The sequence below is a fragment of the Bartonella sp. SL317 genome (assembly GCF_059687655.1).
Window position 1 is genome coordinate 57,672 of sequence record NZ_CM185144.1, and the last position, 57,671, is coordinate 115,342.

A 57,671-nucleotide genomic window follows, 5' to 3' on the forward strand; every position below is an offset into this window, starting at 1 on the left:
AACTGTTTTTCTTCCAGATGGCTCATGTTTTTGATACTTTTTCAATCAAGGCGTAGCTCAATTGCTTTGATTTTGCTACTTCCTTGGCTAAAGCGATAGCGCGTTCAAGATGAAGCGGTTGGATGTTTTCATCAAAGCCTAAATGATCTCCTAAGGCAAAGCTTTGCTGATAAGACTGCAAAGTCTCAACATCGCCTAACAAAGCAAGAGCACCGATATGAAGTAAAGCATAATCCGTATTGTTTGCCTTATCCGTTGCATCCTTTTCCCAAGAAGCGATACCATAATCACAGCGAAGTCTTTTAGAAAGGTCAATTGCGCTTACTGCCCATTCTAGCGCATCATCAAGCGCTTGTGTTAAACGATCTGATGTGATTTCTGGTTCAAAGATTTCCAATCCTTTAGCTTCAAAATTAAGCTGTATATCTGGAATATTTTCCGTGTGAGTAGGATCAATAAATTTGCAAGCTGCGGAAAGAATGCTGGTGCTAATCAAAAAGGCGCTATCAAATTGCGGGCTATCTTTAGCAATTTCATCGTTGTAAAGAATGTCTACTTCACGATCAGCCAATTGATAGCTTGCCATATGGTCATTCTCATCGATTTTCTCGGTTGACGAGCCTAGGCTTTTTAAAAGGGCTGTGGCACTTTCCATGGTCAATGGAGCATCTCTATCATCCGTTTCATCTATCTCCTCTGTCGCCTCAACAGCAGACTTTTTGGACGCAACAGACGATGTTTGTGGATCCAAGCTCAAACAATTGGAGCGTTTTTGGGAAAACCTGCTCGATAACGCAGAGCAAGAGTAAGAACATTGTCAATATCATATTTTGTGAAACAATCTGCAAAGCCTAGATGATTTTTTCTTTGAAAACTCTCCTTATAAAATTTGAGTTTTTTGACATTTCCTATCAAAATAAGTGCAATAAGGTGACATACTGCAATGCACACTTCACTGTTCGGTGACAAAACCGCATAATCATAAATGATTTGATTGACATTTTGCTGCTCAGCCCATTCAAGAATATCCGTACAAATCTCCTTAACTTTGCCTCCATCCAATTCAGTACTAGAAACTGTATAAACTTCTTCTGCTTCTTTGAGAGCTGTATATTGAGGCATATTATAGAAAATCTCTCTATGAGCAGTGGAAAAACCAAGTGTTGAAAGGGAAGCCTTAAATGCAACTATCGGTTCTTCTCCATCACGTTGAAGGCTGTACATTATATTAATGATACGGTCTTTACTGATAAAATAAGCATTGCGATTGTAGTTTTTATCACGATAAACTGTCCAACCTATTTCTTTTAATTGCTCTGCAACTTTATTGAAAGTAATCAAAGCTTGTGGAGCAAGATGTGCTTCTGCTGCTTCTCGCTCATGAAGGATTTTTAAATGTTTTTCAGCAAATTCAACGGCATGGTTAACATATTTTTCTACTTCATCATCATCCAAATATTCAGAAACCGTACCTGCTTCTAGAAAGCTTTGATAAGATTTCAGGACATCAATTCGACCTGTCAACGCTAAACAAGCCAAATGCCAAACTATACGTATATTGTAGTTATATTTTTGAACAAGTGTTTTGCTTTCGATCGATGCTTGTAAATCTTGGGCGCGTGCCCATTGTATTATCCGCTCAGAGATTTTTGTCAACTCTTGCTCATTCAACGTCTCTACACAAATATCAATTCCTTTATCAACCCCACGAAAATTCTCCCCTCCAATCGTGTTAAAAGGCTGATAAATATTTGTAGCTGATATGTGCTTAGATTTTCCACTATGGTGAATATAATGGCAAGCTACAGAAATCTCTTCGTTGGAGGTCACAGCTTCAAGATGGACATTGTACTGATCATGGAGGCGTATAAAGCCAAAATCAAACTGGATAAAGCGGTCTGGCAAAGAGAGCCACATTTTTCCAAGATCTGTGGCAAACCACCCTTGGTTTTTAAGGATATTACTTGCCGTAGTAATACTCATCAGCTTTGCTTTAGGCTTTTTACGAATAAGAATATCATCTAACTCACCGTTTTTATAAGCCTGAGCAAAAAAGATAACGCGCTCAACCTGTGTCATCTTTTCATAATCAGAAAACTCTGGTGCATATAGTTGAAGTGTAGGTTTGTAATTCCTTAAAGCTTCAATATCACCAAGTAAAGCTTTTGCAACAAGAGAATGATCAGCAGATTCTGCACATAATTTTTGTTCAATATCTTGTGCTTGCGCCCAAACTAACACGTTGTTTAAAGCTACCTTAACGTGGTTCTCAAAAAATTCTAGCGCTGTAACACCAAAATTCTCTTCTGAAGAAATCAGCATATTTTCATATTGATATTGAGATTTTTTACCGTTAGCGTATTCCCATCCAAGACAATAGGCAGCAGTGGTAAGACTGACAGAAACCCACAATCTTCCACTATCTCGTCCATAATCTATGACACCATAGTAAATACGCACGATACGATCAGGGAGATGATAATAAGCAAACATATCACCCATTTCATCGCAGTGAATCTCCCAACCCAGCCTTTTTAAAATCTCTGTTGCATCTTTGGTTTGCATCATTGTTCACTTATTAACTAATTGTGCAACATCAGCTAAGGTATAGGTTTTCATAGATGATCCCCCTAAAAAAATAATGGTAGTTTAACATTGGAATTCGGAAGTAAAACCACTATATAAAGTAATTTACTTCAAGTTATCTGTAATCCTTTTACAGAGAAATTCATAAAAATTACTTGCATAATAATGTGACTCTCCAGATGGAATTCTGACATAAAGTGGGCATTCACCATCCTGAAACTGAGAATAATCAAAGTAAAAGGTTTCACCAAAATCTGTTCTACTCACAACAAGCTGTTCTAATGTCGCAAAGCCATGTTTCCTATGATATAAGTTTTTATCCACAATATCGCCAGCAGGATGATCCTCAAAACTTGCGTTATAAATGCTAAAAATTTCCTCATAACCAATTTCTCCTCCTCCATAATTTTTTAAAAAACTTTTATAGGACGATGTGAATTGTAAACCGAGAGTTCTCTCAGCTTTTTCAATCAATATATCATCAGGAGCATCCTCTGCAGTGCCAAAATTGATAATATCATCACCATATTTATTTACTTTATCAATTAATTGTGCAACATCAGCTAAAGTATAAGTTTTCATGAATCTTCCCCTGCGTGACCCCTTATTCTTTTGCATAAAAAATCACAAAAATTACCTATGTAATAATGAGACTCTCTAGAAAGATTAGAGATTTCTCCATCCGCCATGTCATCTCCTCCATAAATTTTTCCAAAAACGCTTGTAAAAAGGGATTGGTTGTGGAGTAGGAGTTGTCTCAGTTTTTTTCAATTGGTTGATCACCATAAGGTATCTCAGCTCCCACGTGTACTATAATCCTTTTGCAAAGGAATTCATAAAAATTACTCGCGTAATATTCGCAATCTTCAGATGTAAACTTGAGGTAAAGTGGACATTCTCCATCCTGAAACTGTGTATAATCAAAATAAAAGGTTTCACTAAAATCAGCATCACAAACGACAAGTTGTTCTGGTGTCGTAAAACCACGTTTTCTATCATTTAAATTTTGGAAAACAATATCGTTAACAGAAACACCTATAGGATGTTCATAAAGACTATAGATTTCTTCACCAGCAATGTCCCCGCCTTTATAATGTTTAAAAAAACTCTTGTAAGACGATGTAAATTTCAAACCAAGAGCTTTCTCTGCTTTTTCAATCACGAGATCATCAACAACATCATCTTCAGTACGAAAATTGATAATATCATCATCATATTTATTTACTTTATCAATTAATTGTGCAACATCAGCTAAAGTATAAGTTTTCATGAATCTTCCCCTGCGTGATCCCTTATTCTTTTGCATAAAAAATCACAAAAATTACCTATGTAATAATGAGACTCTCTAGAAAGATTAGAGATTTCTCCATCCGCCATGTCATCTCCTCCATAAATTTTTCCAAAAGCGCTTGTAAAAAGGGATAGGTTGTAGAGTGGGAGGGTTCTCAGTCTTTTCAATCGGTTGATCACCATCAAGTATCTCATCTCCTACGTGTACTATAATCCTTTTGCAAAGGAATTCATAAAAATTACTCGCGTAATATTCACAATCACCCAATGCAAGCCTGACATAAAGTGGGCATTCTCCATCCCGAAACTGTGTATAATCAAAATAAAAGGTTTCATCAAAATCAGCCTCACAAACGATAAGCTGTTCTGGTGTCGCAAAACCATGTTTTCTATTGAGTAAGTTTCGATAAACAATATCACCAGCAGGAATACCTTCTCCACCATCTCCATAAATGCTAAAAATTTCTTCACCACCAATTTCTCCTCCTCCATATTTCTTTAAAAAAACTTTGTAAGACGATGTAAATTTTAAACCCAGAGCTTTCTCCGCCCTTTCAATCTGTAGATCATCCGTTTCATTCTCTTCATCATCTTCACTACCAAAAGTGATAATATCATCATATTTATCAACTAATACTATAACATCATTTAAGGTATAGGTTTTCATAGATGATCCCCCCTAAAAAAATAATGGTGGTTTAACATTTGAATTCAGAAGTAAAACCACCATACAAAGAAATTTACTTCAAGTTATCTGTAATCCTTTTACAAAGAAATTCATAAAAGTTACCTGCGTAATACTGGGGATCGCTAGGTGGAAATCTAAGATAGAGCGGACACTCACCATCCTGAAACTGAGAGTAATCAAAATAAAATGTCTCACCAAAATCTGTTCTACTCACAACAAGCTGCTGTGGTTTTGCTAAACCATTTTCTATATCCGTTATATGATAGTAAACAATATCATCACTACGAGCAATTTCAAAATTTGTATTATAAACACTTAATATTTCCTCACCACAGATCTCTGCTCTTCCATAGTTTTTTAAAAAACTTTTATAAGAAGATGTAAACTGCAAACCGAGAGTTTTTTCTGCTTTTTCAATCAATACATCATCAACTGCTTCATCTGTAGTGCCAAAATCAACACTATCAATATATTTATCAATTAGTCCTGCAACATCATCCAAGGTATAGATTTTCATAAATCTTCACCTACATGATCCTTAATTCTTTTGCAAAGGAATTCATAAAAATTACTCGCGTAATATTCGCAATCTTCAGATGGAAGCCTGACATAAAGTGGGCATTCTCCGTCCCGAAACTGCGTATAATCAAAATAAAAAGTTTCACCAAAATCAGCATCACAAACGACAAGCTTTTCTGTTGTCGTAAGACCACGTTTTCTATCATTTAAGTTTTGGAAAACAATATCACCACCAGGAATATCTTCTCCACATTCCTTATAAAGACTATAGATTTCTTCACCACCAATTTCTCCTCCTACATATTTTTTTAAAAAAACTTTATAAGATGATGTGAATTTCAAACCAAGAGCTTTCTCCGCCTTTTCAATCTGTAGATTATCAGCTGCATTTTCTTCAGTACGAAAATTGATAATATCATCATATTTATCAACTAATACTGCAACATCATCTAATGTATAGGTTTTCATCAATTATTCTCCATCAATTATTTTATAAATTTCTTTTTTCTCTGCTCAATTAACCGTAGAGCATTACTGTTGATGCTCCTGTCCCCATCTGTCAAAATCTAGACCTATAATACCCCATCTCATATCGATTATTCCTCCTAAATGACTGTTTTTTTGTTCTCTATAGCCTTTAGCACGTTCCTTCCAATATTCCTCTCTCCATTTTTTAAACTTGTCCCTCTCTATAAGTGATTGATGTTTTTTAGGATTATTATGAATCACGGAAGTATATTGGTTATGAAATTCATGGCTCATTTCTGCTAAGGGACCATCAGGGGTTTGATTTAGGTGATGCAACTCAATAGACTTACCATCATGTCCTATAGGGGCTCTTCCTGCTTCCATTCTTTCAACATTGGTACCCCACACTTCTTTTTTGTTTTCAGTCCATTTAACCCTTTTGTTAGGATCAAACAAATCGTCTCTCCGATAGACTTTATTTGTCTGACCAAATTTGCTATCAGTAAATTTAGTGGGTCTTCCTTTTAACCAATACTGTTTTTCTTTAACAGCGAGTTTGGTTTGTTCTTTCTTCGCTGCAAGTTTTTCAAGATCTCCTTGAACTGCAAGTTCTGCAAGATTTTTCTTAGAAGCGAATTAAGAGATCGTAAATAATACCACTACTAGGAATATCTGCTGTATATCCCTTATAAACGTTACATATTTTCTCCCCCCCATGTCACCTCCCCCATAATTTTTTCCAAAAGCGCTTGTAAAAAGGGATTGGTTGTGGAGCGGGAGGGTTCTCAGTCTTTTCAATCGGTTGATCACCATCAGGTATCTCAGCTCCTACGCTTTCTTTAATTCTTTTACAAAGGAATTCATAAAAATTACTCGCGTAATATTCGCAATCTTCAGATGGAAGCATGACATAGATTGGACATTCACCATCCCGAAACTGTGTATAATCAAAATAAAAGGTTTCACCAAAATCCGTTCTGCTTACAAAAAGCTGTTCTGGTGTCACAAAGCCTTTTTTTCTATTGAGTAAGTTTCGGTAAACAATATCACCAGCAGGAATACCTTCCCCACCATCTCCATAAATGCTAAAAATTTCATCACCACCAATTTCTCCTCCTCCATATTTCTTTAAAAAAACTTTGTAAGACGATGTGAACTTTAAACCAAGAGCTTTCTCCGCCCTTTCAATCTGTAGATCATCTGTTTCATTCTCTTCATCATCTTCACTACTCAAATTGATAATATCATCATCATATTTATTCACTTTATCAATTAATTGTTCAACATCAGCTAAGGTATAGGTTTTCATGAATCTTCCCCTGCGTGCCCCCCCCCTTATTCTTTTGCATAAAAAATCACAAAAATTACTTATGTAATACTGAAGCTCTCGAAAAAGACGAGTGATTTCTCCATCCCCTCGTGTCATCTCTTCCATATTTTTTTCCAAAAGCGCTTGTAAAAAGGGATAGGTTGCGGAATGGGAGTGGTCTCAGTCTTTTCAATCGGTTGATCACCATCAAGTATCTCATCTCCCGCGTGTACTATAATCCTTTTGCAAAGGAATTCATAAAAATTATTCGCGTAATATTCACAATCACCCAATGCAAGCCTGACATAAAGTGGGCATTCTCCATCTCGAAACTGTGTATAATCAAAATAAAAGGTTTCATCAAAATCAGCCTCACAAACGATAAGCTGTTCTGATGTTACAAAACCATCTTTTCTATCGAGTAAGTTCCGGTACACAATATCACCAGCAGGAATACCTTCTCCACCATCTCCATAAATGCTAAAAATTTCTTCACCACCAATTTCTCCTCCTTTATAATTTTTCAAAAAACTCTTGTAAGAGGATGTGAATTGTAAACCAAGAGTTTTCTCCGCCTTTTCAATTATGAAATCATCAACTGCATTTTTTGCAGTACCAAAATTGATAATATCATCATCGTATTTATTCACTTTATCAATTAATATTGCAACATCATCCAAGGTATAGGTTTTCATCAATTATTCTCCATCAATTACTTTATAAGTCTCTGTTTTTTCTCTTTTCATCAACCGTAGAAGATTACTGCTGATGCTCCTGTCCCCATCTGTCAAAATCTAGACCTATGATACCCCATCTCATATCGATTATTCCTCCTAAATGACTGTTTTTTTGTTCTCTATAGCCTTTAGCACGTTCCTTCCAATATTCTTCTCTCCACTTATCAAACTTTTTTCTCTCTATAAGCGATTGATGTGTTTTTGGATTATTATGAATCACGGAAGTATATTTATTATGAAATTCATGACTTATTTCTGCTAAGGGACCCTCAGGGGTTTGATTTAGGTGATGCAACTCAACAGGCCTGCCATCACGTCCTATAGGTGCTCTTCCTGTTTCCATTCTCTCAATATTAGTGCCCCATATATCTTCCCCTTTTACTATCCATTTAACCCTTTTGTTAGGATCAAACAAATCGTCTCTCTGATAAACTTTGTTTGTCTGACCAAATTTTCTATCGGTAAATTTAGTGGGTCTCCCTTTTAACCAATTCTTTTTTTCTTTAGAAGCGAGTTTGGTTTGTTCTTTTTTCGCTGCAAGTTTGGCAAGATCTCCTTGAACTGCAAATTCTGCAAGATTTTTCTTGGAAGCAAATTGAGCAAAATCTTTCCTCGCCATGAATTTGATCCAAGCTTTTTCGCCAAGCTGTATGCCTCCCTTGACTGCCCCAGCTCCTCCAGCAAAGTTTTCTAGAACTCCGGCTGATAATCTGCCGCTTTCAAAACCAGCATTAAAAGCTCCGTCAACCTCCGCTTTGTCAAAATTCTCTTTTATGTAACCTATATGCCCTATAAAAGAATCCTCAACACCTCCCCAGAATTGATCGGCAGCTTCCTTGACATCATCAACCATATGTCCACTCACAACCCAAGACGCTCCTGTTCCAATACTATTAAGAGTTGCTTTACTGCTCTCCCATGGATTTCTATTAACTATTACTGCTAACAGTATGTTTTGCATAGCGCGATGAGCTAAGTCATCAGCTAAGTCCAATAGCTTGATTGGTATATCGGCAATGAGACCAAACATCATGCCTGTTCCAAAAGTTCTATCTTGTTGTTCGTCAATCTCGAACCATTTTTCATTAACTTCTTTTCGGCATTGATCATCAGGACACTCTTCTAACTCTTTCTTCATCTGAGCCCGTTGGGCGCTACCCAAAAAGTTATTCTCCGCAGCATTACCTGCGGCATCAGCACCGGTATTGACATCACCACCAGCAAGGGCAGCAGCAAAGCCTCCCGCAATGCGTGCGATATCAATGGTGTGCTCTCTAAAGTTAGCAAATTGTGCATCAATCTTTGCCGTGATGCGCGCTTGTTCTTCCGGCGTTGGGGTGCGACCATTCAGGTCCCCCATTTCCTCTTTCACAATGTTTTGCATCCACAGTTTAAACTGGAGCATGGCGGCGGCTTCACCTACAGCCCCTCCCACAGCACCAGCTGTACAATCCCCACTCGCTGTCGCACCAACAATACAGCCAAGCCCCGCATGAGCGACGATCTGTGTAACCGTGTCTATTTTACCCTCTGCCTTGGCGGTACCAATTTCTTCCGCTAATGTTTTTCCAAGGGTTCCTGATAAGGCAGTGCGCAGATTGTTAAAAAAGTTCTTATCTAAAGAACCGCCTTCAAGAGCCGTTTGCACACCCGTGCCAATAGCGGCTTTGATCAGATTCTTTTCTGCCTCACGCGTAATGCGATCGACCAAAGGTGCGGTTTTTGGTAAGGACTGACCAACACCAGCCATCTGTGTGAGTTGACTGGTCAAGCCTGCCGTTAACATTGAAGAGACAATACTCAAGACATTTTTCGAAGAGCCTAGCTCATGCAATGCCTCGGCAATGTTGCCGCGATTATTGACAAGAGCCACAGCACTTTTGTTGATCAATGCTTGGACACCTGCTTGTATCGCTGCATTCATGGCTGTGCTGGAGCCAACACCCAATGTGCCAGCAATGGCACCGGCTGCACTGGAAGCCGTTCCGGCGGTAACAGCTGTCACGATCAAGGTGACTAAAGCCGCCCCTACTTCTGTGAGACCTTGCTTTTTATAATCCCACTCTTGAAACTCAGCCTTCACAGCCTGCCAATCGACCTGCTTGGCTAATTCTGGATCATCCCGCAGTTGCTTGATCCAGGACAGTTCTGGAGAACGTGCTAATTCCTCAAGAGATTGGTCAAAATCACCGGTTTGTTCATATTCAACAACAAAGCCATCGCCCGCATCAAGCTTCATGCCCCCACCAGCTTCCATGGTCACATGCTCGATGGTATCCTGCAGATAGCCTTTGTCGCTCTCACTCCACCACACAAGGTTTTCATTGCGCTGATAGGTGTCTTTAAAATCCTGATCCTTGTTGGTCAGAAACTTGATCTTCCCCTTATCTGATGCAAGATGTATCTTATCACCACTTTTTGCCCCTATGGCTTTAAGTGTGAGATCCCCATCCTTGGCATGCATGGAGAGATTGCCATCCGTTTCTATCGTGGTTTTATTGGTGGTAACTTCGGTTGATTGTTGACGAAACTTATTCTTTTGCTTCGATTTATCGCCGCCCTTCCCCCTAAGGTCTAAGTCAAAACTGCTAAAATCTTGCTCTGAAACCACGTTGAGAGCGCCACCACTGGTGAAATCCCCATCACCCTTGGCTTTAATCTTTCCCGCAAGATTAAGCTCACCGCCTGTAACAATGGTTAGATTGTCACCACTGTTGACTTCAGCCAACTGGTGCAAACTGCTTTGAGCATTATAATGTCCTTTTTCCAAGCTTTGCTTATGATCACTCTCTAGTACCAATGAACCAATGGTCGCAGAACCATCGACAATCACCGTCATCGAGCCACCACTGCTCCATTGTCCACCATTCATGCTTAAATCGCCAAGAGAATGAATATTCAAATCCTGAACAGAAATAATTTGAGCCTGCTGTCCGCTCCGATCAACAAAACCATATGGATTCGTGTCACGGATTTTGGCCGTCCCATCGGCTATAGTTTCTGCATCGATAGTGATGATATCCCCCAGAATAACCCCTGACGAATTGACAAAAAGCCCTTGACTGCTCAAATCAACAGCACCGCTGCCCAGCAAAAACCCACCATCATTCAACAAAGTTTGTGTTGTTGAAACGTTGAGTGCATCCTCACTCAAAATGGTGCCGCTATTAGCAAAGCGATCCGTCTCTATAGTGACGCCATTGCCTTTTATTCGAGCACTGGCAAGGCTTGCTTGCTGTGTTTTTGCCCCATAAATATCCTGCGTGAGCAAAGAGTTTGGTGACAAATAAACGCGAGGCACCAAGACTTCTTGCCCGTTGACAACATGCATCTCAAGCCAGATCATATCCTCTTTAATCTCAGCAATTTGCTGAGACGATAAAGGTTTTCCTAGCTCTAACCCTAATGGGCCTTGCTGAGCGATGGCATTGTCATAAAGCCTTTGCATTTGTGCATTGGGATCATCAACATCTATAAGACTGCGATTACCGGTGAGTTCAAAGATTTGCTCCCCCACCAGACGATATTCATAATAGGCATCCCCTAATCTTTTAAACACGTGCTCAGGCTTATAATTGCCAACCCTTTTGAGGAAATAATCAGAACCCAAAAATTTGCTGGGGTTAACAAAATCTGGACGCGTCTCGACTAAAAACGGCACATCTGGTGTTTGGGGTTTTGCCAATTCTGTCTGGACAGAGCTCAGACCATCTTGCTTTGGTACTTGTATGGATTCTGGTTCTGGTGTTTCGATACTCGGTGTAAAAAGGGCTTTGTGCCCCGTTAAACCATTGATAATCCCGTCTAATCGATCATCACTGATCAGTGGTTTAGAACCGTCAAAATCGGTATTTTTAACACCAGCCAAGCCTTTATCACCAGAGCTTAAGCCAACTTGCTCCACCCCCTCACGCACCGCATGATTGTCAATATAGCCTGTCACCTTGGCATCAAGCGTTCCCCCCGCTTCAATCGTGCCATAAACTGCATCATAAGTGCGTGTGGGTGTTTTGGTATTGGTCGTACTGCCATAATCTGTTATACCTCCAGTTGTGCACCCAGCATTGAAAATAGTACACTGTTTCTTCCTGCGATGTGTTTTAGTTACAATCTTGGTTGTTTCGATTAAATCACGCCCCTCATTAAGCAGCGTATCGCCCCGCATCTCAATGTTGCCATTGGCAGAAATCAAGCTATAGCTATTGCGGATATCGCCAGCATGAACCGTGAGATGACGCCCTGCTAAAATCTGTGCAGCATTATGCTTAAAATGTGCCTGCTGACGGATGATCGTGGTGTCGATATCTTTCTTTATCTGGTGGTGCTTAACATTGGTACCTCTCCATCTTCCCGCAACGAACCTATGAGAGACCACTTTATCGCTTACCTCAACCCCACCTTCACGCATGTTGGTAAGCGCTAAGACATCAAAACGCATATCACCTGAGACAGCTTCTAAAAGCCCCGAACTGTTGATGACATGACCAGCTCGCTCTCCACTTAAACCGTGGATGATGAGATTCTCTTCAGCGATGACATCGCCAAACTGATTGATAAAATCTCCATCTAAGGAGAGCGTTGTGGATTTCTTGGCATAAATCAGCCCGCTATTGCTTAAATCTCCGCTCACATTGAGCGCAACCCCATCTCCACTGGAACCAAGCACACCGGCATTGTTCAATGCATCTGTCGTCAAAACAAAAGCGCCACCACTTTTGAGAACCCCATCTTCAGCATTTAAAACCAAAGCCGCTTGCCCCAACAGTGGATCATGATTTTCTGCAACAAGCCTAAAAGCGCCATTGGCTAAAAATTGACCCGAATTTGCTAAAGAACCAAGCTTTGCATCAACAACACCCCCCACCATGATGCCCTGATTGCTTACAATACCAGAGCTGTTTAAGCTAAGTGTCCCGCCCTGCGCTTCCACACGCCCTGCATTGGTGAGCATGCCTGCCTTCAACGCAACATCATAGGCACCAATCTCACTTGTCTCACCCATCGTTAAGATGCCATCGCTAGAAAGCTCTATCCGCTTTTTGGAAACAATGCGCCCTGTTTGGTTGAGATTTGTTTGCGCATGCAAGCCAACTGCGTCATTGCTTTCTATTGTACCGCTATTGCTTAAATCACCACGGCTCGTGAATTGAAGAGCACCACGCTCCACCTCCACGCGCCCTGCTTGGATTACACTGTCTGCAACAACGTTAACTGCCCCTTGCGTCGAAATGAGACCATCAATATTCTCAAAACGCCCCACATCAATGTGCAAACCATCCCGCACTAAAACATGTGCACCTTCATCATGTGTGGCACTTTGTTGATCTGAATTTGTCGTTTTAGCGCCTTTACTGACAAAAGACGTTGCAATAATCTTCATCTCACCGGCAAGAGCACTGAGAAGACCAGCCTCATTGTTTACATGACCAGCACGTGTCTCTTTCAGCCCGCCAATGGTGAGAGATTCTTCAGCAATAACTCTGCCACCCTTATTGAGAAGATCGCCATCACTGGATAGATCCATGGACTTTTTTGCGTAAATCAGCCCACTATTGCTCAGATCTCCACTCACATTGAGAGCAACCATATCACCACTAGAACCAAGCGTACCAGCATTGTACAATTGCCCTGCAGACAAAACAAAACTACCCCCACTTTGGATAAGTGCCCCTGAAGCATTCTCAACTAAAGCCTGTTGTGTATCGCTCCCCTCTTGTGTGCTGATCGTCAGATGTAAATCATTGTTGGCAATCAACATCCCTTTATTGGTCAAAGCACCGGCATTAGCATTGACGCTGTCACCGCGCATCATGCCATGATTGATGATCTGATCACGCACTTGGAAAGCGAGTTCTCCACCTTGTGCTTCCACAGATCCCGCTTGGCTTAAACTCTCAGCGTTTGAGAGCACATCATGCCCCAATATCGTACTGTTCGCGCTGGTTGTGAGCATACTCCCAGCTGTCAATGCAGTCTTCTGCATACTGAGGATCTTACCTTTGTTGGTAAGTGCATTATGCGCTTGAAGCGTTACATCGCCATTAGACGAGACACTGCCTTCTTGGATAAGATCACCACTCTGCGCAAAAAGATCAACCTTTTGTTCTGCCGCTAAACGAGCCTGTGATGTGAGCGCTGCTGCTTTCGCCAAAAGAAAGCCGCCTGCACTATAATGACCAGCTCCTACGCTCAAGGCATCATCGGCTGTTAGAACAATATTTCCCCCAGCACCAATATGGTTGTTTAAAGCCGTAATTTGATTGGTTTTAATGGTCAAATCGCCAAGGGAAGAGACCCCTGTCTGATTGTTATCTTGCAAGCGATCCAGATCAATGACATCGGCATTGATCTGTAAAAGTGCACCAGCCGCAATGCGCCCACTGCCTGCCTCAACTTTTGTGGCTTGTAAATGTAAAGAACCTGTCGCTGACTGTTTTCCATCATTGCCAATGCCATTTGCCAATAAAGCGTTGCCCCCAAGCTTGATCATATTGGCATTCACATCAACATTACCGCTCGCTGCGACGCGAGCACTCTGTGTCAATTCAACAGTATGATGCGCCTTAAGCTCAATCGCCTTTTCTGAAAAAAGAAAGTCTTTTACATGAACATCGTCATGGTGAGAGTGTGCATGTACTGCACCTTTAGCACGGGCTTTAGCCAGCACCAGCTTGCCATCACTCGTCAATCTCATGGCGCCTGCATTGGCAACCATATCCCCCCGCATTTTAACGCCAGCCCCTTTATCGTTGGCAAGCACGCGGATCTGACCCGCATACATCCCACCAAACTCACTGGAATCTATTGCCAATTCCGGCTCTTTGCCATCAGAACTAAGAGACGTTGTTTCGCGTTTATCATAGTCAAAATGATTATGCCCCGCGATAACTGCTAAATCCCCTTTGACCTGTATGGGACCTGCGACACTGATCTTACGCGAAACCAGATCAAAAATATCCACTGTGCGCCCATCAACCCCTTTAGCACCAATGGTGATATCACCCCCTTCAACGCGGAAACCGCTCAAAGCCCCATTAGTACCAATAATCGGCTGTCCCGTCGATAAAGTCACCCGGGTGTATTGATAAAGCCACAGCCCTGACAGGTAATACCATTGGGATTAGCGATAATAACATCGGCCGCGGCCCCATGAACTTCGCTCACGCCTTCAAGACGCGAACGATTGGCACTTATCACTTCATTGAGAATAACCTTTGCCGCACCAGTGCCCCGTAAATTGCCATTGCCAAGCACCAAACCGCCAAGCTGTGAACGCGAAACCTCCTTGGTCGAATTGTTTAAAATAACGCCATGGGCATCAACATTAAAACTGTCATATTTATTATGAGAAAGACCCTGCCCATTGGGGCGTGCTATATCAACAAGTGGTACGCCATTGCTAGCTTCCCCTATCGTAGGGCGGAAAGAAGAGCCAACCCCATCAGCCGCTTTAATCCCTTGTGTCTCTTGAACTGCTGATCTTTGTCCACCAATTGCTTGGGCTTGCACTAACAATGGTTGGAAAGCTAAACTAAAACTTAAAATCAGGGAAAGCCCCTTATGGGCTCCTTGCTTTAAAAATTCAAGAATTCTCCACCCTATCTCACGTACAAATCCCACTTTATGCTTTTGCCCCTTCAATCCCCGCATCTTAACCTCCTCAAAAAGCTTCTATCTCTTAAAAAAACACCCTAATGGATATAATCTAGGCAATCTTTTTCTGCCCCTTTGCTTTTAAAATCTCAATAATGCTCGCACTTGAAATAACCCTGTCGCATTCCCCTTTTCTATCGGTGTCGATTGGGTTAAAATATTCGAATAAGAGGCATCAATATCCAAAAACTCCCCCGTTCCATGCACCCCCAATGTTGCCCCAACGAGGCTACCACCCAAACTGTTTCTAAGGGGAGCATTGGCGACCATCCCTAAATCAAGTGCCATATACGGTGCGAATTGGCTCATAAATTTACGCCCCATTTTCGAAGAAAAACCTGATAACAATAGCGACAATTCATTACGCCAAAACACCCCATTATTGCCGTAATAAACCGCCTCACGCACACCGCGCACAGAAGAATTTCCGCCAAGCGACAGTTGTTCTGAACTAAATAACGTATCAGGGGACAATTGCCCTGAAAGCAACGTGTTATAGCGAAAATTAGACTGGTTTAGCGAAAAGGCACGCCCATACCCTAAAGAAAAAGATAACTTTGAAAATTGCCCTTTGGGAACGTTTTTTGTCGAAGTTTCTTGTTCTTTATCATCATAAGCGCCCAAAATCGCCAAACCCTTATGAAATCCTATATGAGCGCTTAATTCTCCTCCCATCCATTTGCGTGAATGATCAAGCTCTAATGTGGCAATAGCCAGTTTACGGCTGGAAACATCAACCTTACTGCCCATAATAAAATTATCGGAATATTTCCATGTCAATCGTCCTGTAATCCATGTCTTTCCCTCTTGATCACGATCAATAACCCGTGAAACCCATGGTGTAAGCGATAAAGACTTACCGTCAGTATCAATATCAGAAAATATTCCCTTAATATTCGAATGATATTGGCTCCAACTGCCATCAAGACCTACCGTCCAATAGCCATAGGGAATAGAAAATGAACCTGTTATCGTATCACTATTGGGCCGCTTATGAGAAAAATGATACGGATGACCATTCATAGAGCGCTGATAACTAAACGACCATTGATCATTGATCCTTAATAAATCATCAAAAGAAAGGCTAACGCGCGTTTGGTAAATCCCCGTCGCTTTAGCACCAAGATTATCATTAGAAAGTGTAAGGAGCCACGGCTTCTGTTTATCAATATGAATATCAAGAATAGAACCACCTGCAACCTCCCCAGCACCAAGGTTAATGGTCGCATGACGAGAAAAAAGCCGATTGATTTGATCAAGTCCTTGTTCTATCGAGCGCAGATGAACAGGTTGACCAATCAGATGTGGAAAAGCCGTAATAATTTCCCCTTGATATTGCCTGTCAACTTTATGACCCTCCAGAGTGATATCCTCTATTTGTCCTTCAACAATAACAATTTTAAGACGACCTCCTCTTAAATCCTGTTCAGGTAAATAAGCCCGCACCGCAATATAGCCGCGCTTCATATAAAGCTTGGTGACCGCTTTGAGCACATTGTTTATCTCGGCAATACCAAGACACCGTCCCTCCCAAAAAGAAATGGTGTTATGAAGGTCGGTGCGAGAAATCAACTGAGCACCAACAAACTCAATGTTTTTAATCAGCAAACAGTTTTTTTGTGTTGAAGCGTTTTGAAATATCGTGGATTCCTCATCATCCTGTAATAAAGTCTCGTGCGTTTCATTCCTGCGATGTAATCGTTGAAAACGCTGGTCTTGCGTTTGTTGACGTTGAATCCTCTCAAATTGATCAATAGCTTGCTCACGAATGCTTTCTGCAAAACTCGCCCATGAAAAAAAGCACAAAAACACCGTAAAAATAAAAGTGAAAAAAAACTTACACATTTACTTTACCCTCAATATGAAGAGTAAAATAAACCGCTTTACTAGCTTTGTAGAAATAACTGCCAACCGCGTAATAATTTTTTAATTTTTTGATGAGAGTAATACTTCTAAAATCTAAAAGAAAAGCGGAGGCTACCTTGTATAAATCCGCTTTATTGGTTGTGCAAACCATATCATTCCCCCCGCCTCTGAAGAGCGTATAATTGCACGGTTAAATGACAATCATACATTTTATACGCTTCTTAATTTTAAGAGGTTGCATGTAATATAATTTTGAGGTGCAAGTAAAGACTGTTATTCACAAAATATATCCGATTTATTGCAACTGTTACATATGAGAGACAACAAGAGACTGTCCTTTATTACCGCCTGATAAGAAGCTAAAAAGAAAAGATACGATCTAAAACTATAATAAAAAAACGATATCTTTTATTACCTTCAAAAGATTATCGTGCTCGCTATGCTGATAATTTATGCAAAGAATTGCCTCGTATCCCTTGTATAAAGAGTGCTGATGATTTTTGGAAATTTGTGACAGCAGGGCGTGACCTAGGGCATTTGCACGTCAATTATGAAACTGTAGAACCTTATCCAGTGACCTTTCAAAAAGGCAATCCAAAACAAACTGATATCTCTAATCTTGAGAAATTTTACTACGTTACAGAAATGAAATTCGCAAAAATTAAGAATAGTAAGGAAAAGGATAAATCCACGGTTATTTACAATAACAATATCACGATGACAGATATCCCTCTGGAAGCTTATGAGTATATCGTCAATGGTAGACCTGCTCTTGAATGAGTTATGGGGCGTCAATGTGTAAAGACTGATAAAAAAAGTGGCATTGTGAATGATGCCAATCGCTATGCTGTTGAGACCGTTGGAAACCCTGCTGACCCTCTAGAATTGTTTCAAAGAGTTATTACCGTAAGTTTAGAGACAATGAAAATCGTGAAAAAACTACCAAAATGAAAAATGATGCCATAACTATAAAGAAGATAACAGCTATAGTGAATACATAAAAAAGCAGGGTTTCATAATCAAAATGCACCCAAAAATTAAAATTCATTTAGTAAAAAATAGATACGTTATAAAAATACGCATGATGAGAGCGTTTATAAATATTACAAATGTCTAAGATTCAAAAAATAACGCAATCTTTTAAGAAACACATAATATAGCTTTAAAAGCATATAATACAAAAGAAGCACTTCATAAGTATATAAATAATTATATATACATAACGTACTTTGTTATATAAGTACTTAATAGATAAAAAATATGCTGCGAAATAACCTTTCCGAAGTCTTTAAAATACTGACTATATTTTATGCTTTTGTTGGTATATGAAGAATTTATTGAGTGTGGTTATGTTATACAATATCAAAAAACGCTATAATTTCCTCTAACTTTTCAAATGAAACTGCATCTGTTAATAAGCAAAAATGTGTAAAAGATATGAATGTACCAATAAAAACTTCACTTTTAATGGGATTACTTTACACCGCATTCGGGCTTTAAAAGATTTTGATGATGTTAAGGCGGATGACCTTGGGGAGGGTATATTGAAAAAGAAGTCAATCTTTCTCACGATAGCAATTGCTGGGTTTATGATAAGGCTTGTGTCTATGGTCATACCCGTGTTTATGAAAATGCAAAATTCAACAAAAAAAGCAAAGTAAGATCGGTTCCCAAAAACTGTAAGATCTATAAGAGCGATGAGGTTGTCAAAATTGATAAAACAGAATAAAGAACAGCGTGGGGGGACGCGCCTTCTTTATGGCTATAAATACGTTATAAGATGCATTGTTTAAAACGTATCATAAAAGAGAGAATTCAAAAAAAGAAAGCCATGCCAAAGAATGTGACGCGGTTTTCAAATAGAGACGCAAATGATTTATACAAACGAAATCAATAATGAATGCCAATATACAAAACGTATCATATTGCAAGCGCTCTATTGAGGTATGAAAACTTAAAAAGGGCCGTAAATGATGGGTGTGACTTTGATAGCATTAAATTTGAATGAGAAAGACTATAAACGCTTGTTATAGTTATTAAGCGTATCAATAAAACATCCATTTGAAACAAAGCACATAATCAAAACGCCTCTTTTAAAATTTTTCAACATACTAAACTCAAAATAGAACTGAGTAAATTTCAAATAAATAACATTCTAAAATCATACGTATCAGACAAAACAAAAACGCTTAGTAGGTTTATCAAGACAATCAAAAGCAAATGTTATTAAGTGAATACTTTAACAAAACCCATTTTTACATTTACGAGCGTTATTTTTTAAAAGTAGCTTTTCATAAGAAAAATAAAGAAACACTTTTATAGAGTGTAAGTTTTTTTAAGATCTTCTCGCTGTGAAAGCTAGATCTTCATTTTTTCGTAAACAAAACGTTCTTAAAAGAAAAGAATAACTGAGTTATAACTGTTATAAAACGTTTCTTATAATCATTTCATTTTTAGTATTCAAATATTTAAACATTCACTTAAAGAGATTCCCATAAGCGTATTTTTACTTTTTATTAAAATCTAATTTCTTTTTAAATTAGCCAATCCATTTTGGAGCTCGTTATCTTTAGAAGAGAATTTTAAACATTATAGCTTTTTCTAAAAATTTAAAAAAATCCCATGCCTTTATGAAATTACAACGTTTTGAATATTGCTTGCCTTATATCATTAAGAGACTTTTGATCATAAGATATAACGTTTTGAATTTCATACGTGTTGTGATGATAGTGCCTGTATAATGCTTACCTATCATTTACTAAATTTTTAGTAAGTGTTTTTAAAACGATATTGAAATCCTTTATTTGCCCTTAATAAAGAAAAATCTATAAACTTATAAAAGTTTCAAACGATTATTTTCCTTTTAAGGTTGCGCTCAAAAGCAGCAAAACTCATAGCATTTTTTTATGTATGCAGTTTATGTTATCGATAATTTTAAACGATTGCGTTTTGAACAATGCGATTTGTGAATGATAAAAACGTATCATAAAATTTATAAACTGTTATGAATGATATCTGCTTTTCATTTCGTTTGAATTCACACATGCGTTATAATATTTACATCATGATTTGTTTTTATGCTTTATTCATACATGGCAATTTTATATAAAAATGGTTAAATGAATCACGTATAAAAGGATGAATTCTTAAGGGAATTCATATAAGATGAATGCACATAAACAATTGATTTTATTGTATTTTACCTACAATGAATCGTCATACATTAATGTGCTTATTTTCAAAAGTGTGTCCCCTTTTCAAACAAGCCTTAGCCTAAAGATTTATACCCCCCTCGTTTTCCTTCATAAAGTGATAAATCGATATCATTGTTTTATTTTCTCGCTTCCAATGTTACAATAACTTGTATTAAACTGTTTCTAATCATAAAAAACATTTTCTGATTTTTAAAACCTATTCATGATGTCATCATTAAAAAAACTTGCACATTGCAAACAGAGCTGCATATGAATGTTTCTTATGAGCCATCTCATTGCAAAGTCTAGCTGCAATACAAATTTAGCAAAAAATAATAACGCTCACTAATATCTTTATGACGTAAAATAATCTCAAACATATTGAAAATATATCTTACAAATACTTTATTAAACTCAAGAAAATTACAGCAGTAAAACTTCTTGTATAATGGATACTACGAATAAAAAACTAAAAGAAAGAAAGAAAGAAGGAAAGCAATCATTAAAGCAACAAAAAAATATTTATAATACACGCTAATAGTGCTATTTATCTAAACACATATTATTTTTTCAAATAAATGGGCAAAGATTCATAAAATTTTTTCTTCCTACCGTATAGAGAGAAAAAGATTACGATAATAATCGAATAAAACGCTGAACAGTTTCATGCATTCCATACTCTAAAGCATCAGCAATAAGCCCGTGACCAATAGAAACTTCATCAAGCCAAGGTATATTCTTGATCAGAGCAGGAAGATTCACAACCGTCAAATCATGCCCTGCATTTATACCTAACTGTAACTTTTTCGCTCTTTTTGCGGCTAAAACAAGTTTATTGAGTTCTTGATCTTGTTTTGTTTTATCCTGAAATGCACCGCCATAAGGTCCTGTGTAAAATTCCACACGATCAGCCCCTATTGCTTTAGCACGATCAAGACCATCGCTCGTAGGATTAGCAAAAAGTGATACACGAATTTTTCGTGTTTTTAAATTCTGAATGATAGGAGCTAAAAATTCTGCATCCTGAGCAAAGTTCCACCCATGATCAGACGTTGATTGATCTGGATCATCTGGGACAAGAGTAATCTGATCAGCATAATTTTCAGCGATCTGCAAAAATTGATCACTTGGATAACCTTCAATATTAAACTCAGCCGTAGGAAAACTGTTCTTTATTAAATCGTATATCTCTGGCAAATCGGCAAAACGAATATGCCTTTCATCAGGGCGTGGATGAACCGTTAAACCTGCTGCTCCAGCGGCAAGCGCTATATGTCCAATATTCTTGATACTTGGCCACGGAAGATTACGTCGATTGCGCAAAACAGCAACAGCATTAAGATTAACCGAAAGTTTTACCGCCATGCCCATTTCCATTTTTTATAGTGTGTAACAAGACAGAAAAAAGATATTTTCCACCTGAAACTTTAATGATATACATATTTTCTCTATCGAACAATCGTTAAACGCTCTGCGGCGCGTGTAATTCCCGTATAAAGCCAGCGTGCATACATATCACGAAATGCAAAACTTTCATCAAACAAAACGACATTATTCCACTGAGAACCTTGCGCTTTATGCACCGTCAATGCATACCCATAATCAAAATCATCATATCGCTTTTTTAATGCCCACGAAATTTCCTGATCAGGATTTTCAAAGGCTGCTTTTAACAGTTTAATCTTTGTTACCCCTCGCTCACTTTCCTCTGGTTTTACCAGAAGATTAATACTCGGTTTAACTGTCTCCTTTTGTGAAGTCATCACCTTCCATAAAGAACCATTTAATAAACTTTTAGGAGGATCATTTCGCAAACACACAAGCTTATCTCCCGCTTGCGGATACTCTGCTGTAAAGCCCTTTAACATACGCAAACGCTGATTATAAAGGTGGCGTGTCCGATTAATTCCGACTAAGACCTGATCAGCATCCAAAACCAATTGTTGATTGACCTCTTTACGTGTCACAACACGGGCTTCTCCATAGTCACCATAAGCAATATCGCGTCCTTCACGAACATCCATAGCAAGACGTATAATGGGATTATCTTGCGCTTGTCGATGAATTTCTGAAAGAAGAAAATCTGGTTTTCCATTGGAAAAAAATCCCCCACCTGAGATAGGAGGCAATTGACCTGGATCACCAAGAACAAGAATTGGCGTGCGAAAACTCATTAAATCACGTGCTAATTGTTCATCAACCATCGAGCACTCATCCACAATAATGAGTTTAGCTTGTGCAGCCGCACTTCTTCGATTTAATGTAAATGTTGGAGCAATAGACTTTTTCCCCGTGATTTCATCAGAAACTTCCTCTTCTCCACGTGGACAATAAATTAATGAATGAATTGTACAAGCATTGCTTGCACCTTTAGAACGTAAAACCTGCGCCGCCTTGCCTGTAAAAGCAGCAAACTGGACAGAACCATCAACTGTCTCTGCAAAATAGCGCGCAAGCGTCGTCTTACCCGTTCCCGCATAGCCAAAAAGGCGAAAAAGAGGTGAACGCCCTTCCCTTAACCACGCGGCAACAGCCTTCAATGCACTATCCTGTTCCGGCGAAAATTGCATAATTTATCAAAATAAGATTCGCATAAAAAGAGCAAGCATTAAAAAAAGTGATCAAAAAAAACTATCGTTAAGAATTGCTGACACACACACCCATCGAACAACTTTCATAGCATAATGATCAATTATTGCCCCATTGCTTTTTCAAGATATTGTAACAATCTAAATTTTATCTATACATCGATCCTCGATGTAACAGCTTATACTTATCAAATAAAATATCATTTTTTACAACAATCACACCAACAATGGAATATACATATCTTAAACTTAAAAAACACGTATATATGCTTTTTCTCACCAAAATTTAAAATGAGAAAAATGACATTGCAATTGCAAAACCCTCACGAGAAAATAATGTCCTTAACAGGATAAGAATAATATAATTTTATGAATACTCTTTACCACAATCAATCCCCTTTCTTACACATAAAAATAAATTACATCCACTATTACGAAATAATCATTAAATATATCAAAAACCTTTTGGTAGAAATAAAAATATCTCTCAACAAAACGACTTCATCCTATGATGATACACTTATAAAGTTCCTCTCTCCCTCTTATCATGATTTTAATAAATTGACTCTTCATACTCCAAATAAGTTATATCTCAACGAATAAAGAGAGACATCACGCTTATATGAAGCACGCTTTATTATCTCGCACAAATATGTAGCTTTTTCTGTTTCGACAATAAAATCTGGTTCACAAATATGGCCTTCTTAGTAGTCTATTATAAGAAAACTAGGATATGGTTTCGTTTCAGTCCAACGTAGCACTTCTGGTTCATCCTATAGAATATGAAAAAGCACAATCGTCCATCGACTTAAGTCAAACTTTTTCTTTTTGTCGCAATGTGTTAAAGTTTATAAACACTCACTGATTAATACTATTCTTATTACTAGAAATAACAATGAAATCAAGGGAGATAATTTGTTAACAAACTTGGCGTTATATCAAAATATCAACGATGAGATTGCTTTTTGATTGTTTTAGAAATGAAATAATAAGCTCAAATATTGATGAATGAAACGGGAGGGTTAAATTGAAAATATTAATTCCAGATGACTATCAAAAAGCCACCCTAACATTACAGTCTATTAAAAAATTAATGAAATCGCATGAAGTGCTGGTTATCAATAATTTAGCGACAGAATGTGATTTAGAAGATAAGCTCAAAGAGATAGATATTCTTATCTTAATCAGAGAGCGGACTATAGTTGATAGAAACCTTCTCCTAAAACTGCCAAATTTAAAATTAATCTGCCAAACAGGCCCTATAGGTCCCCATATTGATAGAGAATCTTGTAGAGACTTAGGAATTAAAATATTAGATGGTGGTGGAGATCCAACTTCTGCTGCTGAATTTGCATGGCTCTTAATAATGTCTGCGCGGAGAAAACTCTGTCAATCTGTGTCTGATATGAAAAAAGGACGATGGCAAACAACATTTGGCAACCAAATGAAAGGGGCTACTCTTGGAATATTCGGATTTGGGCGTATTGGTAAAATGGTTGCTCAATATGCTCAAGCTTTTGGTATGTCCATTTTGGTTCACGGGAGCGAGCGTTCAACGCAAGAAGCAAAAAATTTAGGCTATCATTTTACGCATTCAAAAGAAGAATTTTTTACACGCCCTGATATTATATCTCTACATTTACGTTTAAGCGATAAAACCAGAGAAATCATTCAATTAGATGATCTATTAAGCATGAAACCTCATGCTATTTTTGTCAACACAGCACGTTCAGCTTTGGTTGAAAAAGGAGCGATAGAAAAAATACTAAGTTTGGAAAATTCAATTTACTTTGCACTGGATGTTTACGACAGCGAACCAGTCTATGAGAGCAAATTATTGCAATCAGATAGAGTTCTTTGCACGCCGCATCTGGGCTATGTAACTGGAGACAGCTTTGAGAATTATTTTGAAAAAGCTTGCCAAAATATAGAGGCTTTTATGAAGAACATTTAATGCTGTCTGAGCCAATGCCAGCTAAGTCAATATTTGTAAAATTTATCTTATATCGTATTGCTAGCGTATCAAATTTTCACGACACATAATAGCTTATTTCCTCAAATTAAGCACATTCCTTAAGCTTTCATATGAATACCAACCGTATTGACAGATTGTTATGTCATCAGCATAAAATACCTCATTTATTGTTGCAATCATGATTTAAAAAGGCAACTTTATTGGCATACCCTTTAATTGGGGGGCATAATGAGCAATAATAAATTTATAGAAAAAGATTATTATTGATAGATTGTATTGCTTGTTGCCACGATTGCTCAAATATCAGTCTGCTTCTTTGTTCAAGAGAATTGGTCCTTTAGCTGAATTTTTTAAGAAGGATTTCTCGTTTAGTGACTCTCAGACAGGTTTGCTGTCTTCAGCAGCGCAGTTCCTACTCATTATTGGTTTACTTGTCGCTGGCAAATTACTCGACAAGTTTAACGAGCGCTATATTGTTGGCATTGGCGCGGTCGGCGTTTCTGTCGCTCTTTTATTGGAAACAATCGCAGATAACTATATTTCTCTTTTAGTTTGTTTGCTCATTGTAGGAGGATTTTATAGTTCTGCTCAACCCAGTAGCGCTAAATCTATTTCTTCATGGTTTCCACAATCGCAGCACGGATTTACAATGGGAATAAGACAGGCGGGGCTGCCATTAGGTGGAGCATTAGCTGGGATCGTTCTTCCTGCCAGTGCACTTGTCTATGGCATACAAGGTGCGTTTTTGGTCGGTATTATAGTTTTCTTTTTTAGGTGGATGTATATTTATTGTTTTTTATCACGCACCAGCAAAAGTTGTCGCTACCGTTCCAAAAAGCAAGGCAAGAGTTTCGTTCTATGCAAATGTAAGTCTCGTCTTGCAATGTTAACTGCAGTGCATATGAAGAATATTATTTTTTCAGGCCTTTCACTGGTGATCATTCAATATGTTTTAACCATTTTTCTAACGATTTATTTTTATAGAATCTATCATCTGTCTTTAGATAAAATTGCTTATTTATTTTTTGTTACATAAGCTTCTGATGCCTTAGGAAGAATTATTTTAGCAGTATAGAAATAAGCTATGGTAGCCAATTGATTTTTTATAGGGTTACATTTTATCTTTGTTGCTTTTTCCTTTATTTTCAATACGCTAGATAGATTCTCCTATCAAGCCCTTGAAAGAGCGATTTGGCGTAATTTCATAATACCAAACCAAAATAGAGTTACAAATCTTTCTATTGTTTTCATAAACATGACGGTTTGCATGGTTGCACACTTTAAGCACGATGCGGTAGCTCTTTTTTTGCACGATGAAATCTTTCATATATGAAACACTATAATTAATTGATAATAGATAATTCAATGTATTATCTAAAAAATACAAAGAAATAGCTCTTAATGTGAACATATAAATTAAAAAAACAAACACCACGTACAAATAAATTCAAACATAATTGGGCATATGACTTATAACATTTTTTAAATGAATAAATAATCATACACCCCATATCTTTAAACAAAGCCCCATGTCTTTAAACGAGTAATGAAAATCAGAAAATGAGCTCTAAGGATAATAGGAACTCTCCACAAAGAAGAGACAGAGATGAAGACTCCAAAGACTTCTTCATCGCTATCCTTCACTATTTTGCGAACATATTTATTTTATACAAGAATTTTTCCCTCATCAGAAACAGCATTGGCAACAGCTTCCTCGCTTGCTTCATCAGGTAATAACATCTCATTATGGGCACAACCTGATGGGATCATGGGAAAACAATTTTCTAAATGATAAACGCGACAATCAAAAAGAACAGGCTTATCACAGTCAATCATTTGCTGAATTTTATCATCAAGTTCATCGGGTTTTGAACAATGAATTCCGACAGCTCCATAAGCTTGTGCCAATTTTACAAAGTCAGGCATCGACTCCGTATAAGAATGAGAAAGACGATTACCATGCAGCAATTGCTGCCACTGACGAACCATCCCCATATACTGATTATTTAAAATAAAAATTTTCACAGGTGTGTCATGCTGAATAGCTGTTGCAAGTTCTTGAATATTCATCTGAATGGAAGCATCCCCAGAAATACAAACAACAAGCGCATCAGGATGAGCTATTTGAACACCAATAGCCGCAGGAAGACCATACCCCATAGTTCCAAGACCACCAGAAGTCATCCAATGTTTTGGTTCATCAAAGTGATAATATTGCGCTGCCCACATCTGATGCTGTCCGACATCCGTTGTAATGTAAGCACGAGCATTTTTGGTCAATGCATAAAGCCGTTCAAGAGCATATTGGGGCATGATGACATCTTTTTTTTCCATATAGGCTAATGAATTGCGTGATCTCCAGCGATTAATTTTCCTCCACCAGATTTTGCGGCTTTCTTGATCAAACTTTGATTGCTCCTGATGCAAATGCTGCATAATTCCTGCCAAAATATCAGCCACATCGCCAATAAGTGGAACTTCTGCTTTGACAATTTTATTGATAGAAGAAGGATCAATATCAATATGAATAATACGCGCATGAGGTGCAAATGCATCAAGGCGCCCCGTGATACGATCATCAAATCGTGCTCCAACAGCCAACATAACATCACAATCATGCATGGCCATATTAGCCTCATAGGTTCCATGCATTCCCAGCATTCCCAACCAATTTTTACCAGAGGCTGGATAAGCACCAAGTCCCATTAAGGTTGAAGTAATAGGAAAATCTCCCAGTTGAACTAAATTACGCAACAGCTGAATAGCTTCTCCCCCCATGAAATAACACCCCCACCAGAATAAATAATAGGGCGTTTTGCTTCAACTAAAAGAGAAACAGCCGATTTGATAGCCTCAGCATTATTCTCTTTCAATGATAAAGAAGAATGCATAGATTTTTGAACTTTCGGCGCTCTATAAAATCCTGAAGCAAATTGAACATCCTTAGGAATATCAATCAAAACCGGTCCTGGACGCCCTGATTGAGCAAGAGAAAAAGCTTCGTGAATAATGTCCGCAAGATCATTAACATCTTTAACCAGCCAATTACGTTTTGTACAGGGTTTTGTTATTCCAACCGTATCAGCTTCTTGAAAAGCATTTGTTCCAATCACCGTTGTCGCTACCTGACCAGAAAAACAAACAAGAGGGATAGAATCCATGAGAGCATCTTGCAAAGGTGTCACGGCATTCGTTGCCCCTGGACCAGACGTCACAAGCATCACACCAACCTTTCCAGTACTGCGTGCATAGCCTTCAGCAGCATGCCCCGCTGCTTGTTCATGACGCACCAAAATATGCTGGAGTGCATCTTGGTGATAAAGAACATCAAAAATAGGAAGAACAGCCCCACCAGGATAACCAAAAATATGTGTAACCCCTTGATCGATAAGAGCCTGAACCACTATTTCAGCCCCTGACATTAATTTTACATCTTCGCTCTCTTGCTGTTTTGGATCATTTCTCATTTTTCCCACTCACCTACTTGATAGGACAATAAAAAAGCCCCCAACGGAGCCCATAAAAAAAGACTCTCAAGGAGCCCATTACATAACACATATTGTATGACCTCCCCCCATTATTCCAACGTATAAAATATATAAAAAATTCCTTATAAAGGAATCTCTAATTCTATTGAAGCTATTCGTCAATAAAAAATTAATACTTTTTTTAAAAAATTTCACGAATTCTCTTTTATCTTTTGAAAATTTCTTGGTAAAACGCCAATTCTTTCATTAAAAAGCCAGTTCTTTCATCAAAAAGTAACTCTCCATTCTTCATCAAACTGATGACGAAACCATGTCATTTGTCTTTTTGCGTATCTCCTCGTTTGTGTTTTCACCGCCTCTAGAGCATTTTCAAAGCTTCTATGTCCATCCAAATAAGCCATAAATTCAGGTATACCAATCGCTTTCATCGCTGGTAACGAAGGGGAAAGCGTAAGTTTCTTCATAGCCCTTACCTCTTCTAAAGCGCCTCTTTCAATCATCGTGTCCAAACGTTTATGAATACGTTCATAAAGCAGTGAGCGAGGTGGCATGAGAAGAATTTTTTCGGCACAATTTGCTGCAATAAGAGGCGTTGTTTTTTGCTTCTGCCAGCAACTGAGCGTCTCACCAGTTGCATCGTAAACTTCCAAAGCACGGACAATACGCTGTCCATCTTGCGACGAAATTTTTTCAGCAACAACAGCATCAATATGCAACAACTGACGATAAAGGCTTGCTGTCCCCTCTTTATCAAGTAGCAAACGCCATTTTTGCCGCACAACATCTGAAACATGAGGGATTGGCGAAATTCCCTCCAAAAGAGCACGAAAATAAAGTCCTGTTCCACCAACAAAAATAACTGATCTCGACGTACAAGTAGCCAACAGCTTTTCAACATCACACAACCATTGACCAACTGAATAATTCAAAGTAGGACTCACATGACCATAAAGGTAATGAGGCACAATCGCGGTCTCAGCCTCGCTTGGCCGTGCCGTTAAAATATTTAAAACATCATAAACCTGCATTGAATCAGTATTAATAATGAAAGCATCTTTTTCTTGAGCCATTTGCAATGCAAGTGCTGATTTTCCACTTGCCGTTGGTCCTGCTATTAATGTAATTGTTCTTTCTGCCATGAAGAGTAATCTCTCCCAATCAGCAATTTATTGCAATATGCATGAAAGCCCCCAAAGCTTCTGTATTTTCTTCCCTATTATCATAAAGTAAAAACTTTAAACAAAAATACGAACAAGGCTGCTCCCTCAAGATAAAGAAAACCCTTCTAAAAACTATAAAAAAATGGAGGTTAATAACAACATCAAAGGAATTTTTCAAACATTCCTTGCTACCATACTTCAATAACAAATTACAGCCATAAATATTCTGTCCGTTAGACCATTTAATACAGGTTGTTGATGATCATTTATGAATAATAGTATCGAGCTTAACCTATACAATCAAACAGATGTATTTTTTCCTATAAAAATAGCATATTACTCTGGCTTATTAACTAAGAGCCTCAGAACCTTTCTTGCTTACACTTTCTTTTTTTATCACTATTTTTTTATCCATCATAAAGAAAAATATAAATATATCAATAACTAATTGCTTCTAATGTGATTTTTATATGAAATGTTTTTTAAACTGAAGTAAAAAACATCTTTTACAACACACAAAGTATAATCACAAAGCGCTGAAAATCTTACTGGATAAAACATTATGTATAATAATTGAGCATTTTATTTATAAATAGTTGGGTGTTTTACAATTTGAATACGAGCCTTCAATATCACAAGATTATCTTATTTTTTCTCATAAAGCATCACATCAGTACCATTCACGTGCATCACAAGTAGGGACAAAAATTACCTTAAGAAAGAAGGAAAATACTTTTCATATAATATTTCACAGCAAAGGCTGTTGTAATATTGAAAACCAACAAATATCACTGTCAACTTGTACTTTTATTCAGCGAAAAAATGAAACCATCCAATGGATTTTTGTATATAACCCATACGCTCCATCACAAAATGGGCTAAAAAATACGAAATCTCACTTGGCTGAACACCTAAGTTCCCATATATTAAAACTGATCAGAAACAAATTCCCCCAACATCAATCCATAAGGCTTCAATCCATTGGGATCGTTACAAACCGTAACTCTCCATCGGGGCGTGCTACAATGAAGAGAGCATTTTTGCGTCCAGCTTCACGTAATTTATGAAAACGTTTTTTAGCCTCATCAATTTTTGTAATAGCACTCTGATTGATATCAACAATCACTTCACCAACGCGAATACGTTTTTTATCCGCGGCACTATTTTGTGTAACCGATGTCACCACTAATCCTTGAATTTTATCTGAAATCGAATAACGATGACGCAAATCCTCTGTCAATTCAGATAACGTCATTCCCATCACTTGCATTGTCACGCTTTTCGATGGATCATCATTTTTTTGATCATCAACTTCTTCTTCTGTATCTTCATTAGCATCGGTCTCAATCAAACGTCCAAGTCTAACTTTTACTGTCTTTTCTTGCCCATTGCGTAAAACAGTAACATCAACCACTTTTCCTTCCACACTCTCCGCAACTAAACGAGGCAAATCACGAGCATGCTTAATCTTAGAATTTCCAAAAGAAAGAATGACATCTCCTGTTTGCAACTGACTATTATCGACACTATTTTCTTCTGTCTGTTCTATTTTACCAGCCACTAATGCCCCTACAGCATTATCCAGCTTTAAACTTTTAGCAATATCCTCTGTCACCGGCTGAATACGAATAGCCAACCAACCACGCCTTATTTCTCCAAACTCACGCAATTGATTAATAACAGAAAGAGCCATATCCGATGGAATAGCAAACCCAATACCGATAGATCCACCAGAAGGAGAAACAATTGCTGTGTTAATGCCAATAACTTCACCATTTCTATCAAATAATGGACCACCAGAATTGCCTCGATTAATCGCTGCATCTGTTTGAATAAAATTATCATAGGGACCAGCATTAAGATCACGGTTACGGGCAGAAATAATACCAACCGTCACACTCCCACCAAAACCGTAAGGATTACCAATAGCCATAACCCAATCACCAATACGCGCTTTTTCTGAATCACCAAAACGTACAGCTTTTAATTTTTTAATTCCCGCATCCACTTGAAGCAACGCTAAATCTGTTTTGCTATCCTTGCCAAGGAGCTTTGCCTTGAGTTTTGTACCATCCGTGAAATTCACTTCAATATCATCAGCATCAACAATAACATGATAATTTGTAACAATAATTCCTTTTTGGGCATCAATTACAAAACCAGACCCCAAAGAACGCACCTTTTGAAATTGACTATTTTTGTCCCCATCTTTGGGCGTAAAAAAATCATTAAAATATTCCTCCAGCAATGAATCTTTGGGAATAACGGGTACCGAAGTATTTTCATCCTGTTCTGTTCCTTCAACAGTCTGTGCCGTAGAAATATTCACAACCGTCTTCAAAAGCTCAGAAGCTAAATCAGGAACAGAAAGGAGTGTCTTGTTTATCTCTGCGCCCCAAGAGAAACGCACGAAGCCTGATAAAAACAAAATCACACAAAAAATAACTCTTGTGATAAAAGACTTTAAAAACGTATTTCTACTCACGATACTTTTACCCATGACGGGCCCTTAAACCAAAGTTGCAAAAAACCTTACTCAATTTATCATACAAAAATTAGTATGGCTTCACATTCTCTCACATTCATCATAAAACAAGCAACTATAGGGCATACTTCTCATACGAGTATCCTCCATACACTGTTTCATCTATTCTCCACCAGATTTTGAATCAGCTTTACTCAAACTAGGACTCATTTTTGATAAAGGAGATGAAGTTTTTTTCTTTGCTTGCAAGGGATTGCGAAAATAAAGAAAGAAATCCTCATTTGGTGAGATAACCATCGGTATTTTCTCTAAATTTTTATACTGTTCCATCGCTAACCAAAAATCGTAAAAAGATGGATTAGCTTCCCGTGCCTTTAATAAAATGCGAATACTTTCAGCCTGTCCTTCACCGCGCGTAATTTCAGCATCACGCTTTGCAGCCGCGACAATTTCTTCATATTCACGATTGGCCTCCGCCACAATACGATCCCGCTCTTGTTGACCACGAGCGCGAATATTTTCCGCCACCGCTTCCCGTTCTGCAGCCATTTGCCGATAAACATCTTCTGAAACAGCATCGGTTAAATCGGTTTTCCGAATACGCACATCAACAATCTTAATACCCAGCGAGCCTGCATCTATAGAAAATTGCCTTTGGACCTCAGCCATCATTGCGCCTCGTTCATCTGATAAGGCAGCTTTAAATTCTCGTTTACCATAAACAGCCCGCAGAGCATCAATAAAGCGTGGAGCAAGATTTTCACGTGCTGCAATCTGTGGGCGCCCTGAAGCAATACGCTGTAAAAACAATTTAGGATCCGTAATGCGATAAATAAAGAACGCATCCACTTCATAATAAGCTCCCCCACGAACTTGCACAGATTGCGTAGGAACATCGTAACGCAACAGCCGATTATCCACCACAATCATCTTATCGACAAAGGGCATTTTAAAATAAATTCCAGGATTAGACTCGACCTTAACGATTTGTCCAAAACGTTTAATCGCCACTTGTTGACGAGGATAGACAACAAAAAGTGACATCCACAAAATGAGTAAAAAAATTATTATGGTACTAAAAATAAATAAAAAACGGGACTGCTGCATTATTAACGTCCTCCAGAAATTTGAGAATCTAAGAGCGATACAGAACGTGCTGATTTTATTTTTGCTTTTTCTGATAAATTATTATGCAACAATTCATTCAAGGGAAGATAAGGCACCGCAGGAGAATTAATTTGATCGAGAATCAATTTATTGGGTGAAGAAAAAACACGCCCCATCGTCTCCATATAAAGACGATAACGTGCAGCCTCTGGTGAAATAGCAGCCTCACGAGCTATGGACTGAAAACGTTCAGCACGCCCTGTTGCCTCTTCAACCATTTGTGCTTTTTCACCCTTCGCGATTTCCCGTGTACGTGAAGCTTCACCATTGGCTAAACCAATCTTCGTAAAACGCACACGATTTCCTTCTTCAATCATTCGTCCACGTTCCTGTTCTGCTTGCTGAACAGAATTAAACGCCGCGGCAACTTTAGTAGGAGGAGCCGCTTCACTGATCGATACACGGCTTATTTCGACACCGAGTTGATATTTATCGACAGTCAACTGAGTAATCTTTCTTACATCATCAGCAACTTCTTCCTTTTTATCGCGTAAAACATCATCAACAGGTCTTGAACCAATAACCTCTCGCATTGCACTTTCAGCAACCTGACGAACGGTTCCTTCTTGATCATTCACATTGAATAAAAATTGTCCTGGATGTGAAATGCGATAGTAAACAGAAAAATTGACATTCACAATATTTTGATCACTCGACAACATTAAACCTTCGCTTTGTTGTCTCTGTCCAGGATGCCCACCAATTGCAATTGTTTTTTCCGTTAAAGGCACTTTCATATAGGTCTCAATTGGCCAAAAGTGAAAGTGCAATCCATCACCGATAACGCCTTCCTTAGGCACACCGAAACGCAATTCTACGGCTTGCTCATTTTGTTGGACGATATAAAGTGACTGATAGAGAAAAAAACATACAGCAAGCAGAAGAAACAAAATAAAAATCCCTCCCCTACTAAATTGTTTAAACTGATCTTGTCCTTTACGCAAAATATCATCAAAATTGGGACCGTTGTCACCGCCATTATGTCCACCAGAACCAAAAAGACTCTTAGGCGATGTTTTTCTGTCACCACTTTTCTTGTTTTTATCGCCACTCCACGGGCCACCACCATTTTGATTTGTCCAGGGCATTACCACCTCTTTAACTGACTACTATTCATTCAAATATCAAGAATTTACTGAGAACTCATAGGATCCTTATCTTAATTATGCAACCGATAAACCCTTTTCACTTCACATTACAAAACATTATTTCCGCTCATAAACAACAAAATGTGTTGGATGACTATCTTTATCTCCTTTGGGAATATCTTGTGTTTGTACAATAGTCCACTTTTCTTTGTCAAAAACAGGAAAAAAACTATCACCTTCTATAGATGCTAAAACTTTTGTAAGGAATATTTTATCAGCCAAACTGAATCCTTGTTGAAAAATTTCACCCCCACCAATAATAAAAATCTCCTCTATATCATTTTGAGCCGCAACGCTTTTTGCAAGAGAACAAGCCTGCGATAAAGAATGGACCACAACCGCCCCTTCAGCGCTAAAAGTACGATCACGTGTAATGATAATATTTGTACGTCCTGGTAAAGGTCTCCCAATAGAATCCCAAGTTTTTCGTCCCATAATAATGGGCTTACCCAACGTCAATGCTTTAAAGCGTTGCAAATCTGTTGATAAATGCCAAGGCATTGCACCTTCACGACCAATAACACCGTTTTCTGCAACAGCAGCAATTAAACAAATGGAAATCGTCATATTGCTACCGGCGCTTTAATATGGGGGTGTGCTTCATAATTAAGCAATTCAAAGTCCTCAAATTGAAAAGAAAAAAGATCTGTTACGGCTGGATTTATGCGCATACATGGCAGAGCATTAGGAACACGAGACAATTGATGTTTTGCCTGTTCAAAATGATTAGAATAAAGATGAGCATCCCCCAAAGTATGAATAAAATCACCAACTTTAAGGCCACTGACCTGCGCAATCATCATCGTTAACAATGCGTAAGACGCAATATTGAATGGGACCCCTAAAAAAATATCTGCTGAACGCTGATAAAGCTGACAGGATAATTTTCCTTCAGCGATGTAAAATTGAAAAAGACAATGGCACGGAGGCAAAGCCATTTCCTCTATTAATGCGGGGTTCCAAGCTGATACAATCAAGCGACGAGAATCTGGTTTTTCCTTAATCATTGTTAAAAGATTGCTCATTTGATCAATATGGCGTCCATCAGGAGCAGGCCAGGAACGCCATTGATAACCATAAACAGGACCAAGATTTCCTTGTTCATCGGCCCATTCATCCCAAATCGATACACCATGTTCTTTCAACCATGCAATATTTGTATCGCCTTTAAGAAACCACAAAAGCTCATAAATAATTGAACGTAGATGGAGTTTTTTTGTCGTCAACAACGGAAATCCCGCTTGTAAATCAAAGCGCATTTGATATCCAAAAACAGATCGCGTTCCAACACCCGTTCGATCTTTACGATCAATACCATGATTTAAAACGTGGGATAAAAGATCCAGATATGATTTCATAGAGTTATTATGTCCGATTCTTTTCATTATAGAAAATAAAAACTGTAAAATCCCTATAAACAGAATTCAATTTTTAAAAAAAAACATCTTACACAAGAAATTATCATGATCTGACTAAATTTTTGATACAAAAGATAAAATACTATAGACAGATTCTTAATAAAATAACATAGAGGAATAATGAACAAAGATAGATGAACGTGAAATAGAAGGGATTAACTATGGAAAAACAAGAATCTTTAGCACCGCATGATACAAGAAAACGTGTTCTTTCTATCATATCGAGTGCATCAGGCAATCTGGTAGAATGGTATGATTTTTATGTTTATTCTTTTACATCTATTTACTTTGCCTCACAGTTTTTTCCTTCTGATGGAGATGTTGTTACCGAACTTTTAAAATCTTCCATTGTCTTTTTTATTGGCTTTTTGATGCGTCCAATTGGTGGTTGGCTCTTTGGTTATATTGCCGATCGTTATGGACGTAAACGCTCTTTACTTATTTCTGTTTTTATGATGTGTGGAGGCTCTTTCCTTATTGCCCTGCTTCCCACTTATGAAACAATTGGAGCAACAGCAGCCGTTTTACTCATTTTGCTTCGTATGATCCAAGGGCTTTCCGTTGGCGGTGAATATGGGACAACAGCAACTTATATGAGTGAAATTGCTCTTAAAAAACGTCGTGGCTTCTTTAGCTCCTTCCAATATGCAACACTTATTGGCGGTCAGCTTCTTGCAAGTTTGGTTATGTTTGTTCTTGCCTTCTATCTCACAGAAGACCAGTTAAAGGCGTGGGGATGGCGTATTCCTTTTGTGATTGGTGGATGTGGCGCCATTGTTGCAATTTATCTGCGTCGTTCTCTTCATGAAACAACCACAAAGGAAAGCCGCTCTCAAAAACACACAGGTAGTCTTAAAGAGCTTCTACGCAATCATGGAAAAGCGTTCTTTTTGGTGGTCGGTTTTACAGCTGGAGGATCACTTATATTTTATACCAGCACAACTTATATGCAAAAATATCTGATCACAACCACCGGATTTGATAAACCCACTGCAACGACAATAATGACGGCTGCACTCTTTGTTTTTATGTTACTCCAACCTCTCTTTGGTTCTCTAGCAGATAAAATTGGCACTAAAACTTCACTGCTTATTTGGAGCAGCCTCTCCATCATCTTTATCGTGCCAGGACTGAGAATAATTGGTAGCACCAATGATACTTGGATTGCGCTCTTAATCATTATTGGAATGCTGTGTATTTTGAGTTTTTATACATCTGTCTCCGGTATCGTAAAAGCAGAAATGTTTCCTGCTTCAGTACGCGCCATGGGAGTTGGGCTTTCTTATGCTATTGCCAATGCAATCTTTGGCGGCTCTGCTGAAACTGTAGCACTCGAGTTTAAAAAGCATGGATATGAATCTATATTCCATTTTTACATAGTCGGCATGATGATTATTGCCTTTATCGCAATCTGCTTCATGCCCGATGCGCGTAAAAAGGGGTATTTACAAGGAGATGATATTCATTAATTTTTGATATTAATAAAAAAGCCCAAAATACTGGGCTTTTTTATATCTGTCCTCTAGAAAATTTAAAGCTTAAAACTTTTTATCCCTGTCAAACACTCCAAAGAAGAAATTTTTTCTCCCACATAAACCGCTTATAAAAATAAACGACTTCATATTATTCTATAATAAATACTTCTTTTGCTGAATTTTGTTCGCTAGAAATAAAAACGTTTGATTTATTTTAATATTCTCATTTCCAATCAAAATCGAAGAAAAACGATTATCTTTCAAGAAATTTTATCAAGAGTAAATGACACATTGTCTCATGCTTTTGTTTAATACCTTCTTTAATGGGATTCCCATGCAAAACAAAGGCCCCACGAAAAAGTAGAAAACCCCATTATATTATGAATCTCTGCACTTTTTAAAGTTTTCTCAATATCCCCAAATCAATTTTACGATAACGCTTATGAATGACATAAATAAAAGTGCCATAAATTATAAATATTAATCAATAGATTGATTTATAATAATCTATGGTTATTCAACTTAAATGAGAGTTTCTAATGCCGGCAGGCTCCTCTCTTTTTCAAACTTGTTTATATTGAATCAATCAAAACCATTCGCTTGTACGTTAAAAGGAGACAAAGCGATGTGGATAAAAACGGTACAAGAAAGAGCTAAAAATGCTCCCTTTGAACCGCCTTAATGGCTCAAGAGCTGTCGTAACATTGTTGACCACCACTTTCACGCTTAATCAAAATGCTAGCGGCTATCATAATATTATTTTCTAGACCTCAATGTCGCCCTCCCCCTTGCCCCTTAAAAAGAGCTCATAAAAAGTATTTTTACGCACATACCAACCTCACATATAGTATATAAATAGCCACTAATGTTATTTTACGAAACAATATCAAGCTTATAAACTAAAGAGCATTCTATCTTCATAAACACGTTCATATGTCCATAATTCACAATAAAACAAAAAATAATATTTCCTTAAAAGATTGCCAAAAGCGTATGATTTACGCAATATCCCATATACCTAAAAGCATTGATCGCTCCAGAGAAATCCTTACAGTGCCCTCTGAACTTTAAGTGCACAAACGCATTCTTTTACCCTTTCAAGTTTTTAGCTTCTGAACTAAGGATATAAGCATGAAATAAAAGCCCATTTACGAATGGCCAGCAGTAGAAATTAATTCATCCCTCACCACAATTCGATTCAATTTTACTTTATTTATATAATGATACTATAAATATACTATATAGTAATATTATTTATTCTTTTTAGATACCCAATAAAAGCCTTGAAAAAACTAAAAATACTATAAATTATCTTAAAGTATTTTATTAAAAAATTATCATGATACAATCGCGTTTTTATAATACACACCGTAAAACAGCGTTTAAGAAAAAATTTATTAATTAAAAAGGGGAATGCTTCATGAATAACCAAACAACTTTAGAGCCTCATGATACAAGGAAACGTATTTTTGCTATCATATCCAGTGCCTCAGGAAATCTGGTAGAATGGTATGACTTTTACGCTTATTCCTTTGCATCAGTTTATTTTGCCTCACAATTTTTTCCTGAAGATGAAGATATTGTTACACAACTATTAAAAACTGCAGGAATCTTTTTTATTGGCTTTCTTATGCGCCCCATTGGAGCATGGCTCTTTGGCTTCATTGCTGACCGCTATGGTCGTAAACGCTCAATGCTTATTTCTGTTTTTATGATGTGTGGAGGTTCTTTTCTCATTGCCATACTTCCTACTTACCAAACCTTAGGCATAACAGCAGCATTCCTTCTTCTTTTAGTCCGTATGTTTCAAGGACTTTCGGTTGGCGGTGAATATGGTACAGCCGCAACTTATATGAGCGAAGTTGCCCCCAAAGATCGTCGTGGGCTCTTTGCTTCTTTTCAATATGCAACAACGATCTCTGGTCAACTTATTGCGAGTTTTATGATATTTATTTTAGCCATGTATCTTACTGAAGATCAGTTAAAAGCATGGGGATGGCGTATTCCTTTTGCCATTGGTGGCGTAGGAGCAATTGTTGCACTTTATCTGCGTAGTCTTCTCCATGAAACAACAACCCACAAAAGCCGCTCTGAACAACACGCTGGTAGTCTTAAAGAGCTTTTTCGTAATCATAAAAAAGCTTTCTTTTTGGTTGTTGGCTTTACAGCTGGCGGATCTCTCACATTTTATACATACACCACTTATATGCAAAAATATCTGATCACAACCACCGGCTTTGATAAACAAACAGCAACAACAATCATGACTGCCGCCCTCTTTGTTTTTGTGTTATTCCAACCCCTTTTAGGTACCTTCGCCGACAAAGTTGGCGCACGATTTTCACTCATCAGTTGGGGAATTTTATCCATTATCTGTACCATTCCTGCTCTTAAAATGATTGGAAATGCCCATAACCCATGGAGTGCACTCTTCATCATTATTGGAATGCTCTGTGTTATGAGTTTTTATACCTCCATCGCCGGTATCATAAAAGCAGAATTGTTCCCTGCTTCAATCCGAGCAATTGGTGTTGGATTTGCGTTTGCCATTGGCAATGCACTCTTTGGTGGTTCTGCTGAATATGTAGCGCTTGGACTAAAAAATATAGGATACGAATCCGTTTTCTTTTTTTACATCGTTGGAATGATGATCATTGCCCTCATCTCTATTCTCCTTATGCCCGATATCGATAAAGGAGGATATCTCGATAAAGATGAACTTCATTAAAGTGACTGGCTGAATAAAAAAGCCCAAAAAAAATTGGGCTTTTTTCAATCTCCACGCCGCACATTAATAATCACATCTTAATAATAATGAAGGGCCTGCCCCCGCGTTGATCTTGTAAACAGCTTATCTCTCCCTAAACTGTCTATCGCTATTAATCTTTTTATGCGGTTTACTTCATAAGGTTCTATGGGCCAGCTCTATCCTCAATATTTATCACGATATCTAATAAAAATACCGCATACGTAAAACCTTACATGGCCATTCTAAAGGATTATATTTTATGACAAGACAATAATGAGTAAGGACATAAAAACCTTTTTTATATTGCTTAAGCTGTGTGAAGGATCTTTATTTTTGGCTTTCTACGCGTAAAAATCATCTCTTCTATGATCTTTCAGCATTAAGCCTATAACGATCAAAATAACCATTTTAGAATTTTTCTCACCAAGATTAGAGATATCTTGATCGACTTTTTAATGTCCTCTCCCCTTTAGATATAAGGACACAACTTTTATTCTACGAGAAAATAAAAATACAAAAACAAATGATAATATAATTCCAAATAACGCCAATACATCATCTTAAAGCATTTTTTTAAGAAATTATCATGATACAATTGTATTTTGATGATATACATCGTAAACAACTTTAAAGAGAAAAACTGATCGATGTAAAAGGGGAGACTTTAATGAAAAATCAAACAACATTAGCACCACATGATACAAGGAAACGTGTTTTTTCTATCATCTCTAGTGCATCAGGAAATCTCATAGAATGGTATGATTTTTATGTTTACTCATTTACATCTATTTATTTCGCGTCACAATTTTTTCCTTCAGATCATGATCTTATTACACAACTGCTAAAAACTGCAGGGGTCTTTTTTATTGGCTTCCTTATGCGCCCCATTGGAAGTTTGCTCTTTGGTTTCATTGCAGACCGCTATGGACGTAAACGCTCGATGCTCATTTCTATTTTTATGATGTGTGGTGGCTCTTTTCTCATCGCCCTCCTCCCCACCTATGAAATGATTGGAACAACAGCAGCCGTTCTTCTACTTTTAGTTCGAATGTTACAAGGGCTTTCAGCGGGGGGTGAATATGGAACGGTTGCAACTTATATGAGCGAAGTTGCTCTAAAAAATCACCGTGGATTCTTCGCTTCTTTCCAATATGCAACACTTATCACCGGTCAACTTCTTGCCAGTTTTGTTATATTTATTTTGGCACTTTATCTGACAGAAGATCAATTAAAAACGTGGGGATGGCGTATTCCTTTTGTCATTGGTGGCGTGGGAGCAATCATTGCACTTTATCTACGTCGTTCGCTTCATGAAACAACCACAAAAGAAAGCCGCTCTCAAAAACAAGCTGGTAGCCTTAAAGAACTTTTTCGCAATCACAAAAAAGCTTTGTTTTTGGTTATGGGCTTTACAGCGGGAGGTTCTCTCTCATTTTATACTTATACCACTTATATGCAAAAATATCTGATCACAACCACTGGTTTTGATAAGCAAACTGCAACAACAATCATGACAGCTGCACTCTTTATCTTCATATTGCTTCAACCTCTATTTGGTTTTCTAGCGGATAAAATTGGCACAAAAACTTCACTTGTTCTTTGGGGAATCTTATCCATCATCTGTACAGTTCCTGTATTAACAGCCATTGGGAATACAGATAATGTATGGGTTGCATTCTTCATTATTGTTGGAATGCTTTGTATCATGAGTTTTTACACATCCATCGCAGGGATCATAAAAGCAGGAGTATTTCCAGCCTCAATCCGTGCAATGGGTGTTGGGTTGTCCTATGCAATTTCCAATGCGCTATTTGGTGGTTCTGCTGAATACGTTGCATTTGGATTAAAAAAAATTGGTTATGAATCTGTATTTCCTTTCTACATAATCGGCATGATGATCATTGCGCTTATCGCGATTCTTTTGATGCCGGATATAAATAAAGGAGGATATCTTCAAGATGAGACCCATTAATATTCCATAAAATGTAAAAAAGCCCCAATAAACGGGGCTTTTTTATCATTAGCACATAAAAAGCCCATTTTTATATTATGACATCCATTTTCTCAGCTTACTCCCCATAATAAAAAGTTATCAGATACTTTCTATAACTTTGACATGTCACTTTCATAAATTAAGCTTCCTCGCAATGCCTTCTTGAAACTTATAAATATTTTTTTCTAATGAATGAAGTCACTAAAAAATATAAAAATACCTGTTATGAAACAGATAAATTAAATAAATTATACACTGTTACAGAAAAGTAAAATAATAGTATTATATTATTAATTAATACTATTTTATATAAAAATATTATTATAAATTTATATTTATTTACTTCGTTTTTAGTATGTTTAATTATTAAAAGTAATAAAATTACTTATTTATACAAAATAATAAATAGTAAAAATTAAGCAGAGTACGTTATTTAAAATAGTTTTTATCAAAATAAGCATTATACAAGTGAATTTTTCTGGAAATCACAAAAAATTAAGTTTAAAAAATATAAACTATAAATTTAAAAGGGGAACACTCATGACAAATGAAACAATTTCAGCATCGCATGATGCAAGAAAGCGTATTTTTGCTATTATAGCAAGCGCATCTGGAAATCTCGTAGAATGGTTTGATTTTTATGTTTATGCATTTGCGTCGATTTATTTTGCATCACAATTTTTTCCTTCAGATGGCGATACAATTACACCACTGTTAAAAACTGCAGGGGTCTTTTTTATTGGCTTTCTTATGCGGCCTATTGGCGCTTGGCTTTTAGGATTTATTGCCGATCGTTATGGACGTAAACGCTCAATGCTTGTATCCATTTTTATGATGTGTGGAGGCTCTTTTTTCATCGCCATACTTCCCACCTATGAAACCCTAGGAATAACATCAGCAATCCTTTTACTCTTAGCGCGAATGGTACAAGGACTTTCAGCGGGGGGAGAATATGGTACAGCAGCAACTTATATAAGCGAAGTTGCTCTCAAAAAACATCGTGGGCTGTTTGCTTCTTTCCAATCAGCCACCCTTATTACTGGTCAGCTTCTTGCCAGTTTCATTATATTTATTTTAGCCATTTACCTTACTGAAGATCAGTTAAAAGCATGGGGATGGCGTATCCCTTTTGTCATTGGGGGCGTGGGAGCACTCGTTGCGATTTATCTACGTCGTTCGCTCCACGAAACAACCACAAAAGAAAGCCGCTCTCACAAACACTCTGGTAGTCTTAAAGAACTTCTCACTAAACATACAAAAGCCGTTGTGGTAATTGCCTGCTTTGCATCAGGCGGATCGCTCACATTTTATACCTTTACGACTTATATGCAAAAATATCTGATCACAACCACAGGCTTTGATAAACATACCGCAACAACGATTATGACAGCGGTACTGTTTATTTTTATCCTGTTCCAGCCCATAGCAGGTATCATTGCCGATAAAATTGGCACAAAAACTTTACTTATCATTTGGAGTATACTCTCTGCCATCTTTACATTTCCTGGACTCTGGATAATCGGTAACACCCATAGCGTATGGGTTGCCTTCTCCGTCATTATTGGCTTGCTCTTTATTATGGGCATGTATACATCCATATCTGGTGTTGTAAAATCAGCCATGTTTCCCTCTTCCGTACGTGCATTAGGCGTTAACATCTCTCATGCCATTGGTAACGCTTTATTTGGTGGTTCTGCTGAATACGTCGCGCTTGGATTAAAAAAGTACGGTCATGAATCACTCTTTTATTTTTACATAACCGTCGTGATGATCATGGCATTTATTGCGCTTCTCTTTGTCCCGAGTATGCGTAACGGAGGATACCTCCAAGACAATGAAAAAGGTTAACGCCCTCTATAAATAAAAAAAGCCCAATTTTTTGGGCTTTTTTATCATGATCACAAATTTAATATCATTTAAATTTTATGAAGTGCATTGAGTTGCTTAGCAACTAAGTAATAAAAAGTCATACGACTTTTTCTACGTTCCCCAACCATCATCTGAGAAACTTGTGCAACAGCCATTTTAGCACTCTGCTCATCAACTTCTAAAACATCTTTAACCCATTTTTCAACACGTTCCAACTCTTTTGGATCCGATGTCGCAACGAGCGCTGCATCTTGCTTTTGCATCACCAAAGCTAAACGATGGCTAAGTCGCTCAACTGCAGCCTCATCAGGGTTTGAATCATATATTTTAATATCTGCTAGATTATTTTTCATTTTGCATCATCTCCTCTCCAAAAATGAGCGGCTATACTTCACCGCCGCATCACATAGCTCCATAAATAATTAGAGGATTAAAAATATTAACAACCCCCCCTTTTCCTAAGACTGTTCTTCATCTATATTTAAGAGGCTGACTTTTCAGCTATGGTAATAAATGGACGGTGAAATAAACCTATTGGACCCGGGGGCGGTACCCGGCGCCTCCACCAAAATATAAGAAACCAAAATTATATTTTGGTGGGGGCGAAATAGGATCGACAAGGGTGTAAAGATCGCTCTTTTACTCGGCATTGTACCACCGTTATCGGGCTAAATGAGTAGTTGCAAATGACAACTATGCGGAAGCACGTCTCGCCGCTTAAGGTGGTGTGAATGTTTCAAGTTGACTCTTAAACCGTCGCAGGTTTAAGCGGGGTTCGAAGGCACCTGGCAACAGAAGCCTTCACTTTTTAATGTTATTGATTGATCTTTCAGACATTATCAGACATTATTCTTCGTGTTTTTTCGATTCAAATGAGGGCTTCGTAGACAAAACACTGCTAATTTTAAATACATTCTCTTAATACAAGATCAATATGACCCATTCTGCTAAGTAAAATAAAAGGAATAAACTTCAATGGTTAAAGATCAAATCCGTTACGATATTCTCGTTCAGGATGCGCTTCGTGGAGTTATCCGTAAAGTTTTATCGGAAGTTGCCAAAGCAGGTCTTCCGGGAAATCATCATTTTTTTATAACTTTTTTTACAAATGCCGCAGGCGTTAAAATTTCTTCTCGGCTAAAAAGTCGCTATCCTGAACAAATGACCATCGTTTTGCAGCATCAGTTTAGAGATCTCAGTGTTTCAGAAACAGCCTTCGAAGTGACCCTCTCTTTCAAGGAAATTACCGAAAAACTCGTTATTCCTTTTACTTCCATTCAAGTCTTTTACGATCCTGTAGCAGCATTTGAAGCAGCATTTGATCTGCCTTCAAAACTTCCCTCTGCAGAATCTACAGAAAGCGAAAATGCAGAAAATATTCCATCTACCCCCATTGCTCTATCAGACAAACAAAAAAAAGAAAATACGCTCACAAAAGAACAAAGTTGCACGACCAATAAAGAACCTTCAAATAACGATACTAAACAGAGTGCTGATGTTGTCTCTTTAGATTCTTTTCGGAAAAAATAATTTTTTCATGACCAAACCGATTAACCTCCGTCAATTTCAAAAACAAAAAAAGCGTGCAGAAAAAGCCCTTCATGCTGAAGAAAACCGTTATCGTTTTGGACGAACAAAAACTGAAAAACTTTTTGAGCAAAAAAAATCTTTAAAAACGCAAAAATTTCTTGATCAAAATCGTTTAAAAAACGACGAAGAAAGGGGGAAAGATGCACGAAAATAATTCTATCGATTGGTCAAAAGTTATTCCAAGAAAGATATCAGTTCGTGTTGATGGACACGCAACAAGCGTTTCTTTAGAACCACCATTTTTAGATATTTTAAAAGATATAGCCCGCAAAAAAGGACAATCTTTAGCCTTTATTATTACCGATATCGATAGTAAAAGACCGCAACAAGTTAACCTTTCAGCCTCATTGCGCGTTTATGCTCTTCAAAGCATTCTCGCTCAGCGTCTTTAGTCCTGATCTTTTATTTTAACATCTCTCGTTCAATGAAAACTGTTGCGATTTGTAAAAGAAAAGTTTTTTAAATCTAGCACTTTCATGAAAAAAAGATTAAAAAAAAGGTATAATGAATAATTTTTCCGATAACATACCTTTCTTTGAAGAAGATGCTCCCCCATCCCATGATGAAAAAAACTCTGGGATTTCTTCCCATGTTCTAAAAGAAAAAAAATCACATAACATAGACTATTTAGAACAGCTCAATCCAGAACAACAACAAGCTGTCATGAATACTGAGGGGCCTCTTCTAGTTCTTGCAGGTGCTGGTACTGGAAAAACACGCGTTTTAACAACCCGTATTTCTCACATTCTGCGCTCTGGACTTGCCTCTCCTCAACAAATCCTTGCTGTCACTTTCACCAACAAAGCAGCCCGTGAAATGAAAACACGTATTGGTGAACTTATTGGTGAAGTTGTTGAAGGGATGCCTTGGCTTGGAACTTTTCATTCCACTGGTGCTAAAATTTTACGCCGCCACGCAGAGCTTGTTGATTTAAAAAGAAACTTTACAATTCTTGATAGCGATGATGTTCTTCGCCTTTTAAAACAGCTCATTCAGGCTGAAGGCTTAGACGATAAGCGTTGGCCTGCACGAAACCTTGCCATGATGATTGATTCTTGGAAAAATCAAGGACTTTCACCAGAATATATTTCAAAAAGTGAGGCACATTCCTTTGGAAACGGCATGGGACGCGAACTTTATCATAGTTATCAAAATCGATTAAAAGATCTTAATGCTTGTGATTTTGGTGATCTTCTCCTTCATTCTATCTCTATCCTCCAACGCAATCCAGATATTCTTCGCGAATATCATTCTCAATTTCGCTATATTCTTGTCGATGAATATCAAGATACAAATACAGCACAATATCTTTGGCTTCGCCTTTTGGCACAACATCCTCAAGGACAAAATGTTAATCTTTGTTGTGTTGGCGATGATGATCAATCCATTTATGGATGGCGTGGTGCGAAAGTCGAAAACATATTACGGTTTGAAAAAGATTTTCCTTCTGCCAAAATTATTCGCTTAGAGCGCAATTACCGCTCAACATCCCATATTCTGAAAGCCGCCTCGCATCTGATTGCTCATAATGAAGAACGGCTGGGGAAAGTGCTTTTTTCCGCTCAAATAAAGAGTGAAGAAGAAAAAGTAAAAATTCATTCAGCATGGGATTCAACAGAAGAAGCGCGAGCAATCGGAGAAGAAATCGAACGCGCTCAACAAACCGGTCATGCATTAAATAATATGGCTATCTTGGTACGCGCATCATTTCAAATGCGTGAATTTGAAGATCGCTTTGTAACACTTGGCCTTAACTACCGAGTCATTGGGGGACCTCGTTTTTATGAGCGCATGGAAATACGGGATGCCATGGCTTATTTACGTGTTGTTGTCCAACCCGCTGATGATTTAGCTTTTGAACGTATTATCAATACACCTAAACGCAGCATAGGCGATGCAACCTTACGCATCCTTTATGAAAGTGCGCGAGCACGCGCTGTTTCTCTCTTTGCTGCCGCCTCTGACATTATTGAAACAGACGAATTAAAGCCTAAGGCACGCAGTTCCTTACGAAGCCTTATTGAAAACTTCCGTCGCTGGCAAAATATGCTCCAAGACACGCCCCACAGGGAACTTGCCGAAATCATTCTTGATGATTCCGGTTACACAACCATGTGGTTAGAAGATCGCTCACCAGAGGCTCCTACACGTCTAGAAAATCTTAAAGAAATGATCCGTTCCATAGAACAATTTGAAAGTCTTCAAAACTTTTTAGAACATGTTTCACTCGTAATGGAAACGGACAATAATGAAAGCATGGATGCCGTCAACATCATGACACTTCATTCTGCCAAAGGGCTTGAATTTGAAACCGTTTTTCTTCCAGGTTGGGAAGAAGGACTCTTTCCCCATCAACGCTCATTAGATGAAGGGGGACGTTCAGGCTTAGAAGAAGAACGGCGCCTTGCTTATGTAGGACTTACAAGAGCAAAAAAATATCTACATATATGGTTTGTATCCAACCGCAGAGTTCACGGACTTTGGCAATCTGCTCTTCCCTCCCGTTTTCTCGATGAATTACCAGCAGAACATGTAGAAGCCATAGCTATGGAAACATCTTATGGTGGTTATGGACAATCCTCTTTTCAATATCATGATGCTTTTTATAATGACTACGCAGCACCAAGACAAAAGCGTGCACAAAAAAACAAGAATATCGAAGGGAAAGTTATCGCTCAATCAATTTCCCATGCAGCATCAAATTTTTCTGTCAATGATCGAATTTTTCATATAAAATTTGGTTATGGTTACATTACCGCAATAGATGATCATAAATTGACAATAATGTTTGAAAAAGCGGGAGAAAAACGTGTATTGGATAATTTTGTCGACAAAGCTTAACAAAAACAAACGACGATCCGTTTTTTCAAAAAACCACTTGATTTTATTCTGAAACTTACTTCCATTTTCTAACAAAAGCTTCAATGGATAAATTTTGCATATCAGGCACTGCATTGTAAATTTTATCCAGCGGCCAATCCCACCAAGCCATAGCTAAAAGATCTTTGATCACATGATCGGGAAAACGCATCCGCAACTTCTGAGCGGGAACCCCAACAACAATCGTATAAGGCATAACATCTTTCGTTATAACAGCATTAGCTCCAATAATCGCCCCATGACCCACTGTTACCCCAGGCATAATAACCACTCCATGCCCAATCCATACATCATGCCCAATAATAACACGTTTTGCACAACGCCTTTCTCGAAAAGAACCATCGAGCGCCCTATAACGAAAATATTCATTTGGACGATAGGTTATTTTATGTGTTGAAACGCGCTCCATGGGATGCTCCAATGCATTTATCCGCACATGAGATGCAATAGAACAAAAACGACCAATATCGCTATAAATAGCCTCACTGTTACGTTCTAAATAAGAAAAATCCCCAACAGTTACATCCCGTAAAATAACCCGTTCATTAATTTCCACATAGCGCCCCAATTTACAACCATGCAATCGTGCCGTCGTATGAATACGCGGTTTACTTTCATGGAATCGAAGATCATTCTCAATATTCATATGGCCTTCCATCAACTGTTTCATCAAGAGATATGGAAAGACATACCAACCACTCCCATAAAATCAACCATGAAACAAACATTGCAATATAAACCTGCCAATGCTAGAATTTTTGGGTACTTTTAAGAGAGACAAGTTATGAAAAATGTAATCCGCATCTTAGGGCTAACAGTTATATTTCTTGCGGGAATTTTTACTTATGATACGTTAATCAACAAACCTTTGGGTGATGAATTCACGCTCACTGATTCAGATGGACAAACTGTTACGCAAGCGGATGTTCGCAGTAAACCTTCAATTATTTTCTTCGGTTTTACGATGTGCCCTGAAGTCTGTCCTACAACATTGATGAATCTTGATCGATGGCTTACAGCTCTTGGTCCTCAGAGTAATAAATTAGGAAAATGGTTCGTGACCGTTGATCCTGAACGTGATACCCCTGAAGTACTTCATGAATATCTCAGTAATTTTTCTAATAAGATTGTTGGCATTAGCGGAGATCCTGAAAAAGTTCATAAAATGGTCAATTCTTTCAATATCATTGCTGAAAAAGTGTCTGGAACGGATGGAAACTATACTTACAACCATACAGCAGCGATTTTTTTACTCAAAAAAGGTGGAAAGTTAGCAGGTGTTATTCGTTATGATACGAAAGAAAGCGATAGTGAATTAAAAGATGAAATCGCCATTGAACGGCTAAAAAAGCTCATCTCAAACTAAAAAAGCCGATCAAAAGAAAGAATAGGATGTCGCAGCAAATTCGCCTTTATTATACTGCTTTAAAAAATAAAGCAGAAAAGCTTTATCCCCTTTTAGAAATCGCTTTTGAGGAAGAAGGCTATCCCCTAGCTCTTACAGAGATAGACGAAAAAAGTGCTCTCTATGAGCTATCTCTATATGTCGATCAAGATAATCAAGAACGCATTGCGAGGCGTTTTGCAAACATCCTTTCTATCGATTCTGATAAAATTAATAGAGAAGTTTTACCCAATATTGACTGGGTAAAAAAAAGTCTAGAAGGACTAAAACCAATACATGCAGGTCCTTTTTTCCTTCATGGAAGTCATAATCGAGACGCCATTCCAGCAAATGTTCTTCCCATTGAAATTGACGCAAATCAAGCTTTTGGTACTGGACATCATGGAACAACAGTTGGTTGTTTGGAAATGATTGCCAAAGTCATGAAACACGAAAATCCACAAAATGCTCTTGATCTTGGAACGGGCAGTGGGATCTTAGCTATTGGCATAGCTAAGCTCAAGCCCATTTCTATTCTGGCATCCGATATTGATCCCGTTGCTATTAAAGTTGCACAACATAATATCATGCTTAATGGTGTAAAAGAATATATTACAGCTGTTACAGCAACAGGTTTTACCCATAATCAAATTGCAAAACGGGCTCCTTTTGATCTCATTGTTGCCAATATTCTTGCCAATCCGCTCATTGAACTTGCAACAGAAATGGTTCAAGTTCTTCAAAAAGGGGGATCACTTATCCTCTCTGGAATTCTTGAAGAACAGCATCCTCATGTTTTAGACACTTATATAAAACACGGACTCAAACATATTGAAACGTACCATCGGCACGACTGGGTTACGATACATCTGAAATAAAAAGAAAAGGACGTTGCTATGTATCAATCTTTTGAAGCAACAACAAATCCCGCACATGCTCTTGAACGCATTTCTTGCCTTCGTAAAGAGCTCGATCGCCTTGGGCTCGATGGTTTTCTTGTTCCACGCAACGATGAACATCAAGGGGAATATGTTCCACCTCATGCACAACGCTTAAGCTGGCTTACAGGCTTTACTGGATCCGCAGGGATCGCACTTATTTTAAAAAACAAAGCCCTTATTTTTACAGATGGACGCTATAAACTCCAAGTTCGCCAACAAACTGATCCTCATATCTTTAACTATGAAGATCTCGTAACCTGCCCCCCTCGCAATGGCTTGAAAAAAATGGACAAAAACTTTCTATTGGTTTTGACCCATGGCTCCACACAATCGCCGCTACAGCAACCTTAAAGAAATCTTTAGAGATAAAAGCTGGCGGAAAACTTGTAGAAGTTCAACAAAATCCTATTGACCTTATTTGGCATGATCAACCACAACCACCACAATCTACCTTATCCATTCATCCACTCAAATATGCTGGATGCGATACGGATGAAAAACTCGCTTTAATTCGCAAAAGTATACAGCAAGCCCGTGCAAATGCTTTTATTTTCACAGATCCCTCCTCTATTGCATGGATATTCAATATACGAGGCCATGATATTTCCAATACACCTTTTTCTCTTTGCTTTGCTCTCATTCCACTCAACGAAACCCCAGTCTTATTCATTGACAATAAAAAACTTGGTGAAGAACAAAAACAATATCTAGAACGTTATGCAAAATTATATGAACCAGAACAACTTCTTTCAAAAGTCAAAGAATATGTGCAAAAAGGAACAATTTTTGCCTTAGATCCACAGCTAACATGCGAAAAATTACGGATTGTCATTGAAGAAGAAAAGAGCTCTTTCATTACACTGACCGACCCTGCTGCTCTACCGCGTGCCATTAAGAATACCACAGAATTAGAAGGGGCACGGGGAGCGCATCTGCGCGATGGTGTTGCTCTTACCCGTTTTTTTGCTTGGTTAGATAGACAAACAGTAGGCACGATAAATGAGATTTCTGCCGCTCAAAAATTAGAAGAATTTCGCATACACACAGCAGAAGAAATGGGAGAAAAACTTGAAGATCTTTCTTTTGATACAATCTCAGCAGCAGGAGCCAATGGTGCCATTGTTCATTACCGTGTAACGAATGAAACCAATAAACAACTCAAAGCTGGAGAGCTTTATCTTGTGGACTCAGGTGGACAATATCGTGATGGCACGACAGATGTCACACGCACAGTAGCCATTGGAAATATTGGAGAAGAAGAAAAACGCTGTTTCACGCTTGTCCTCAAAGGCATGATTGCTCTTTCAACTGCACGTTTTCCAAAAGGCACACGCGGACAAGACATTGATGCTCTTGCACGCATTGCCTTATGGAAAACCGGTTTTGATTATGCCCATGGCACAGGTCATGGCGTTGGTTCTTATCTTTCTGTTCATGAAGGCCCACAAAATATTTCACGCAGAGGATGCCAAGAACTGATCCCTGGGATGATTCTTTCCAATGAGCCTGGATATTATCGCGAAGGCGCTTTTGGTATTCGTCTTGAAAATTTGATAATCGTAAAACCAGCACAAAAAATTGCTGGTGGAGACATAGAAATGCTTTCGTTTGAAACGCTTACCCATTGCCCTATTGATAGAAGACTCATTCTTCCAGAGCTTTTGACACAAGAAGAACAACAATGGCTCAATGATTATCATGCGCGTGTTTATCAGATGAATGCCCCTTACCTTAATGAAGAAGATAAAAAATGGACAAAAGAGGCAACACTGCCTCTTTAAAATGAGGCAAAATAGTACACATACCTTCTAAGCTATTTTTATAAAATAACACCCTTTCTTTCTTTTTAAGAGAAGAATGTGTCTTTACCATCAGAAAATGCAAAAAATATTCTTTCGACATGCTTCAAGTTTTTTTGATACAGTAAACACTCTAAAACAGAATGGAATCCACTTGTAACAGGCTATAATGATCAACTTTTCTTCCATTATCTCCAAACAAATTATAACCTTATTTTTCTTAACAAGGTAAATTTCATTATATTAATTGTAACCCTCGGCATCATTTTTTTCATATCAATTATAATCAGCGTATTACAGCGTTTGGATTCAAAATTTATGCATATTGATTTATAGTTTTCACCTTTTCGGTTTACCTTATGAGTCAACAATATATCATTTTGCAATTCTTGAATAATGTTCGATAGTGGTGAATCATTATAATACATATTGATACAAATAAACAAAATCTGCTATAAGGGAGGATTTAAGTCGTTAGAATTTAAAGGAAGTAGAATAATTATAACATTACCTTTTAAAGAATTTTCTTTATTAGCAACAGTCAGACATCATGTTATTTTATAGAGAAGCTCTCAAAAACTGCACAACACAAGATAGCTATAGAAGTGAAAAATCTTTAGAGCTCTTTACAAAAACCACAAATACTTTGAAAGAGATAGAATAAAGTATAGATTTTATGACTTACCGTGATAAAAAACTCTAAAGATAGATCTTAATAAACTATATCCTTATTTACCATTAAAGTGATTATCCTAATACGTATAATTTTATTTTTTTCCGTAATATGATTATTGGGATACTATATTGGACCTTCTATATTGACGGAAATTAATCAATTTAGACGAGTTCCTATTGCTGCATTTTCTAAAAGTCGAGTTATTACTGAAAATGAATACAACCAACTTTACGAAAAATATGTAACTGAACAATATCACTATGGTGTATATGACGAATACCTAAAACGAGCAAAACTATATCTAGATGCTAAAAGTTATGGTGTATATCATGTTTTAAATCATGATATGATAGTGCTTGTCCCAGAAAACGTGAAATATATTCATACAAAAGTTGTTTGGTGTGCATGCCTTGTAGATTTATTGAAAGGTGTTTATAATGAAAAGCTTCCAGCGCTATCTCTGCCCACGTACATACAGAAGTTACGTTCTCAATATAATTGGAAAGAAAGTGATTTTATTTGGGAAAAAAATTTAGTCATGAATTCTACAGATCCAATGTTTAAATATGCACAAATGGTATTTGATTCTGAAATATTCTCATACACTATACTTGCTCTCATAAATGAGATTTCAAATGCCGAGAAATTTGAAAGAGATAAGGGAGGCCAGGAGAAAAATTACGACGCTAGACGCATTACAGAATATCCAAAATTTTGTAATGAAATTGGACAAGTATATCATATCATGATGCCTGATAAATATAGATAAAAATCACGATACATAATGAAATACCATTGTTATTTATTATATATAACTATCTAGTGTCGTTTTTTTATTAGTTCCTCACGTAAAGAGTAAACAATTAGTCGGTCACATCTCTTATTGTGCTATGAGAGAGTTTATATCTTCTTCATAAGAGCAATCAAAATGCGTTATTAAGATTTATAGCATATTACTGTTAAAAAAGTAAAACCTTCCCTCTACAAAAAGTAATAAATTTATTCATTACATCACTGTCCTAAGAAGGAATATTTTACAATACTAAAAATTATAAGACTTTATATGGGCATTATATATTTGTTTTTAAGATCAATAAATGTACGTAATAAAGAAAAACAACGTATTCGTCTGCTTGAGAAAAGCACTCTTATCCTTCAATCAGCTGTAGCCAAGCTTCTTCATCGATCACCTCAACACCTAATTCCTGCGCTTTTGTCAATTTTGATCCTGCTCCATCTCCTGCAACAAGAAGATCTGTTTTTTTAGAAAGTGAACCCGACGTTTTAGCCCCTAGTCTCTCAGCCAATGCTTTTGCTTCATCACGTGACATGCGCGTCAAAGTTCCTGTAAAAACAATGATCTTCCCCGCTATTGGTGAAGAATCTATCAAAACAGGCCCCTCATCGAGAGGAGTTACTTCTTCAAGCAAAACAGATAAAACCTCACGGTTATGAGCTTCTTGATAAAAATCAACAATTGCACTGCCGACCTGTGGTCCAATTCCTTCGATATTAATCAACTCCAGCCAAGCTTCATTGCCTTCTTTATTTTCTCTCTCACATGGTATAAGTGCTTCCATCGCCGCAGTTTCAAAAGCTGTATAAGTTTGATAAGTTCGTGCAAGACGGCGTGCATTAACCTCACCAACATGACGAACCCCCAATGCAAACAAAAAACGACTTAAAGGAATTTCTCGGCGTGCATTAATAGCATCATACAATTTCCGCACTGAAACAGTACCAAAACCTTCCATATTTTCCAAACGTATCAAAGATTTTTGTTGGCGCCGCTCTAAAGTAAAAATATCAGCTGGTGTACGAATACAAAGCGCCTCATCTTGCGCATGGAAAAAAAACTCTACCTGTTTTTTGCCCAAGCCCTCAATATCAAAAGCATTGCGTGCAACAAAATGACGAATACGCTCAATCGCCTGTGCAGGACAAATAAGCCCCCCTGTACAGCGACGCACCGCTTCTCCATCTTCACGAACAGCATGACTCCCACACGCTGGACACAAATGGGGAAAAATAAAAACAGCCGCATTTTGGGGGCGCTTTTCAATGATAACATCAACAACTTGAGGAATCACATCACCAGCACGTTGTATAATCACGCTATCTCCTACGCGGATATCGCGTCCTTCACGAATGGGCTCTCCTTTATGACCAATTCCCTTAATATAATCTTCATTATGCAAACTAGCATTGGTCACCACTACCCCACCAACAGTAATAGGCGTAAGGCGCGCAACCGGCGTCAAAGCCCCTGTGCGTCCCACTTGAATATCAATATCTTCTAAAAGCGCTATTGCTTTTTCTGCTGGAAATTTATGCGCTATTGCCCAACGCGGCGAACGAGAAACAAACCCCAAGCGCTTTTGGAGCATCAAATCATTAACCTTATAAACAATACCATCAATATCATAGTTTAAGACATGACGGCGTTCTTCAATATCACGATAATAGGAAATAATTTCCTCGATTGTCTTAAAGACTTTTGTTAATGGATTGATAATAAAGCCATATTCTTTGAGCTTTTTCATCATCTCCATTTGACTTTGTGCAAATATTTCACTCACCTCACCGCAAGCATAGGCAAAAAATTGCAGCTTTCTGCTGGCCGTTATCCGTGAATCAAGCTGACGGAGTGAACCAGCCGCCGCATTTCGAGGATTGGCAAAGGTTAACTTACCCTTCTCTTGTTGGCTGATATTCAATGCTTGGAAATCCTTCCTCCCCATATAAACTTCACCGCGAACCTCAATGATATCCGGAAAATCACCTTGCAAAACGTGCGGAATAGCAGCAATTGTTCGAGCATTCGCTGTCACATTTTCACCGACAGTTCCATCGCCCCGCGTTGCCGCACGCACAAGCCGCCCCTCCTCATAGCGCAAAGACAATGATAAACCATCAATTTTGGGCTCTGCTGTTATTTCCAACATTTGTGTTTCTGGAATGCGTAAAAAACGATGAATACGCTCAACAAATTCGCTGACATCTTCAAAGCTAAATGCATTATCAAGGGAAAGCATAGGCTGTGCATGAACAGATTTTTCAAATTTTTCTGAAACCGGTGCTCCAACTTTATGTGAAGGAGAATCTATACGAATGAGTTCAGGAAAAAGAGCTTCAATTTCTGCATTACGGCGGCGCAAAGCATCATATTCTGCATCAGAAATTTCAGGTTGATCATCACGATTATAAAGCACATCATGACGTGAAATCTCTTTTGCCAACCACTCTAATTCACTTTCTGCTTCAAGAGCAGTAAGTTTTTTAACTTCACCCTTGTTCATAAAATCTATTCCAAATTACAAACTACTGCCCTAAGGATCTCCACTCTTTTTCATAAAGTAAATCTCAATGAAAACAAGTTTCCAATATTTTTATCGTTCATCAATGACCTTTATGCCAAAAGCTTTTGAGCCGCTGCACGCGCTTCTTCAGTAATCTGTTCCCCTGCCAACATACGAGCGATTTCTTCTGCACGTTCCTGTTCTTCCATTTTATGAAGAACAGTCACAAAGCGCCCTTCATCATCACTTTCAATCTTTGAAATAAGAAAATGGCTATGCGCTTTTGACGCGACCTGGGGGGCATGCGTAATAGCAAAAACCTGAATCCTTTCCGACAACCGTTGCAACCGTTGCCCAATAGCCGCCGCAACAGCGCCCCCAGCGCCTGTATCAATTTCATCAAAAATCAATGTGGGAGCCGATCCTCGATCCGATAAAACAACTTTTAATGCTAATAAAAAACGAGACAACTCACCGCCAGAAGCCACACTAAACATCGGCCCAGCACGCGTTCCAGGATTTGTTCGCACCCAATATTCAATACGATCACACCCCTCTGCACTTCGCCTTTCAACATCTGTCTGCATTTCAACAATAAATTCCGCCTTTTCTAATTTCAATGCCGGTAACTCAGCCATCACGCTTTCAGATAAATGCTTTGCTATTTCTCGACGCTTTATTGTTAAAGCTTGTGCTAATGTATCATAATCTTTCTTTGCCTGCCCTGCCTCATCTTCAAAACGCGTTAATGTGTTCTGAGCCTCTTCAAAATCAGTAAGTTCAGCATCCATTTTATCGCGTAATTGCACCAACCCATCTGCAGAAACTTGATATTTACGTGCAAAACCACGAAGAGCAAAAAGACGTTCTTCTATCCGTTCCAATTCATCCGGTTCAAAATCCAATGCGCGTATTGCCGCCTCAATGCCTTCTTGTGTGGTTGCAAGGGCATGCAATGCCTCATCAAGTGATTTCACCACCGGTGCAATGAGCTCTTGTGCTTCAGGAATTTTCCGTTCCAAGCGCCTCACCAAATTAGACAACACTGGAATTGGTGATTTTTGACCACTTAAAAGATCATCGGCTTCTTTAATATCCGTCGCTATTTTTTCTAATTTAAGCATATCAGCACGACGAAGAGAAAGAGCCTCCTCTTCTCCCACTTGAAAATCAAGTTTTTCAAGCTCTTCTACACACGCACGAAGATAATCCATCTCGCGCGTTGCATTTTCTACCTTAAGACGCTGTTGTTGCAAACGTTCCTCACATTCACGCCA

Annotated in this window: 34 protein-coding genes, 1 other RNA gene and 7 pseudogenes (1 of these 42 only partly in view); 17 read left to right on the forward strand and 25 right to left on the reverse strand. The window is 38.0% G+C overall.

The annotated features are described in order from the left end of the window. Window positions 1-22 precede the first annotated feature (22 nt). From AC6ER9_RS00305 to AC6ER9_RS00360, 12 genes and pseudogenes are all read right to left on the reverse strand, one after another. Window positions 23-2,565: pseudogene (locus tag AC6ER9_RS00305) on the reverse strand (DUF6990 domain-containing protein). 126 nt (window positions 2,566-2,691) lie between these two features. After that, window positions 2,692-3,168: an SMI1/KNR4 family protein gene (locus AC6ER9_RS00310; protein ID WP_497074503.1), complete on the reverse strand. Its 477-nt coding sequence runs from the start codon at window positions 3,166-3,168 to the stop codon at window positions 2,692-2,694. A 175-nt stretch (window positions 3,169-3,343) separates the two neighbouring features. Continuing rightward, window positions 3,344-3,856 carry an SMI1/KNR4 family protein gene (locus tag AC6ER9_RS00315; RefSeq protein ID WP_497074504.1) on the reverse strand — a complete coding sequence of 171 codons (513 nt, stop codon included), beginning with the start codon at window positions 3,854-3,856 and terminating at the stop codon, window positions 3,344-3,346. Between the two features lie 108 nt (window positions 3,857-3,964). Further along, window positions 3,965-4,543, reverse strand: a complete 579-nt coding sequence (locus tag AC6ER9_RS00320) for an SMI1/KNR4 family protein (protein WP_497074505.1) — start codon at window positions 4,541-4,543, stop codon at window positions 3,965-3,967. Window positions 4,544-4,616: 73 nt separating this feature from the next. Further along, window positions 4,617-5,081 carry an SMI1/KNR4 family protein gene (locus AC6ER9_RS00325; RefSeq protein ID WP_497074506.1) on the reverse strand — a complete coding sequence of 155 codons (465 nt, stop codon included), beginning with the start codon at window positions 5,079-5,081 and terminating at the stop codon, window positions 4,617-4,619. Beyond that, window positions 5,081-5,551: pseudogene (locus tag AC6ER9_RS00330) on the reverse strand (SMI1/KNR4 family protein); the annotation flags it as partial. The pseudogene AC6ER9_RS00330 and the gene AC6ER9_RS00325, both read right to left, overlap by 1 nt. Before the next feature lie 63 nt (window positions 5,552-5,614). Continuing rightward, complete coding sequence (locus AC6ER9_RS00335; protein ID WP_497074507.1) at window positions 5,615-6,007, reverse strand: HNH/ENDO VII family nuclease; 393 nt, start codon at window positions 6,005-6,007, stop codon at window positions 5,615-5,617. 262 nt (window positions 6,008-6,269) lie between these two features. After that, window positions 6,270-6,860: an SMI1/KNR4 family protein gene (locus AC6ER9_RS00340; RefSeq protein WP_497074508.1), complete on the reverse strand. Its 591-nt coding sequence runs from the start codon at window positions 6,858-6,860 to the stop codon at window positions 6,270-6,272. 113 nt (window positions 6,861-6,973) lie between these two features. Beyond that, complete coding sequence (locus AC6ER9_RS00345) at window positions 6,974-7,555, reverse strand: SMI1/KNR4 family protein (RefSeq protein ID WP_497074509.1); 582 nt, start codon at window positions 7,553-7,555, stop codon at window positions 6,974-6,976. A 64-nt stretch (window positions 7,556-7,619) separates the two neighbouring features. Beyond that, window positions 7,620-15,247: pseudogene (locus tag AC6ER9_RS00350) on the reverse strand (two-partner secretion domain-containing protein). Window positions 15,248-15,331: 84 nt separating this feature from the next. Then, on the reverse strand, window positions 15,332-17,095 hold the full coding sequence (locus AC6ER9_RS00355; RefSeq protein WP_497074510.1) for a ShlB/FhaC/HecB family hemolysin secretion/activation protein: 1,764 nt from the start codon (window positions 17,093-17,095) through the stop codon (window positions 15,332-15,334). Continuing rightward, window positions 17,088-17,267: a hypothetical protein gene (locus AC6ER9_RS00360; protein WP_497074511.1), complete on the reverse strand. Its 180-nt coding sequence runs from the start codon at window positions 17,265-17,267 to the stop codon at window positions 17,088-17,090. The genes AC6ER9_RS00355 and AC6ER9_RS00360 overlap by 8 nt, the downstream gene beginning before the upstream one ends. A 251-nt stretch (window positions 17,268-17,518) precedes the next feature. Here AC6ER9_RS00360 and AC6ER9_RS00365 point away from each other — a divergent pair. After that, a pseudogene (locus AC6ER9_RS00365) lies at window positions 17,519-18,067 on the forward strand (type ISP restriction/modification enzyme); the annotation flags it as partial. A 473-nt stretch (window positions 18,068-18,540) separates the two neighbouring features. After that, a pseudogene (locus tag AC6ER9_RS00370) lies at window positions 18,541-18,806 on the forward strand (hypothetical protein); the annotation flags it as partial. A gap of 2,134 nt (window positions 18,807-20,940) precedes the next feature. Here AC6ER9_RS00370 and AC6ER9_RS00375 read toward each other — a convergent pair. Then, window positions 20,941-21,675 carry a pyridoxine 5'-phosphate synthase gene (locus tag AC6ER9_RS00375; RefSeq protein ID WP_497074512.1) on the reverse strand — a complete coding sequence of 245 codons (735 nt, stop codon included), beginning with the start codon at window positions 21,673-21,675 and terminating at the stop codon, window positions 20,941-20,943. 83 nt (window positions 21,676-21,758) lie between these two features. Continuing rightward, window positions 21,759-22,880, reverse strand: coding sequence for an ATP-dependent DNA helicase (locus AC6ER9_RS00380; protein ID WP_497074513.1), 1,122 nt, complete (start codon window positions 22,878-22,880; stop codon window positions 21,759-21,761). Window positions 22,881-23,925: 1,045 nt separating this feature from the next. Between AC6ER9_RS00380 and AC6ER9_RS00385 the strand changes: the two genes are divergently transcribed. Together AC6ER9_RS00385 and AC6ER9_RS00390 are read left to right on the forward strand one after the other, a co-directional pair. After that, the gene (locus AC6ER9_RS00385) at window positions 23,926-24,852 is read left to right on the forward strand and encodes a D-2-hydroxyacid dehydrogenase family protein (RefSeq protein ID WP_497074514.1); all 927 of its coding nucleotides are present in this window, start codon (window positions 23,926-23,928) and stop codon (window positions 24,850-24,852) included. A 301-nt stretch (window positions 24,853-25,153) separates the two neighbouring features. Next, a complete protein-coding gene (locus tag AC6ER9_RS00390; protein ID WP_497074515.1) occupies window positions 25,154-25,909 on the forward strand; it encodes an MFS transporter in 756 nt (251 codons plus the stop codon). A 629-nt stretch (window positions 25,910-26,538) separates the two neighbouring features. Here AC6ER9_RS00390 and AC6ER9_RS00395 read toward each other — a convergent pair. The 7 genes and pseudogenes from AC6ER9_RS00395 to AC6ER9_RS00425 all read right to left on the reverse strand — a co-directional run bounded on the left by AC6ER9_RS00395 (window position 26,539) and on the right by AC6ER9_RS00425 (window position 35,679). Further along, window positions 26,539-28,340: pseudogene (locus tag AC6ER9_RS00395) on the reverse strand (acetolactate synthase 3 large subunit). Between the two features lie 287 nt (window positions 28,341-28,627). Further along, window positions 28,628-29,500 carry a tRNA (adenosine(37)-N6)-dimethylallyltransferase MiaA gene (gene miaA, locus AC6ER9_RS00400; RefSeq protein WP_497074516.1) on the reverse strand — a complete coding sequence of 291 codons (873 nt, stop codon included), beginning with the start codon at window positions 29,498-29,500 and terminating at the stop codon, window positions 28,628-28,630. A gap of 994 nt (window positions 29,501-30,494) precedes the next feature. After that, on the reverse strand, window positions 30,495-32,021 hold the full coding sequence (locus tag AC6ER9_RS00405; RefSeq protein WP_497074517.1) for a Do family serine endopeptidase: 1,527 nt from the start codon (window positions 32,019-32,021) through the stop codon (window positions 30,495-30,497). 147 nt (window positions 32,022-32,168) lie between these two features. Continuing rightward, window positions 32,169-33,113 (reverse strand): protease modulator HflC, encoded by a 945-nt coding sequence (gene hflC, locus AC6ER9_RS00410; protein WP_497074518.1) that lies wholly within the window; start codon window positions 33,111-33,113, stop codon window positions 32,169-32,171. 2 nt (window positions 33,114-33,115) lie between these two features. Then, complete coding sequence (gene hflK, locus AC6ER9_RS00415) at window positions 33,116-34,261, reverse strand: FtsH protease activity modulator HflK (protein WP_497074519.1); 1,146 nt, start codon at window positions 34,259-34,261, stop codon at window positions 33,116-33,118. Between the two features lie 117 nt (window positions 34,262-34,378). Continuing rightward, window positions 34,379-34,888, reverse strand: coding sequence for a dihydrofolate reductase (locus AC6ER9_RS00420; RefSeq protein WP_497074520.1), 510 nt, complete (start codon window positions 34,886-34,888; stop codon window positions 34,379-34,381). Then, on the reverse strand, window positions 34,885-35,679 hold the full coding sequence (locus tag AC6ER9_RS00425; protein WP_497074521.1) for a thymidylate synthase: 795 nt from the start codon (window positions 35,677-35,679) through the stop codon (window positions 34,885-34,887). The genes AC6ER9_RS00420 and AC6ER9_RS00425 overlap by 4 nt, the downstream gene beginning before the upstream one ends. A 221-nt stretch (window positions 35,680-35,900) precedes the next feature. Here AC6ER9_RS00425 and AC6ER9_RS00430 point away from each other — a divergent pair, with 221 nt between their 5' ends. From AC6ER9_RS00430 to AC6ER9_RS00445, 4 genes are all read left to right on the forward strand, one after another. Further along, a complete protein-coding gene (locus tag AC6ER9_RS00430) occupies window positions 35,901-37,208 on the forward strand; it encodes an MFS family transporter (RefSeq protein ID WP_497074522.1) in 1,308 nt (435 codons plus the stop codon). Between the two features lie 1,426 nt (window positions 37,209-38,634). Continuing rightward, complete coding sequence (locus tag AC6ER9_RS00435; protein ID WP_497074523.1) at window positions 38,635-39,942, forward strand: MFS family transporter; 1,308 nt, start codon at window positions 38,635-38,637, stop codon at window positions 39,940-39,942. Window positions 39,943-40,630: 688 nt separating this feature from the next. Continuing rightward, a complete protein-coding gene (locus tag AC6ER9_RS00440) occupies window positions 40,631-41,935 on the forward strand; it encodes an MFS family transporter (RefSeq protein WP_497074524.1) in 1,305 nt (434 codons plus the stop codon). 561 nt (window positions 41,936-42,496) lie between these two features. Further along, window positions 42,497-43,804 (forward strand): MFS transporter, encoded by a 1,308-nt coding sequence (locus AC6ER9_RS00445; protein WP_497074525.1) that lies wholly within the window; start codon window positions 42,497-42,499, stop codon window positions 43,802-43,804. Between the two features lie 68 nt (window positions 43,805-43,872). Here AC6ER9_RS00445 and AC6ER9_RS00450 read toward each other — a convergent pair whose 3' ends face one another. Next, the gene (locus AC6ER9_RS00450) at window positions 43,873-44,178 is read right to left on the reverse strand and encodes a DUF2853 family protein (protein WP_497074526.1); all 306 of its coding nucleotides are present in this window, start codon (window positions 44,176-44,178) and stop codon (window positions 43,873-43,875) included. Window positions 44,179-44,274: 96 nt separating this feature from the next. Between AC6ER9_RS00450 and ssrA the strand changes: the two genes are divergently transcribed. The 5 genes from ssrA (at window position 44,275) to AC6ER9_RS00475 (ending at window position 48,256) form a co-directional block, all read left to right on the forward strand. Continuing rightward, window positions 44,275-44,631, forward strand: a transfer-messenger RNA (tmRNA) gene (gene ssrA / locus AC6ER9_RS00455). A 169-nt stretch (window positions 44,632-44,800) separates the two neighbouring features. Next, window positions 44,801-45,355, forward strand: coding sequence for an SspB family protein (locus AC6ER9_RS00460; protein WP_497074527.1), 555 nt, complete (start codon window positions 44,801-44,803; stop codon window positions 45,353-45,355). Between the two features lie 7 nt (window positions 45,356-45,362). After that, entirely contained in the window at window positions 45,363-45,569 is a 207-nt protein-coding gene (locus AC6ER9_RS00465; RefSeq protein ID WP_497074528.1) for a DUF4169 family protein, read from the forward strand. Further along, window positions 45,556-45,807: a ribbon-helix-helix domain-containing protein gene (locus AC6ER9_RS00470; protein WP_497074529.1), complete on the forward strand. Its 252-nt coding sequence runs from the start codon at window positions 45,556-45,558 to the stop codon at window positions 45,805-45,807. Before AC6ER9_RS00465 ends, AC6ER9_RS00470 begins: the two co-directional genes overlap by 14 nt. A 112-nt stretch (window positions 45,808-45,919) precedes the next feature. Further along, window positions 45,920-48,256, forward strand: a complete 2,337-nt coding sequence (locus tag AC6ER9_RS00475; RefSeq protein WP_497074530.1) for an ATP-dependent helicase — start codon at window positions 45,920-45,922, stop codon at window positions 48,254-48,256. A gap of 55 nt (window positions 48,257-48,311) precedes the next feature. Here the strand turns inward: AC6ER9_RS00475 and AC6ER9_RS00480 are convergent, their stop codons facing one another. After that, window positions 48,312-48,941 (reverse strand): DapH/DapD/GlmU-related protein, encoded by a 630-nt coding sequence (locus AC6ER9_RS00480; protein ID WP_497074531.1) that lies wholly within the window; start codon window positions 48,939-48,941, stop codon window positions 48,312-48,314. Between the two features lie 138 nt (window positions 48,942-49,079). Between AC6ER9_RS00480 and AC6ER9_RS00485 the strand changes: the two genes are divergently transcribed. The 4 genes and pseudogenes from AC6ER9_RS00485 (at window position 49,080) to AC6ER9_RS00500 (ending at window position 53,864) form a co-directional block, all read left to right on the forward strand. Beyond that, complete coding sequence (locus AC6ER9_RS00485; RefSeq protein WP_497074532.1) at window positions 49,080-49,661, forward strand: SCO family protein; 582 nt, start codon at window positions 49,080-49,082, stop codon at window positions 49,659-49,661. 26 nt (window positions 49,662-49,687) lie between these two features. Beyond that, window positions 49,688-50,557 (forward strand): 50S ribosomal protein L11 methyltransferase, encoded by an 870-nt coding sequence (locus tag AC6ER9_RS00490; RefSeq protein ID WP_497074533.1) that lies wholly within the window; start codon window positions 49,688-49,690, stop codon window positions 50,555-50,557. Window positions 50,558-50,575: 18 nt separating this feature from the next. Then, window positions 50,576-52,401: pseudogene (locus AC6ER9_RS00495) on the forward strand (aminopeptidase P family protein). An 836-nt stretch (window positions 52,402-53,237) separates the two neighbouring features. Beyond that, entirely contained in the window at window positions 53,238-53,864 is a 627-nt protein-coding gene (locus AC6ER9_RS00500; protein WP_497074534.1) for a hypothetical protein, read from the forward strand. 379 nt (window positions 53,865-54,243) lie between these two features. Here the strand turns inward: AC6ER9_RS00500 and ligA are convergent, their stop codons facing one another. Then, window positions 54,244-56,394 carry an NAD-dependent DNA ligase LigA gene (gene ligA / locus AC6ER9_RS00505; protein WP_497074535.1) on the reverse strand — a complete coding sequence of 717 codons (2,151 nt, stop codon included), beginning with the start codon at window positions 56,392-56,394 and terminating at the stop codon, window positions 54,244-54,246. A 110-nt stretch (window positions 56,395-56,504) separates the two neighbouring features. Beyond that, on the reverse strand, window positions 56,505-57,671 hold the 3' portion of the coding sequence (gene recN, locus AC6ER9_RS00510; RefSeq protein ID WP_497074536.1) for a DNA repair protein RecN. The gene runs 495 nt beyond the window's last position; only the last 1,167 of its 1,662 coding nucleotides appear in the window; its start codon lies off the right edge, out of view; the stop codon is at window positions 56,505-56,507.

Bases quoted from the DNA above. Each gene is read 5' to 3' on its own strand.
- AC6ER9_RS00360 (WP_497074511.1), bottom strand. From the start codon at position 17,267: ATGGTTTGCACAACCAATAAAGCGGATTTATACAAGGTAGCCTCCGCT.
- AC6ER9_RS00485 (WP_497074532.1), top strand. From the start codon at position 49,080: ATGAAAAATGTAATCCGCATCTTAGGGCTAACAGTTATATTTCTTGCG.
- AC6ER9_RS00355 (WP_497074510.1), bottom strand. From the start codon at position 17,095: ATGTGTAAGTTTTTTTTCACTTTTATTTTTACGGTGTTTTTGTGCTTT.
- AC6ER9_RS00445 (WP_497074525.1), top strand. From the start codon at position 42,497: ATGACAAATGAAACAATTTCAGCATCGCATGATGCAAGAAAGCGTATT.
- AC6ER9_RS00425 (WP_497074521.1), bottom strand. From the start codon at position 35,679: ATGAAATCATATCTGGATCTTTTATCCCACGTTTTAAATCATGGTATT.
- AC6ER9_RS00320 (WP_497074505.1), bottom strand. From the start codon at position 4,543: ATGAAAACCTATACCTTAAATGATGTTATAGTATTAGTTGATAAATAT.
- AC6ER9_RS00465 (WP_497074528.1), top strand. From the start codon at position 45,363: ATGACCAAACCGATTAACCTCCGTCAATTTCAAAAACAAAAAAAGCGT.
- AC6ER9_RS00460 (WP_497074527.1), top strand. From the start codon at position 44,801: ATGGTTAAAGATCAAATCCGTTACGATATTCTCGTTCAGGATGCGCTT.
- AC6ER9_RS00315 (WP_497074504.1), bottom strand. From the start codon at position 3,856: ATGAAAACTTATACTTTAGCTGATGTTGCACAATTAATTGATAAAGTA.
- AC6ER9_RS00490 (WP_497074533.1), top strand. From the start codon at position 49,688: ATGTCGCAGCAAATTCGCCTTTATTATACTGCTTTAAAAAATAAAGCA.
- hflC (WP_497074518.1), bottom strand. From the start codon at position 33,113: ATGCAGCAGTCCCGTTTTTTATTTATTTTTAGTACCATAATAATTTTT.
- AC6ER9_RS00475 (WP_497074530.1), top strand. From the start codon at position 45,920: ATGAATAATTTTTCCGATAACATACCTTTCTTTGAAGAAGATGCTCCC.
- AC6ER9_RS00375 (WP_497074512.1), bottom strand. From the start codon at position 21,675: ATGGCGGTAAAACTTTCGGTTAATCTTAATGCTGTTGCTGTTTTGCGC.
- AC6ER9_RS00470 (WP_497074529.1), top strand. From the start codon at position 45,556: ATGCACGAAAATAATTCTATCGATTGGTCAAAAGTTATTCCAAGAAAG.
- AC6ER9_RS00340 (WP_497074508.1), bottom strand. From the start codon at position 6,860: ATGAAAACCTATACCTTAGCTGATGTTGAACAATTAATTGATAAAGTG.
- AC6ER9_RS00380 (WP_497074513.1), bottom strand. From the start codon at position 22,880: ATGCAATTTTCGCCGGAACAGGATAGTGCATTGAAGGCTGTTGCCGCG.
- AC6ER9_RS00480 (WP_497074531.1), bottom strand. From the start codon at position 48,941: ATGAATATTGAGAATGATCTTCGATTCCATGAAAGTAAACCGCGTATT.
- AC6ER9_RS00345 (WP_497074509.1), bottom strand. From the start codon at position 7,555: ATGAAAACCTATACCTTGGATGATGTTGCAATATTAATTGATAAAGTG.
- miaA (WP_497074516.1), bottom strand. From the start codon at position 29,500: ATGGCAGAAAGAACAATTACATTAATAGCAGGACCAACGGCAAGTGGA.
- AC6ER9_RS00310 (WP_497074503.1), bottom strand. From the start codon at position 3,168: ATGAAAACTTATACTTTAGCTGATGTTGCACAATTAATTGATAAAGTA.
- AC6ER9_RS00405 (WP_497074517.1), bottom strand. From the start codon at position 32,021: ATGGGTAAAAGTATCGTGAGTAGAAATACGTTTTTAAAGTCTTTTATC.
- AC6ER9_RS00420 (WP_497074520.1), bottom strand. From the start codon at position 34,888: ATGACGATTTCCATTTGTTTAATTGCTGCTGTTGCAGAAAACGGTGTT.
- AC6ER9_RS00450 (WP_497074526.1), bottom strand. From the start codon at position 44,178: ATGAAAAATAATCTAGCAGATATTAAAATATATGATTCAAACCCTGAT.
- AC6ER9_RS00440 (WP_497074524.1), top strand. From the start codon at position 40,631: ATGAAAAATCAAACAACATTAGCACCACATGATACAAGGAAACGTGTT.
- AC6ER9_RS00430 (WP_497074522.1), top strand. From the start codon at position 35,901: ATGGAAAAACAAGAATCTTTAGCACCGCATGATACAAGAAAACGTGTT.
- AC6ER9_RS00325 (WP_497074506.1), bottom strand. From the start codon at position 5,081: ATGAAAATCTATACCTTGGATGATGTTGCAGGACTAATTGATAAATAT.
- AC6ER9_RS00435 (WP_497074523.1), top strand. From the start codon at position 38,635: ATGAATAACCAAACAACTTTAGAGCCTCATGATACAAGGAAACGTATT.
- hflK (WP_497074519.1), bottom strand. From the start codon at position 34,261: ATGCCCTGGACAAATCAAAATGGTGGTGGCCCGTGGAGTGGCGATAAA.
- ligA (WP_497074535.1), bottom strand. From the start codon at position 56,394: ATGAACAAGGGTGAAGTTAAAAAACTTACTGCTCTTGAAGCAGAAAGT.